Raw genomic sequence first — 54,815 nt, 5'->3', positions numbered from 1 at the left:
TCTCCGCAATAAGTTGCTCTAGAGAGCATAGGCGCGCAGCAAATAGCAAGAACAGTCCTCGCGTTCTGATATAATTTGCGAGCATCACGCGCACCTCTTGAGGAGACGACAATGACCGCACCGCACCCTTCCAAGACTCATATCGGCAACCATGCCCTGCATCCCGAAACGCAGATGCTGAACTATGGCTACGACCCGGAACTGTCGGAAGGGGCGGTGAAGCCGCCGGTGTTCCTGACATCAACATTCGTCTTCAAATCCGCCGAGGACGGTCGGGATTTCTTCGACTACGTGTCCGGCCGCAAGGAACCACCCGCCGGCAAGGGTGCGGGGCTCGTCTATTCCCGGTTCAATCATCCCAACAGCGAAATCGTCGAAGACCGGCTTGCCGTCTATGAACGTACTGAAAGCTCAGCCCTTTTCTCATCCGGCATGTCGGCAATCGCCACGACGCTGCTGGCCTTCGTGCGCCCGGGCGACGCGATCCTGCATTCCCAGCCGCTGTACGGCGGAACGGAGACGCTGCTGGCAAAGACATTCCTCAATCTCGGCGTCGCGGCTGTCGGCTTCGCCGATGGCGTCAGCGAAGCGTCGGTCCAGGCTGCCGCAGAAGAAGCCATGGCCAAGGGCCGGGTGTCGGTGATCCTTGTCGAGACGCCTGCCAATCCGACAAACAGCCTCGTCGACGTCGCGATGATCCGCCGCGTCGCCGATATGATCGGCAGGAAACAGGGACACACGCCCATTATCGCCTGCGACAACACGCTGCTCGGCCCGGTGTTTCAGCGGCCAATCGAACACGGCGCTGACATCTCGCTTTACTCGCTGACCAAATATGTGGGCGGCCATTCCGATCTGATCGCAGGCGCGGCCCTCGGCTCGAAGGCCGTCATGAAGCAGGTCAAGGCGCTGCGCGGTGCCATCGGCACGCAGCTTGACCCGCACTCCTGCTGGATGCTCGGCCGTTCGCTGGAAACGCTGCAGATCCGCATGGAGCGGGCCAACAACAACGCCCGCGTCGTCGCCGACTTCCTGCGCGAGCATCCCAAGGTCGCGGGGATTCACTACCTGCCCTATCACGACGCCAATTCGCCGGTCGGGCGCACCTTCGCGGCGCAATGCAGCGGTGCGGGATCGACCTTCTCGTTCGATATCGTCGGCGGCCAACCGGCGTCCTTCAAATTCCTGAATGCCTTGCAGATCTTCAAGCTGGCGGTCAGCCTGGGCGGCACGGAATCGCTCGCCAGCCATCCCGCAACGATGACGCACTCCGGCGTGCCGGCCGACGTCCGCCAGCGGATCGGCGTGCTGGAATCGACCATCCGCCTGTCAATCGGCATCGAGCATCCGGACGATCTCGTCGCCGATCTGCAACAGGCGCTGGACGCGGCGTGAATTTGGCGGCGGCTCAGGCGGCCGCCGTTTCCCTCACATCGTCGAGCAGGAAATGCACGACGATGTATTTCGTCGTGTAGTGGCGGCCACTCTCGGAAACATTGTCGACGCTGCCGCCGTCGGCGGGGTGCCAGCGATGGTAGTGCGGACTGGTGGTGATCAGCGTGATCGCCTTGCCCGCCATCCTGCCGTCGAGCCGGTAGCGCATTTCAGCCAGCGGCCAGATGCGCTCGTAGTCTTCCATCGGAATGCGGACCTTCAGGGCCTTGCGGCTGACCGCTTCGCTGCGCGTGCCGTCCTCATGCTCCACCGCCGGCAGTTCCAGCGTGACTTCCTCGGCTCCGTCGAGAATGGAATTGAACTCTTCCGGCCACATCCGTCTCATAAAATCGCTCCTCCCAGGCTCTTTTCGTCAGTCTGCATATGAAGTCTAGCGCGTCTTCGTTCGGACGCAACCCAGATGCGACAACTGTACGACATCAGCGGCCCGGCCGGTGGCCGCCCTGACCCTTCGAGGCTCCTGCGGAGCACCCCGGGATGAGGATGGAACGGGTGCAGCGCATGATTGGAGAATGCAGGCGCGCAATAGAGGACATCGCCAGCGACGTTAAGGACACGCCAACGACCAGCCCTCATCCTGAGGTGCCTCGAAGGATGAGGGCGGGTGATCGCAAGAATGACGGAGCGACGGCCGCGCATTGCCTTTCAGCCCGCGACCCGCATCTCACCGATACGCTTGCTCGAGCTTCGCGATATCGAGTTTCACCATCTGGAGCATGACTTCGGTGACGCGCTTGGCGCGCTCGCGGTCCGGACCGGAAATCATCTCGATCAGCGCCCGCGGAACGATCTGCCAGGAGAGGCCCCAGCGATCCTTCAGCCAGCCGCAGTGCTCTTCCACCCCGCCGTTATCGAGGAAGGCGTTCCATATCCTGTCGATCTCCGCCTGCGTTTCGCATTCGACCGAGATCGAGAAGGCGTGGTTGAAGGCATCGAATGGTCCCGCCTCCATTGCCACGAAATCCTGATCTCCGAGCTTGAAGTCGATGATCTTGACGCTGCCCGGGGGGCCACTCGGCGTTTCGGCCGGAAGGATGGTTGTGCCCCCCATGGACGAATTCGGAATCGTCGCCACGTAGAATTCGACGGCTTGCTGCACTTCCTTCTCGAACCACAGATTCGAACTGACCTTGAGCATGGGGTGTCCTCCTCGTTGCTGCTCTGACGAAATGTTCGACAGCCCCAGGACGTTCCCGATCGGCCATTCCCGACACTGCAGTCACACGATCATCATCACAAATTCGAGGACCGGCGAAATTTGACGTTTACGCAAACGTCAATATTTTGTAAGAGACTCTCAAATGCCGGTCTGGTCCGGCGTGCCGAATTGGAGGAATTCGAACGATGCCCGTCTACAAGGCCCCGGTTAACGACACGCTCTTCGTGCTGAACGACGTGCTCGGCCTGGAACGCTACAACAATCTCCCGGGGTTTGCCGACGCGACGCCTGATATGGTCGAGGCGATCCTCGGCGAGGCAGCGAAGGTTGCAGAGGAAGTGCTCTTCCCGCTGAACTACTCCGGTGACCAAGAAGGCTGCGTGCGCCACGAGGACGGCTCGGTTTCGGTTCCGAAGGGCTTCAAGGACGGCTATGACGCCTATTGCCAGGGCGGCTGGACCGGGCTTGCCGTTCCCGAAGAATTTGGCGGCCAGGGCCTTCCATATGCACTGCATGCTGCCGTCGGCGAATATACCTCTGCCGCCAACATGTCGCTGATGATGTATCCGGGGCTAACCCAGGGTGCAATCGCCGCGATCCTTGTCCATGGCTCGGAGGAGCAGAAGCAGGCCTATCTGCCGAAGATGGTTTCTGGCGAATGGTCCGGCACCATGAACCTGACCGAGCCCCATTGCGGCACCGATCTCGGCCTCTTGCGCACCAAGGCCGTGCCGCAGGCCGATGGCAGCTACAAGCTATCGGGCCAGAAAATCTTCATCTCCGCTGGCGAGCATGATATGACGGACAATATCGTGCATCTGGTGCTTGCGCGTATCGAAGGCGCGCCCGAGGGTACCAAGGGCATTTCGCTATTCATCGTGCCGAAGTTCATGGTCACCGCCGATGGCACGCCCGGCGAGCGCAATGCTGTCTCCTGCGGTGCAATCGAGCACAAGATGGGCATTCACGGCAACGCCACCTGCGTCATGAATTATGACGAGGCGACCGGCTTCCTCATTGGCGCCGAGAACAAGGGCCTTAGCGCCATGTTCGTGATGATGAACGAGGCGCGTCTCAGCGTCGGCCTGCAGGGATTGGCAATCTCTGAAATCGCCTATCAGAACGCAGTCAACTATGCCCGCGAGCGAATCCAGGGGCGCTCGCTCTCCGGCCCGAAGGCGCCGGACAAGAAAGCCGACCCGATCATCGTGCATCCCGACATTCGTCGCTCGCTGATGACGATCCGCGCCTTCAACGAGGCAGGCCGCGCCTTCCTGCTCTGGACGGCGCTGAAATCCGACATCGCCCACCGTTCGGCGGACGAGAAGGACCGCCAGACGGCCGATGACATTCTCGGCCTCGTCACCCCGATCCTAAAGGGTGTTCTGACCGACAAGGGCTTCGACCACGCCGTCATGGCCCAGCAGGTCTTCGGCGGCCACGGCTATATCGAAGAGCACGGCATGAGCCAGTATGTGCGCGATGCCCGCATCGCCATGATCTACGAAGGCGCCAATGGCATTCAGGCGCTCGATCTCGTCGGCCGCAAGCTCGGCCAGAACGGCGGTCGCGCCGTCATGGCCCTCTTCAAGGAAATCGGTGATTTCTGCGAGGAGAACCGCAACGACGAGCAGATGACCTTCTTCACCAAGAACCTGAAGAAGGGGTTGAACGACGTGCAGGCGGCGACCATGTGGTTCATGCAGCACGCCATGGCCAAGCCCGACAATGCCGGCGCCGGTTCCACCGACTACATGCACCTCTTCGGCCTCGTGGTGCTCGGCTACATGTGGGCGAAGATGGCGAAGGCCGCCGAGGATGGCCTTGCGAACGGCGACAGCCCGCGCGAAAGCTACCTTCGCAACAAGCTCGTCACAGCCCGCTTCTTCATGGAGCGTATCATGCCGGAAACGGCCCTGCGCAAGGCCCGCATCGAGACCGGCGCAGAGACGATGATGACCTTGGCCGCCGAGGCCTTTTGAGTTCAACGGCGCCCGACGCCGATAGGGAGATAGAGGAATGACCGAGGTTTTCATTTACGACCACGTACGCACCCCGCGCGGCCGTGGCAAGAAGGACGGTTCGCTGCACGAGGTACCGTCGGTGCGGCTTGCCGCCAAGACGCTCGAGGCGATCCGCGACCGCAATGGGCTCGATACGTCTGAGGTAGACGACATCATCATGGGCTGCGTCGATCCTGTCATGGAAGCCGGCGCGGTCATTTCGCGCGGCGCTGCCTTCGAGGCCGGCTATTCCACCAAGGCGCCGGGCATGCAGATCTCGCGCTTCTGCGCATCCGGCCTCGATGCTGTGAATTTCGGCGCCGCCAAGATCGCGCAAGGCGCCGACGACATCGTCATTGCCGGCGGCGTCGAAAGCATGTCGCGCGTCGGTCTCGGCATGTCGGGCGGCGCCTGGTTCATGGATCCGTCGGTGAACTTCCCGGCCTATTTCATGCCGCAGGGCGTCTCGGCCGATCTCATCGCCACCAAATACGGTTTTTCGCGCGACGACGTCGATGCCTATGCGGTCGAGAGCCAGAAGCGCGCGGCCAACGCCTGGGATAAGGGCTATTTCAAGAATTCCGTCATCCCGGTCAAGGACCAGAACGGCCTGATGATCCTTGATCATGACGAGCACATGCGCCCAGGCACGGACATGCAGGCGCTGGCAAGCCTCAACCCGTCCTTCCAGATGCCGGGCGAAATGGGCGGCTTCGAGGCTGTTGCGATCCAGGCTCATCCGGAGGTCGAGCGCCTCAACTACGTCCACCACGCCGGCAATTCTTCCGGCATCGTCGACGGCGCGGCCGCCGTGCTCCTTGGCTCGAAGGCGGGCGGCGAGAGAATGGGGGGGCTGAAGCCCCGCGGTCGAATCAAGGCCTTCGCCAATATCGGCTCCGACCCGGCGCTGATGCTGACCGGCCCTGTCGACGTCACCGAGAAGCTCCTGAAACGATCAGGCATGACACTTGCCGACATCGATCTCTTCGAACTCAATGAAGCCTTCGCTGCCGTCGTGCTGCGCTACATGCAGGCTTTCGACATCGCGCATGACAAGATCAACGTCAACGGCGGCGCTATCGCGATGGGCCATCCGCTCGGCGCCACCGGCGCGATGATCCTCGGCACGGTGCTCGACGAACTGGAGCGGCGCGACCTCAACACCGCGCTCGTCACCCTCTGCATCGGCGCCGGCATGGGCACGGCGACCATCATCGAACGCGTCTAAGGGGCTGCCGAGCGGAGAGCACCCAATGAGCCAGAACGAGACAGAACGCCACTTCGAGCTTCGAAATCTGGATAAGGACATGGAAAAAGCTTCTGCCGAGGCATCCCGTGTCAATCCGAAGGAGCACGCACGGCGACTGCGGGGCGAAAACCGCTTCCTGCTGCTGTTCCTCGTCCTGGTCCTTGGCGTGAGCTGCTATCTGCTCGGCGTCTTCTGAAAGCCTGGGAAATTTAGGGAAGAGGAAATCCCCAATGAGCACCTACACCAATTTCACCGTCGAAACCGACGCGGACGGCATCGCCCTTGTCACCTGGGACATGCCCGGCAAATCCATGAACGTCTTCACCGAGGCGGTGATGGACGAGCTTAACGCCATCGTCGACGCCGTGGTCGCCGACGGCGCCGTCAAGGGCGCGATCATCACCTCGGGCAAGTCGAGCTTCTCAGGTGGCGCGGACCTCTCGATGATCAAGTCGATGTTTTCCCTCTACCAGCAGGAGAAGGCCGCCAACCCTGATGGCGCCGCGCAAAAGCTCTTCGATCTCGTCGGCCGCATGACCGGCCTCTTCCGCAAGATCGAAACGTCGGGGAAACCGTGGGTTTCGGCGATCAACGGCACCTGCATGGGCGGCGCTTTCGAGATGTCGCTCGCCTGCCATGGCCGCGTCGCCTCCAATGCCAAGTCGGTGAAGATCGCGCTGCCCGAGGTCAAGGTCGGTATCTTCCCGGGTGCGGGCGGCACGCAGCGCGTTTCTCGACTGGCGGATGCGCAGTCGGCTCTGCAGATGATGACGACAGGCCAGTCGCTGACGGCCGCCCGCGCCAGGGCGATGAACCTCGTCCATCAAGTGGTCGAGCCGGATCAGCTGATCCCCGCCGCCAAGCAGATGATCAAGGACGGCCTGAAGCCGGTCGCACCCTGGGACGAGAAGGGCTTCAAGGCTCCGGGCGGCGGCATCTGGACGCCAGCGGCGGCCCAGCTCTGGCCCGCTGCTCCCGCCATCCTGCGCCGCGAGACATCAGGCAACTATCCCGCGGCGCTCGCCATCCTCAAATGCGTCTACGAGGGCCTGCAGGTGCCCTTCGATACGGGTCTGAAGATCGAGCAGCGCTATTTCACCGAGATATTGCAGACCAACGAAGCTTTTTCGATGATCCGCTCGCTCTTCATCTCTATGCAGGAGCTCGCCAAAGGGGCCCGCCGCCCCGCCGGTGTTGCAAAAACGGAGTTGAAGAAGGTGGGTGTCGTCGGCGCCGGTTTCATGGGAGCCTCGATCGCCTATGTGACCGCCGCCGCCGGCATCCCCGTCACCCTCATCGACCGCGACATCGAAGCGGCGACCAAGGGCAAGAGCGTCGGCGAAGGCCTCGCGAAAGACTCAATCGGTAAGGGACGTCTTACGCAAGACGAGGGTGCGGCACTCCTTTCCCGCATCACGCCCTCCGCCGACTATGCCGACCTGAAGGACGCTGATCTCGTCATCGAAGCCGTGTTCGAGGACCGCGAGGTCAAGAAGGCCGTCATCGAGGCCGTTGAAGCGGTATTGCCTGATGGCGCCATCTTCGCCTCCAACACCTCGACCCTGCCGATCACGGGCCTTGCCAAAAACTCCAAACGGCCGGCCGATTTCATCGGCGTGCATTTCTTCTCGCCGGTCGAGAAGATGATGCTGACGGAAGTCATTCTCGGCAAGGAGACCGGCGACAAGGCGCTGGCCGTCGCGCTCGACTACGTTGCCGCCATCAAGAAAACGCCTGTGGTCGTCAACGACACGCGCGGCTTCTTCGTCAACCGCTGCGTCTTCCGCTATATCCACGAAGCCTATGACATGCTGATCGAGGGCGTGCCGCCCGTCATGATCGAGAATGCCGCCAAGATGGCCGGCATGCCGGTCGGTCCGCTGTCCTTGAACGACGAGGTGGCGATCGATCTCTCGCAGAAGATCCTGAAGGCCACCGTCGCGGATCTCGGCGAAGCCGCCGTCGATGCGAAGCACATGGCGCTGATCAACAAAATGGTTGACGAGTTCGATCGCCGCGGCCGCAAGAACGGCAAGGGCTTCTACGATTATCCGGCGAAACCGGCCAAGAAGTCGCTTTGGCCGGAGCTGAAGACCTTCTACCCGCAGAGGAAGGCCGAAGAGGTCGATGTCGAGGTGCTGAAGCAGCGCTTCCTCGTCACCATCGCGCTGGAAGCTGCCCGCACCATCGAGGAAGGCATCGTCACCGATCCGCGCGAAGCCGACGTCGGTTCCATCCTCGGCTTCGGCTTCGCCCCCTACACCGGCGGGGTGCTCTCCTATATCGACGGCATGGGCGTGAAGGCCTTCGTGGCGCTGTGCGATAGGCTCGCGGCAGCCTATGGGTTGCACTTCAAGCCGACGGCACTGCTGAAGGACATGGCCGCCAAGGGCGAGACCTTCTACGGGCGCTTCGACCCTTACGCGAAGAAGAAGGAGGCGGCGTGAGCCGCCTCTGGGCATCACGCGGTTGCGTGGCGAGACGGGGTTGCGGCCTAGCGGAGGTGCTACCTATCGATGGAGGCCGCGATCGTCTCGGCCTCAATTCCGATTTCCCGGAGAAGGCCGGTCGCCACGGCAGTGAAGCCGCAAAAGTAGAGGCCGTCATTTGCCGGTTGAAGCTGCCCGCGGCCGGGACCGTCGGCGCCGCCAAATCGCTGCGCGAAATCGGGCAGAAGCGCATCAAGCCCCGGCCGGTAGCCGGTCGCCAGAATGATCACGTCGAACGTATCGGATCGGCCGTCGGAGAAATGCACCCGCTGATCCTCGGATGTCGAGATTGCGGGGAACACCCGGATATCCCCTGACCTGATCCGCTCGATCGTTCCGATATTGATCAGAGGCGTACGGCCCCTTTCGATGATGCCTGTCAGCGGGCCATTTCGCGCTCGTTCCAGCCCGAACTTCCCGAGGTCTCCGAACCGCAGGCGCAGGATCGGAGCGTTCACCGCATCGACCAGGCGATAGGGAAGGAACCGCTGGGCTATGGCGATGCTGGCGCTCGTCAGTCCGAACAGTTCGAGCGGCACGACACTGACCGGGCCGCGCACGGACATGGCGACATCAAGGCCGGCCTCAGCGCATTCGAGCGCGATCTCGCCTGCCGAATTGCCGAAGCCGACGACAAGGACGCGCTTAGCCGCAAGCGCCGCGGCATTCCTGAACTCCGAGGAGTGGAGAAGCTTGCCCGCAAACAGCTCCTGTCCTTCCCAGGTCGGCCTTATCGGCAAGTTTGCGAGGCCGGTCGCGACAATGACGTTGCTCGCCTCGAAAACCCCGTGGGAGGTCTCCACGGTCCACGTCTTGGCCTTGCGGATCGTCGTCGCGCGCACGCCAAATCTGACCTCGATGTCGTTCGAAGAGCTGTAGACTTCGAGATACTCGATAACCTCTAGCCGCGACGGATACTTCGGAAAATGCCGCGGCATCGGCTTTCCCGCCAAGGCCGAGTGCATCTTGTGGGTATGCAGCCGAAGGCGGTCGTAGTGGCAATGCCAGGAGGCGGCGAGCGTATGCCCTTTCTCAAGCACCAGGAACGAGCGTCCCCGCGCCCGCAGCGCCGCGGCGCAGGCCAATCCTGCCGGTCCCGCGCCGATGATGATCGTCTCTGCATCCGTCATGGAGGCCTCTTGCTTGCGAAGTACGATATGCAGCTGCCGTTCCGAAGGATATGGCCGCGCAAGACGAGACGTTCTAGTGCCGCGCCGCGCGTTGGAGAAGGAAGCGATGCTGCCGTTAAAACCCACTGCCACCCGCGATGACCTCGCCACGAGCTTCCGCCATACGCTCGCAACGACCCGACGACACTACGCGGCATTCTGTGGCGGAGGGAACTCCTAGTTTCCGTCGAGTATATCCGCCCGAGGCCGATACAGGCGAATAGTGTAGTTCCCGTCTTTGACGACGGGCAGGCAGTTTGCGACCTTCCCATCGCAGCCGCCGAATTGCACCTCGACGGAGCCGTCGGCAGCCTTTGCGGCGGTGATGTTGAGCCTGGACGCGTTGAGCCTGGACGCGTTGAGCTTGTTTTTCTGGAAGTAACCCTTTGCATTATAGACGCTGATGGACCAGAAGCCATCCACCGGCACCGCCTTGACGGTGAGCTTGTAGACTGTCTTGGCGTCGTTCCTTTCGGGTGTCACATTGAGATAGGTTGCATCCTTTTCAGGGTTTCCTCACCATCCCGTCGCCGTACCGATCAGATGACGCACCGGATCGACGGCTTCCTTGGTGTCTAAGCGCCTTTGAAGCCCAGAATTGTGGCGTCCAAGGTCAGAAGGGCATCGCCGGCAGCCTTCTGGCTTTTCTGATCCCATTTCGGCGTTTCGAACGTGCCGGCGCCGGAACGGAGGCCGACGACGCGGACGAGTTCGGGGATCTGGAACGACGCCTTTCGGAGGCGGCACGGCGCCGGAACCGAGGTCACGGCTCAGCGCTTTCCTGGCCGGTACGGCCTGCCGGCCGCACCGAAATGCTGATGGTGAACGAAGTCCGGGCCTGGCGAACCCGAGCGCCCCGGCAGAGACGCTCGCGGAGGCCAGCCACGGATATTCGTCGTGATGTCGTCAGCTACGCAGACCGGGGGCTTCCTGGCCGGTGCGGGCGACATATTCCGTATAGCCGCCGCCATATTGGTGGATACCGTCGGGCGTCAGTTCCAGCACGCGGTTGGACAGAGCGGCAAGGAAATGCCGGTCGTGCGAGACGAACAGCATGGTGCCCTCGTATTGCGACAGCGCCTTGATCAGCATCTCCTTGGTATCGAGATCCAGATGGTTCGTCGGCTCGTCCAGCACCAGCAGGTTCGGCGGATCGAAGAGCATCTTGGCCATCACGAGCCGGGCTTTTTCGCCGCCGGAAAGAACGCGGCATTTCTTCTCGACATCGTCACCGGAGAAACCGAAGCATCCTGCGAGCGCCCTGAGCGGCGCCTGGCCCGCCTGGGGGAAGGAGTCCTCCAGCCATTCCAGCACAGTTCGATCTCCGTCGAGCAGGTCCATGGCATGTTGGGCGAAGTAGCCCAACTTGACGCTGGCACCGAGGGCGACGCTGCCCTGATCCGGTTCGGTGGAACCCGCCACCAGTTTCAGCAGGGTCGACTTGCCGGCGCCATTGATGCCCATGATGCACCAACGCTCCTTGCGGCGGACCATGAAGTCCAGGCCTTCATAGATGGCCCGGCTGCCGTACTTCTTGTGGACGTTCTTCAGGTTGATCACGTCTTCGCCGGACCGTGGTGCCGGCAGGAAGTCGAAGGCGACGGTCTGGCGTCGCTTCGGCGGGTCGACCCGATCGATTTTCTCCAGCTTCTTGACGCGGCTTTGCACCTGCGAAGCGTGCGAGGCCCGTGCCTTGAAGCGCTCGATAAACTTGATTTCCTTGGCAAGCATTGCCTGCTGGCGCTCGAACTGCGCCTGCTGCTGCTTCTCGTTCTGCGCCCGCTGCTGCTCATAGAAACCGTAATCGCCGGAATAGCTGTTCAGGGAGCCGCCGTCGATCTCGATGATCTTGCTGACGATGCGGTTCATGAACTCGCGGTCGTGCGAGGTCATCAGCAGCGCGCCATCGTAGGTCTTTAGGAATTCTTCCAGCCAGATGAGGCTCTCGAGGTCCAGGTGGTTGCTCGGTTCGTCGAGCAGCATGACGTCCGGGCGCATCAGCAGGATGCGGGCAAGCGCCACGCGCATTTTCCACCCGCCCGAAAGCGCTCCGACGTCGCCGTCCATCATCTCCTGGGTGAAGCTGAGACCGGCCAGCACTTCGCGCGCACGGCCCTCGAGGGCGTAGCCGTCCAATTCCTCGTAGCGCGCCTGGACTTCGCCGTAGCGCTCGATGATCCGGTCCATCTCGTCGAGCTTGTCGGGATCGATCATCTGCGCTTCGAGCTCGCGCAGCTCGGCCGCGACGACGCTGACGGGGCCGGCGCCTTCCATGACCTCGGCCACCGCGCTGCGGCCCTCCATCTCGCCGACGTCCTGATTGAAGTAGCCGATGGTCACGCCCTTCTCGGCGGAGACCTGGCCTTCGTCGGCCTGCTCCTGCCCGGTGATCATGCGGAAGAGCGTCGTCTTGCCTGCGCCGTTCGGGCCGACAAGGCCAATCTTCTCGCCTCTGTTGAGCGCGGCGGAAGCCTCGATGAAGAGGATCCGGTGGCTGTTCTGCTTGCTGATATTCTCGATACGAATCATGTTTGCGTGGAGCCCGAAAGAGTTGCAGCGCCCCTCCGTCATGCGTACCGGGGCCTTTTGCGGCCCTCGCTAGCATGTTCAGAACGTCATGGCCAATCCCGTGCCATGCAAAGAATTCGATGCATCCGGAAAGCGCCCCGACAACGGTGCATGAAGCGTACTCGATCGACGAGGCGGAACATCAACGGGCTCGAGAACTTTTCCACAATGTCCTTCAGCCACTTGATAAGCAGTTCAGCGATCATTTATGCGTTAGCAGCGCGCCGGCAGGCGTTTCGTATATGTCAGGGATTGTCACATCATGGAAATTTTCACTTCTGCCGGCTTGCTGGCGCTTCTGCAGGTCATCCTCATCGACCTCGTGCTTGCTGGCGACAACGCCGTGGTCATCGGCCTTGCCGCGGCGGGGCTGCCGACCGAGCAACGCAAGAAGGCGATCCTCGTCGGCATTCTTGCCGCTACCGTACTGCGGATCGCGCTTGCCAGCGTTACCGTCCAGCTTCTCGAGATCATCGGCCTGCTGCTGGCCGGCGGCATCCTCCTGCTCTGGGTCTGCTGGAAGATGTGGCGCGACCTGCGCAACGGCAGCGGCAATGAAGCCGAAGGAGCCGAAGGCGACGCGACGCCAAGGAAGACCTTCTACCAGGCGGCTAGCCAGATCGTGATCGCCGACGTGTCGATGTCGCTCGACAACGTGCTTGCCGTTGCCGGCGCCGCCCGTGAGCATCCGACGATCCTCGTCATCGGCCTGATCCTGTCGATCGCGATGATGGGTATCGCGGCGAACTTCATCGCGCGCCTGCTCAACCGCTACCACTGGATCGCTTACCTCGGTCTAGCCATCATCATCTACGTGGCGCTGAGCATGATCTATCGCGGGGCGCTCGAGGTCTGGCCGCACCTGGCCCCGGTCGCCGCCGCCGCTTTGGGCTGATCCGGCATGCGTTCGAACGGTCCTCAAGGGCCGTTCACGAGCTGCAGGATGAGGCGGCGGATATTGCCGCCCTCGCTCATCTCGGCCTTGTCGAAATCACGGCCGCGCTGTCGCTGCCGCGCGGAGAGTTCGCCGAGCCGCTTCGTCAGCTCGATCCGGATCTTCCTGCAGTCGGGATCATCGTCGGCAGACAGCCCGACGCTCGTCGCCTCGATATCCCTGACCATTTCCTTGATGTAGTCGCCATGCACCCGCTCATGCGTTTCGATGCCGGCAATGAAGGTGGCCCAGCTTGCCCGAGTGACCGCGGAAAGCTCTACCGCAGGCTTCGGCAGCGTATAGGTGATGATCAGCTTTGGCCGCGCCACAGCCAGGACGCAGGCGTTTCCTCGGCGCTCGTATTTTCTGGTCCAGGTCAGCTTGAACGTCGTATGCGCCACCGCGCGACTGCTGCCAAGCGCGGGACCTTTCTCGCCGATTGAATCGTAGAGTGCTGCGCCCGAACTGCCGGTCACCGCATAGGTCCGCACCTGTTCAACCGGCTGCCATTCCGCCTTTGCGGCAATCGGCTGCAAGACCCAAGCAACCAATAACCAACGAACCAATCCTGCCTTCACGCGAATCCCCCATCATGCAGTGTCGAGACTAGTCGGCAGGTGCATCGCGTTCAACCGCGACGGATCGAGAACAACGATGGATCCTGCGGGGCTCGCCCTCTAAAGGTCTGTCATAAAACCCAAAAAAAGCCTGATTATTCGAGAGTGATCACGCTATCGAGCGGATCGCATGTCGCTTATCGAAATCCTCTGGCAACGATTTCACCGTATGATGCGCCATTCGAACAGGATGTAAGAACGCCTGCCTTTGGGGGCAGTTCATAGATCGGGGTCTGCTGTGACAATCTATCTGCCTATCGCAGAATTGTCGGTGAACATCTTCATCATTCTCGGCATGGGGGCGGCCGTCGGCTTTCTCTCCGGAATGTTCGGTGTCGGCGGCGGCTTCCTGATCACACCGCTCCTGATCTTCTACAACATCCCGCCGGTCGTGGCCGTCGCCACCGGCGCCAACCAGGTTGTTGCCTCCTCTATCTCTGGGGCCATCACTCACTTCCGGCGTGGAACGCTCGATGTGAAGCTCGGATCCGTGCTGCTCGTCGGCGGCCTTTCCGGCGCGACCGTCGGTATTTGGATCTTCTCGCTGCTGAGGCAGATCGGCCAGCTCGATCTCATCATCTCGCTGCTCTACGTCGTCTTCCTCGGCACGGTCGGCGGGCTGATGCTGCTCGAAAGCGTCAATGCCATGCGCCGCGCGGCAAAGAACGTGCCGCCAACGCCCCGTCGACCCGGCCATCACCATTGGGTGCACAAGCTGCCGCTGAAGATGCGTTTCAAGAAATCGAAGATCTTTCTGAGCGTCATCCCGGTCATCACGCTCGGCTTCGGCATCGGCATCCTGACGTCGGTCATGGGCGTCGGCGGCGGCTTCATCATGGTGCCGGCGATGATCTATCTCCTGCGCATCCCGACCAACGTGGTTGTCGGTACGTCTCTGTTCCAGATCATTTTCGTGACCGCCTACACGACTGTCGTGCAGGCTGCGACCAACTTCTCGGTCGATATCGTGCTCGCCTTTATCCTGATGATCGCCGGTGTGATCGGCGCACAGTATGGCGTGCGCGTCGGACAAAAACTGCGCGGCGAGCAGCTGCGTGCGCTGCTCGGGCTTCTGGTGCTGGCCGTCGGCCTTCGCCTTGCCGTTGCGCTGGTCGTAACGCCAGCGGATGTCTACTCCGTGGTCATGGGGGCGAATTGATGCGCCGCTTCCTCGCTGCTCTGCTATTTTGCGCGATGATGCTGCCTGGTGTCGCGACCGCGCAAATGCTGCTCCCGGGCCAGGCGAGCCAAACGACGGCCGAAGGACTTGAGATCGGCACGTCCACCAGCGAAATCGCCATCACCTCGGATTTTCGCGGCGCAGACCTGACGATTTTCGGGGCCGTGACCAACACCGACAGCTTGCTGCTGGCGATTGGCCAGTATGATGTGGTGGTCGTTCTTGAGGGGCCGCGCGAAGACGCAACCGTGCGCCGGAAGGAGCGCGTGTTCGGCATCTGGATCAATACGCGCTCGATGACCTTCGAGGCGGTGCCGCACTCCTATTCCATGTCGAGTTCGCGCATGCTGGATGACATCACCACGCCGCTCGACCTTACGGACAGGGGAATCGGGATCGATCACATTCCGCTGACGCCGGTCGGCTTCGTCGGCGATGCCAGCAATCTCGGCGAGTTCCGGCAGGCCTTTCGCCGGCTGCAGGAGAACGGCGGCCTCTATGATCGCGACCCGAGCGGCGTGCGTTTCGTAAGCTCCAGCCTGTTCAAGGCAAGCCTGCGGTTGCCGGCAAACATTCCGAACGGCGTGCACACCGTGCGCGCCTATCTCTTCAAGAGCGGCAGCTTCGTCACCGAGAAGTCCGTTCCGCTGCGTGTCATCAAGACAGGGATCGAGCAGATGATTACCGACGCGGCGCACGCCCAGCCGATCGCCTATGGCTTGCTCTCCGTCTTCCTCGCGCTCGTCACGGGCTGGGGCGCCAGCGTGGTGTTCCGCAAGGATTGATCATGCCGATTTCGGGCGACGACATCGAAATAGGCTTCGGTCAGGCGTGCGAGCACCGACGTCGTTCCAGCAGGCAGCTTCTTGCCGCAATGCGTGGCGCGCAACTCGTCCATGAATTCCTCCCAGAGTTCCGCACCTCCGGTCTCCAGAAGCTCGGCCCGAATGGAGAGCTCCTCGGAAACCGGAAGATGCCTGCGGCCCCAGGCACCCATATGCGCGAAGATCGGCACCAGCTGGATCGCCATTTCCGTCAGACTGTAGATTGCCTTCTGCTTGTGCGTCGGATCGACCTCACGCGTCAGCAAGCCTCTGTCAACCAGGCGACGTAGGCGGTCGGCCAGGATATTCGACGCAATCCGCTCTTCGGAATGCTGCAGCAATTCGCGGAAGTGGCGCCGATTGCCGAACATGATGTCGCGAATGACGAGCAGGCTCCAGCGATCGCCGAGCACTTCCAGCGTCAGATTGATCGGGCAGCCGGAGCGGTAAGCATCGTCCATTAGTTCCTCCAAATAAACTGCTTGCATTTTGCCACCAGTCAATCTAGCTTTCAACCAATTGCTAATTGCAATCAGTTTCGAGGAGGACGAATCCATGAGGAAGCTTGTTGTTTGGAATCTGATGACGCTTGACGGTTATTTCGAAGGCACGAAACCGTGGGATATCGAATTTCACAATCTTGCCTGGGGTCCCGAGCTGGAGCGCTACGCCGAGCAGTTTGGCGAGGAAGGCGACCTGCTCGTCTTCGGCCGCAAGACATATGAGGGTATGGCCGCCTACTGGCCGACAGCCGAGAGCGAAGAGACGATCAAGGCATACATGAACGACATTGCTAAGATTGCGGTATCAAAGACGATGACGGCGGCGAACTGGAACAACACGCGCGTCGTCAGCGACCCTGTCGCAGAATTGAAGAAGCTGAAGGCCGAGACGGGCAAGACGATCTTCATTTTCGGCAGTGCAGAGCTCGCGGACTCGCTGCTAAAAGCGGGGCTGGTGGACGAGATCCGCATCTGCCTGGTGCCGGTTATCCTCGGCGGCGGCAATCCGCATTTCAAACCGGCCAGTCAGCAGCTTCCCCTGAAACTGCTCGACAGCACGACGACTGAGGGCGGCGCGGTGATCCTGCGATACGAACCGGTCAAGGCAGGCTGAGGACTTACCCGCCGGGTCGCCAACGAATGGAGTTTCCGCCGCGCGAAGATGGAGACGTCTTATCCGCGCTTGGTGGTCAGCCGTTTCGATGCCGTCAGGGCGCCGATCCTTGCAGTCGCCCTTTCCGACGACGAGTTGGGCACAGTGCCAGCCATTCGCCGATCGCTTGGCTATGACAGAAATGCCGTCAGGAGAGAAGTTTTGATGACGCCAGAGAGGCTTGGCTTTGAATCGGTCGGGCATTTCGGTCTGTTTCATACCCGCCATGCCGCTGGATTCTGGCTGGATACGCTTCTCTGGCACGATGGCATCAATCCCTGGCCGGAACAGGATGTACAAGTCAACGGATGAGAGGCCGCCGCAGGATCAGCTCTTTGGTATGCCTCCCCGTCGCTCGAGTGCCGTCTTGCGGATGATCTCCGCAATCTCGGGACTGCTGCTCGACAACATCTGGAAGTCAACCGCATAGAGCGACAGCAGGGAAACCTCGGTTGCTGCGCTGACGGTCGCTGAGCGCGGTTCGCCGCTGATCAGCGCCATCTCGCCAAAAAAACTTCCTGTACCAAGTTCCACCGGATGATCGGGCGTCGCTACACTGACCCTGCCTTCGACGATGAAGAACATCTGGTCGCCAACATCGCCTTTGCGGCAGATCACTGCACCGGTGGGCACGATACGCGGCCGCAGCGCCCGCACGATCTCGATCAGTGCCGCGGATCCAAGCTTCTGGAACAGGGGCACGGCGGCGACCAGCTGCCAGTTGCGAACGAAGTCCCGGCGACGGACCTCTTCGTAGAAGCCGGTGGCGAGGATACCGGCCCAAAGCGCAAAAATGCCGATGCCGCTCATCATCACCAATCCGGCCAGAACCCGGCCTGCCAGGCTTTGCGGGATCTCGTCGCCGTAGCCGGTCGTCGACAGCGTCACAACCGCCCACCACATCGCCTGCGGAATGCTGCCGAACTTATCCGGCTGGACGTCACGCTCGATGACATAACCAGCCAACGCAGCGCCAAAAAGAACGATGCCGAAGACAGATGTCACGCCAAGCAGATTGCGCGCCTCATTCGCAACCACCTTTGCCATCAGCCTGAAAAACGTCGAATCCCGCAGCGGCTTGAGGAGCCAGATGGCGCAATACAGACTCCGATCGCGCGAGGCGATCAACAGGAAGGCCGCCATGGGGACGAAAACAGCCAGCAGGTCGATCAGGAGGGCGGCGTTCCCACCCGATACGCGACTGCGACGCCGCACAAGAAGCGTGCCACTCAGCTGCAGCACATAGACGACCCAGATTGCTGCAAGCACTGCTTCCACGACGAGCCTCGTCTCTCCGGCGAGATCGGGGGTCGTAAGCGTTGCCACCGCCAAAAGACCAATCGCGGTCAGCAGCGCATTGAGTGGCGAAGAGATCTTCGAGAAAGGCACTGCCGACATTCAATACTCCACGAACTGCCCAGGCATTTTCTCAGAATAAATGCCCTGAGGCCAAGCGCAACCGGGGACGGTGCCGCGGAAAAGACACGACACGCGCTCCTTTAGCTCTTCCGGGCCAGGCAGTTTGGCTATCAGCCGGTGACCCGCGTTGCGGCTCGCCGCAAAGAGTATAGACCATCCAGACAGCGAAACGGATGCTTGCGACCATGGTAACTTTGCGACGCTACGCGCCGGCAGATTGCGATGCGACGGTGGAGATTTTCCTGCGGGCGATCCGCGAAGTCGCGTCCAACGACTATACACCGGCGCAGATAGAAGCCTGGGCGCAGGTGGACGACCGGCAGGCCTGGGCGGAGCGCCGGTCAAGCCGGCCGACCTGGATTGCCGAGGCAGCAGACCTGCCGATCGGCTTTGCCGATCTGGAGTCCGACGGGCATCTGGACATGATGTTCGTGCATCCCGGCCATCAAGGGATCGGGGCGGCGACTGCACTGCTGCGGACAATAGAAGCGGAAGCCCGGGCACTCGGGCTCAGCCGTATCTTTACGGAAGCAAGCCTGACGGCCAGGCCTTTCTTCCAACGGCGAGGTTTCGTCGTCCTGACGTGCCAAAGCGTCGAAAAGCGGGGACAGGCGCTCGCCAATTTCCGGATGCGAAAATTGCTCCCATAGATCGGGCGAGCACCGTCGCCATTTCACCGGTGGCAACTCGCATTCGTCTAAAAACCGCTCGTTAATATTTACGAGTTAGTAATCTCTCGGTAACGAGAGGTTCCCTGTAATGCGTATCCGTGCCTTCCTCGCCCTCGTGCTTCTGGCACTTGTTGCCGGCTGCGCCACGACTCCCCGACAGACCCGAAACATCTGTGCCGTCTTCGAGCAGCGCGACGGGATGTTTACGAGCTGGCAGCGCGCGGCAGAAAAGACGGAGCGCAAATATGGGGTTCCGGTCCCGATCCTGATGGCGACGATGTATACCGAGTCCGGCTTCCAACCCTATGCGCGACCGCCGCGCACCAAGCTGTTCGGCTTCATTCCCTGGACGCGACCGTCCACCGCCTACGGCTATTCGCAAGCGCTCGACGGCACCTGGGATCACTATCAATCCGCGACCGGCAGCTGGGCCGCGCGCCGCACCAACTTCGCCGATGCCATCGACTTCATCGGCTGGTACCATTCGCAAAACAGCCAAATGACGGGCATCCCCGTGAACGATGCCTACGGTCTATACCTCGCCTACTATTCCGGCCCGAAAGGCTACATGCGCGGCGACTGGCGCTCGAACGCGCAGCTACAGAAGACGGCGCAGCGTTTTTCCAACATGGCGACGACGTATCAGCGGCAGTTGCAGGAGTGCAATTGAGTTCTTCGCAGGCACCGAAAAAACCTAGTAGAATTCATATACAACGCTGAAGAACGAAACAAATTTGGGTTGGTCGGCATGTGGCGACAGTATTGTTTGACAATACATTCGCGCCCATGGGATTCTTTCTGAAATAGAATCAGGAGAATAGATGGCAGAGCGCTACTTATACGATTACAGCTCGCACCGGGCGGTCATGTATGGGGTTGGCGACCATCTCTATCCGCTCTCCGGCAGCAAGGCAGAGCACTGGATTTCCGGCGACTATATTTTCTGCATGAAGACCCAGGCGATTTCGTTCTGGATTCTGGGAAAGGACGTCTACGGTCACCTCGGCCGCGGCGAGCTGACACGCCAGCCTCTCTACTATTTCGGCGACTAAGGCGAAAGACGGCTGGATAGCTCCCCGCCTGCCGCATAGCGGCGCTCACCCCACGAGGTTGCCAAACCTGACGGAGTAGATCCGGTCACGCCCAAGAAGGTGGGCAATCAACGAGGCCTGATCGAACAGCCCCTTCATCGCCTTGTGGCGAAGATCAAGGCCGCCGGTCATCACGCCGAAAGCCGGCATCAGCAAGCGGGCGCCGTCAGTGGCGAAACACGGACGGCGGACCGACTTTTCGCGGCGGCGCACCGTCGCGGCGGGATGCAGGTGTCCGGCGATCTCGCCCTTTTGCAGGCCGCCCTTCGGCTCGTGGCGAAAGGTCAGGCCGCCGTAATGCATTTCATCGACGGAAGCGCCAGGCAGATCGACGGTCCCGTCGGGATCGTGGTTGCCGTTGATCCAAATCCATTCGCGGCCACGGGCCATTTCCGATATCAGGCTGCGGAACGCCTCGGGCAGATGCGCCGAGCCGACGCGGTCGTGGAAATTGTCGCCGAGCGACACAACCAGTTTCGGATCGTAGCGGCTGATGACGGCCGAAAGCACTGTCAGCGTCGCCAGCGTGTCGTAGGGCGGCAGCAACATGCCGCGACGGGCAAAAGCCGCGCCCTTCTCGAGGTGCAGGTCGGAAACGACGAGGATACCGGCATCGGGCACGTAGAGCGCGCCGAGCGGATCGCAAACGGCAGCAACGCCATGCACAGACGTCTCGACGCCTGGCAGCGCGGCCAGTCCGTTGAGTTCACGCGCGAGCGCCAGGCGGTTCATCAATCCTGTCAGTCCTTGGTCATGGAAGCGCTACCTTCAGGCAGACGCTCATCTCTTCGTCTCATTCATTCCGGATGGTAAGCCGGCGCGAACCTTTCCGGGACTTTCTCTAGGCCAGCGCCTCGGCAATCAGGTCGTCGGCGGCTTCGGCCAGCACCGCGTCGTGAGCCTCGCCATGCACCGGCTCCTTGCCGATCTCCAGCATGACTGGCACCGCTAGCGGCGAGATATGGTCCAACGCGCGATGCGTGATGTGACCCTTGATTCGCCTCAGCATATCGCCAAGCCGGGAAATATCCAAAAGCCCGCTTGCGGCATCCTGCCGCGTCGCCCGCAGCAGGATATGATCCGGTTCGTGTGTCCGCAGCACGTCGTAAATCAAATCGGCCGAGACCGTGACCTGCCGCCCGGTCTTTTCCTTGCCCGGGTGACGGCGCTCGATCAAGCCTGCAATCACGGCGCAATTGCGGAAGGTACGCTTCAAAAGGAAAGAACCGTCGAGCCAGCTTTCGAGATCATCGCCCAGCATGTCTTCGTCGAAGAGATCAGCGAGGCTGAGCCTTCCGTTGCGGATCATCAGCCCCATGTCCTCGAAGCCCCAGATGCCGAGCGAATAGTCCGTTGCGACGAAGCCGAGCGGTTTGGCGCCGGCGCGCTCCAATCGCCGGGTCAGCAGCATGCCGAGCGTCTGGTGTGCCAGTCGCCCCTCGAAGGGATAGATGACCATGTAGCAGCGGCTGCCGCGCGGGAAGGTTTCGATCAGTAGCTCGTCGCGCTTCGGCAGAATCGACTTTTCCTGCTGGATCGCCAGCCAGTCCCGCACCTGATCCGGCAGGTGATTCCAGCGCTCCGGATCCGCGATCATCGAGCGCACCTGATCGGCCAGATAGGTGGAAAGCGGAAACTTGCCGCCGGCATAGGACGGGATCTTCGGATCCATTGAGAAGGCCTGCGAGGCGAGCGCCTCATTCTCGCGGATGCCCTCGAAGCGCAGCACCTTGCCGGCGAAGATGAAGGTATCGCCGGGCGACAGCTGTTCGAGGAAGTATTCCTCGACCTTTCCGAGCGTCGCGCCGCCGCGGCCGAGCCGGCCGCCTTCGCCGCGCTTGACCATGCGCAGATTGAGCATCGGGCTTTCGACAATGGTGCCGAGGTTCAGCCGGTATTGCTGGGCGACCTGTGGATTGGAGACCCGCCAGCGGCCTTCCTTGGTCTTGCGGATACGGGCATAGCGCTCATAGGTGCGCAACGCATAGCCGCCCGTCGCGACAAAATCGACGACGCGCTCGAAGGTCTCCCAGGAGAGATCGGCGTAAGGTGAGGCGCTCCTGATCTCGTCGTAAAGTTCCAGCATGTCGAAGGGCTCGGCGCAGGCCATACCAAGCACATGCTGTGCGAGCGCATCAAGCGCGCCTCTGCCGACCGGCGGGGTGTCCTGCGCGCCGATATAGTTCGCGTCGAGTGCGGCCTGGCATTCCATCACCTCGAAGCGATTGGCGGGCACAAGGATCGCCTTCGAGGGCTCGTCCATGCGGTGGTTAGCACGACCGATGCGCTGGGCAAGACGCGAGGCACCCTTCGGCGCGCCGACATGCACGACGAGGTCGACATCGCCCCAGTCGATGCCGAGGTCGAGCGTGGAAGTGGCGACGACGGCGCGCAGCCGGTTGGCCGCCATCGCAGCTTCCACCTTTCGCCGCTGTGCGACATCGAGGGAGCCGTGATGCAGCGCGATCGGCAGGTTTTCCTCGTTCACCGTCCAGAGTTCCTGAAACAGCGTTTCGGCCTGCGAGCGGGTATTGACGAAGAGCAGCGTCGTGCGGTGTTCGAGAAGTTGCCGGTAGACATCGGGGATCGCGTATTTCGCCGAATGACCCGACCAGGGGATATGTTCCTCGGTGGAGAGGATCGATATATCAGGTTTGGCGCCGCCCTCGACGATCACCAGCCCGGCGCGCCGCTCCTCGCCCCGTTCTTGTTGCGCGACCAGCCATTTCTGCAGGTCCAGCGGCTCGGCGACGGTGGCGGAAAGGCCGATCGTCTGGAGAGACGGGGCGAGCCGGCGCAGGCGGGCAAGGCCGAGCGAGAGCATGTGGCCGCGCTTGGAGGTGACGAGCGAGTGCAGCTCGTCGAAGATGACGTATTTCAGGTCTTTGAAGAAGCGCTCCGCCTCGCGATCGGCAAGCAGCAAGGCCACCTGCTCGGGCGTCGTCAGCAGAATATCGGGCGGGCTCAGCTTCTGGCGCTGGCGCTTGGCGTTCGGTGTGTCGCCGGTGCGGTTCTCGACCGTCACCGGCAGCCGCATCTCCTCTACCGGCTTCATCAGATTCCGCTCGATGTCGACGGCGAGCGCCTTGAGCGGCGAGATGTAGAGCGTGTGGATGCCGGTGAAGGGAAAGCCCGGCGGGATCCTGCCGCGGCGGGTCAGGTCCGTCAGCGAGGGCAGGAAGCCAGCGAGCGTCTTGCCGGCGCCGGTCGGCGCAATCAACAGCGTGCTTTCGCCGGCCTCGGCGCGGGCCAGCAATTCCAGCTGATGGGCACGTGGACGCCACCCTTTCTCCGCGAACCAGCGGGTGAAAGGCGCAGGCAGGACAACGCGGGCTTCGGAATCGATCTGGTCCACGGCGCTAAAGGTAGTGCACCGACCGTCGAAATAGAATGGCGGATCTAGAGCGGGATGCCGTGTAACCGGTTTTCGGCCTAAATCCCGCGCTATCAGGATTCAGATCTTAGGCCCGATCGGCCTAAATCATCCTGATCTAGAGGAAGCGATGCGGATGGAACGGCTTGGGATCGGCGAAGGTCTCGTTGCCGGAAATCTGCTCTGCCAGCAGCCGGCCGCTGGCGGGGCCGAGCGTCAAGCCGTGATGGGCGTGGCCGAAATTAAACCAGAGGCCGCGATGGCGTGGCGCTGGACCGATCACCGGCCGCATGTCGGGCAAGCATGGCCGCAGACCGAGCCAGGGCGTCGCCTCCACCGGCTCGCCGAGCGCGAACAGCGCGCGGGCATGAGCCTCGTCGCGGCGTAGCTGGATGGTATTCGGCGGCGCATCGGGCGCAGCGAATTCGATGCCCGTCGTCAGCCGGATGCCGCGCGCCATCGGCGCCAGCACGTAGCCCGCCTCCTCGTCGACGAGCGAATGGCTAAGTGGCTGACCTTCGCGCTGCGCATAGTGGCGGTGATAACCGCGCTTGATCGCCAGCGGTAAGGGGTAGCCGAGCTTGCGGAAGATCAGGCCCGATTGCGGGCCGAGGGCGACGACAATCTCGCCGGCTTCGATGATCTCGCCCTCGGCCGTGGTGATCGACCAGCCGTTCTTCTCCTCGCGCAATGTGGAGGCATCGGCGCGCACGATCTGGCCGCCCCCCGTCGCAAAAAGCTTCGCATAGGCAGCCGTCAGCGCCTGCGGGTCGGTCACGGTCTTGGGGTCAAGCCAGTGCACGCCGCCCGAGATGCGGCTGCCGGCTGCGGCAAAGGCGGGCTCCAGCGCCAGAAACTCGCTTCCATCAAGAATGCGGATCGCCAGACCATGGGCAGACAGACTTTCGGCCTCCGCACGAGCGGCCTCGAAACGGCGCGGATTCTTGTAGAACGACACCCAGCCTCGGTCGCGGATGAGCTCGGAGGCACCGGCGCGGGCAATCAGCTTGTCATGCTCGGAGACACTGGCCTCGATCAAGGGCAGCAACGCCCGCGTCGCCTTCTCCAGATTGGTCGGCGAGGAATGCCACCAGTAGCGCGCCAGCCATGCGGCGATGCGCGGCAGATAGGCCGGATCGTAACGCACGTCCGATGAACCGTTCAGCGCATATTTGGCAATGGCGCCGAGCTGCCGCGGGAAGGCGTAGGGAATAACGGAGGAGCGCTCGATCAGCCCGGCATTGCCGTAACTGGTGCCGCCGCCCGGCTCGCCGCGATCGGCAAGCATGACGGACCGGCCGCTATCCTGCAAATGAATGGCCGCACTGACGCCGACAATGCCGGCACCGAGAACGAGGATATCTGTCTTCATCGGATGGACTTGGTCAAAGGGCGCGGAGGCTGTGGGCCTCCGCGCGATTGGATCGGCAAGCGATCAGTAGATGTCGAAGGGGAAGTATTTCTTGGTGATTTCCTGATACTTCCCGTTGGCGACAAGCGCGTCGATCGCCTTGTTGAAGCGCTCCTTCAGCTCGGTCTCGCCCTGACGGATACCGATGCCGGCCTGCGTTTCGGTCCCGGGCACGTCGCCGAGCAGCTTGCAGCAATCCTTGCCGGCCTTGTTCAGCCAATCGACCACCACAAACTTGTCGGAGATCAGCGCGTCCATACGGCCGTTCTGGAGGTCGGCGACGGCCTCGTCCTGCGTCGGATACATCTTCGCCTCGGCGCCGCCCTTCGCGTAGACGTCGTTGGCGTAGTCGGCCTGCGTGGTCGAAGCCTGCGCGCCGACGACCTTGCCCTTCATGTCCTCGACGCTGACGCCCTTCAGCGCGCTATCCTTCGGCACGGCGACCGCGAGCGGCGTCGTGTAGTACTTGTTCGTGAAGTCGATCTGCTTCTTGCGCTCCTCGGTGATGCTCATCGACGCGATGATGGCATCATACTTCTTGGCCAGAAGCCCCGGAATGATGCCGTCCCAGTCCTGTGCGACGATCGTGCATTTGGCCTTCATCTCCTCGCAGAGCGCATTGGCCATGTCGACGTCGAGACCCTTGAGGCTGCCGTCGGATTCGACGTAATTGAAGGGAGGATAGGCGCCCTCCGTTGCGATGCGGATTGTGTCCTCGGCGGAGGCGAGATGCGTCGCCGCAAACAAGGCAGCGGCCGCCAGGAAGATGGTCTTTCTCATTGCTGTTCCCTTATTGGAATTGTTTTTGCCCAACAGAGCCGACTTTAGCGGTTCCTTGCCGCTTCACAACCCCGCACCAGCACCGCACCCCGTGTATTTTATTTCGCTCATATATCTTGACTTGACGCATCGCCTAATCATAGATATATTTTATCCACGAATCGAGGAGGCATTCCGATGAAATTGGGCGATGGCGTCGAGCAGGCCATACACAGCGTTGCTATGCTGGCCGGCCTTTCCGAAGGGGGAGTGCTTTCGGCCGCCGCGCTTGCGGTGTTTCACGGCGTCTCGACAAGCTATCTTCTGAAGCACCTGCAGGCGCTCTCCGGTGCCGGCATCCTAAATACGATTCCGGGCCCGAAGGGCGGGTATCGGCTGGCGAAACAGACCGATGACATCAGCCTCCTCGATATCGTCCTTGCGGTCGAAGGGCCGGAGCCGGCCTTCCGTTGCAGCGAGATCCGCCAGCGTGGACCGAACCAACTACCGCAACGCTATTTCGCCAAGCCATGCCAGATCAGCGCGGCGATGCTACGGGCCGAGCGCGCCTACCGCGCCGAGCTCGCCAAGACCAGCATCGCCGACATCCTTGCGCAGCTGACTGCTGACGATGACGGCGGGATCGCCGCCCGCGGCTGCGCCTTCCTTGAAATGAATGAACGAAGAGCGGCTCGCTGAGCCGGAAAACCCAAAGGAGAATGAACCATGCAAGCACGTTTCAACTTCGCCAAGGCATCGCCGGAAGCTTACAAGGCTGTTGCCGCACTGGAGCAATATGTTCAGGGATCGGGGCTCGAGCGCCGCTTCATCCATCTGATCAAGCTTCGCGCCTCGCAGATCAACGGCTGCGCCTATTGCGTCGACATGCACGTCAAGGAAGCCCGCCATGACGGCCTGAGCGAGCAGTGGATCAACCTGATGTGCGTCTGGCGCGAATCGCCGGTCTATGACGCCAAGGAGCGCGCCCTGCTCGGCTGGGTCGATGCAGTCACCCGCATCGCCGAAACCGGCGCACCGGACGCCGATTTCGAAGCCCTGAAGGCGCAGTTTACGGAAGAAGCCATCACCAAGATCACGGTGGCGATCGGCGCGATCAACGTCTGGAACCGGCTCGCTGTCGGCTTCCGGTCACAGCACCCGATCGACAAGCCGGCACAGGCCGCCTAAAGCGCGATATAACGATCGGCGCGGTGGTTGATGGCCACGAAGAGGTTCAACACCACCGCGCCGAGAACCGAATAAAACACCACCGGCGGCGTGGTGACGAAGAAGGCGGAGGCCAGCACGCAGAGGTCGATCGCCATCTGCACAAGGCCCGCGCGGATGCCGAAACGCTCTTGCATGTAGATGCCGAGAATGCCGACACCGCCGAGGCTGGCGCGGTGGCGGTAGAGGGCCAGAAGGCCGAACCCCAGCAAAAGACCGCCGAGCAGGGCCGCCCAAGCAGGATGAATGGCCGAAATGTCCATCACCTTCGGCTGCAGGCTGGTCATGACGGACGTCAGGCCGATGGCGATGAAGGTTTTTACCGTGAAGGCCATGCCGAGCCGCGTCCACGACAGATAGAAGAACGGCAGGTTGAGCAGGAAGAAGGCGAGACCAAAGCTTACGCCGAAGGCATAGTGGAGCAGGAACGCGATGCCGGCGGTGCTGCCGGTCAGCAGACCGGCGCTGGCCAGCATGAAGAGTCCTAATGCCGCAATGAGGCTGCCCGAAAAAATGCCCTGAACGTCCTCGATCGGGGTATGGCGGGTGGCACTGGTGTTCCAGAAGCCGAGGGCATTGAAGAGCTGTGCCATGTCGTTGATCCCCAAACGGCAGACGAGTCCAAGCGCACCCGGGGAAAGGCCCGAGCGGGACAAAACGTGGATGATGAATGATGCCGAGCGTTTTCGGGCTCTTGCGAGCGCCCCCGTGCTGCGGCGAATGATGTAGGGTTATCAGGCGATTTTGCACCGCAATCAAGCGAAATAAGTAAGCAATACTGACCTATTATCACTTCGCAAGAATCGTTCCGCTATACCGCCTTATGCGTAAGGAACAGAATGCCTGAAATAATGTTTGCGCCATCTTTGCGAATGGCCGTCTTGCTGACGGCGCTGACATCAAGGCCATAGCGGGCGCAGAGCGCGCGGACGTAAGCTTCGGAATGGGAGTAGCGCAACGACGGCGCGAGATGGAACCCATAGTCTCCGCCGGCATCCTCGACCGAAAATGCAAAATCGGCACCCGGCACGACAAGCGCTGAAACGGCCTCGAACACGCTCTCGAGATTACCGAGATACATCAGGACGTCAGCCGCCGTGACGAGGTCGGCACGGTGCCTCGCACACTCCGCAAAGAGGCCCGTGGCCTCCGGAGCCAACGACAGATCGGCCTGTTGCAGGTGATCGTAGACATGCTTTTCGGCCGCCTTGGCAAGCATGTTCTGCGACAGATCGAAGCCCTCGAGGCGCGCAACGCGATCGCGGATCTCCGGCCCCAGCAGGCCGGTGCCGCAGCCAAGATCCACGGCCAGCAAATAGTGCCTGCCAGTCGTGGCAACGAGTGCGGCAAGCTTGCCCGGAACGCTGTAGTCCAATTTCTCCACCAGCGACGTCTCGAAGCGATCCGCATAGTCGTCGAACAGGCGTTCGACATAGCTGCTCGGTGGCTGGTCGGGTGTCGTGACGTCGCCGAGCAGAGCAAGCTTGAGCTCCGCACCGAAAATATCGTCCGGGCTCGCATCCAAGGTCTGCCTGTAGGCCTCGATCGCGCCGGCCGTGTTGCCTGATTTCTCGCGGTAGCCGGCAAGGCGATACCAGCCGGCGGCCCAGTGCGGTACCAGCTCCAGCGCCTGCTCCATCAGTTCGGCGGCGGCATGCGGCTCGCCGCTTTCGTCGAGCATCTTGGCGTAATCGGCACGGCGGTCGGCGATGACGTCGCCTGAAGTGAGCTGGTTGGACTGCATGGTGAAGACCTGTTGGCATCGGCCCGCATTTGGCTGCGGCCACAAAAAAACTCAAGTCCTATTTCAGAGGCGAGGATGCCAGACCTGAAAAAGGCTTGCGAGCAGCGATTCGCGCCCGTATTTCAGGGATAAACAGGAGATGGCGCATGTCCGATCAGGTGAACAAGTTTCTCGGCGATTCCGTCGGCCGCACATTGGTCAAGCTTTTGGTCGTATCGTTGATCGTCGGCTTCATCATGGCCGTGTTCGGGTGGGCGCCGCTCGATTTCATCTACGGCTTCCGCAATTTCGTTCTGGAGGTCTGGCATCGCGGCTTTTCCGCTCTCGGACGCGTCGGCGACTATCTGCTGCTTGGCGCGACCATTGTCATTCCCGTCTTCCTTCTCATCCGTCTCTTCAGCTATCGGCGCTAATATGACTTCTCTCATCCTTTCGCGGCGCGGCCTGCTGCACATGTCTGGGCTTGTACTGATCGCTGGCGTTGCCAGCTGCACCACGGCACCCGCGCTATCCTCCATTCCTTCGAACGGCGACGACGAGACGGCGGACGCATTGCCGCTTGTCAACCAGTTGCGCAGCAAGAACGGGCTGCCGCCGCTCTCGGCTGATCCAGCGGCAAAGGCTGCGGCGATGTTTCAGGCAAAGCGCATGGCATCTGCCGGCAAGATGAAGCACGTCATGGGCATCGGGGACGGCTTTGCCCCGCGCGTCAAGGCAAGCGGCGTGCAGATGCCGGCCGCTGAAAACATCGCGGCCGGTCAGCAGTCGGTTCCCTCGGTTGTGACCGCCTGGATCAACTCGCCGCACCATCTGGAGAACATGCTCGGCCGCTATAATGGTTTGGGCGTTGCGGTCGCCCACAATTCCGCTTCCAGAAACGTGCCCTACTGGGCAATGGTGCTTTCCGGCTGAGGCGATTCTGCCTCAGCTTTCAGAGGCAGGCATGGATACTCACGGTCACGAAAACAGGCTGGCATTCGACGTCACGCACCGGCTGGTGCTCTCGATCGCGATTCCGATGACGCTCGGCTTCATCACCACGCCGCTGCTCGGTCTCGTCGGCACCGGCGTCGTCGGGCATACGGGCCAGCCGGACGCGCTCGCGGGGCTTGCGATCGGGGCGATGCTGTTCGACCTGATCCTCGGCAGCTTCAACTTCCTGCGCGCCTCCACCACCGGGCTGACCGCCCAGGCCTTCGGGCGGCACGACCGGCATGCTGAGCAGGGCGTTTTCTGGCGGGCGCTGATCTCGGCGCTCGGCTGCGGCGTGGCGCTTCTCTGTCTATCGCCGCTGCTTCTCGCAGCGGGGCTGAAGCTGATGGGACCGGAGAACGCCGTTGCGGCCGCGACCAGCACCTATTTCTCCATCCGCATTCTCGCCGCACCGGCAGCGCTCGCCAACTACGCGATCCTCGGCTTCGTGCTCGGCCGGGGCCAGGGCGGTGTCGGGCTCCTGCTGCAGACGATCATCAACGGCACCAACATCGTGCTCGCCATTTACCTGAGCCTTTGGCTCGACTGGGGTGTCGCCGGTGTTGCCTGGGGCACGATGGTCGGCGAGACGGCTGGTGCAGTCGTCGGCCTGCTGATCGTCCTCCGCAGCTTCGACCGCGCCGACCGACCGACACGTGCGGAGACCTTCTCGCGGCATCAGTTGGCCGAACTCTTCGCATTGAACCGCGACATCCTGATCCGCACCTTCGTGCTGCTTGCCGCCTTCACGCTGATGACGCGGATCGGCACCAGCTTCGGGGCGGTGACGCTTGCTGCCAACGCCGTGCTGATGAATTTCTTCCTGCTCTCGGGATATTATCTCGACGGACTTGCCAACGCGGCCGAACAGATCACCGGACGTGCCATCGGTGCACGCTACCGGCCGGCCTTCGACCGCGGACTGAAGCTGTCGGCGCTCTGGTCTTTCGGACTTGCCGGCATCATCTCGGTGTTCTTCCTGCTGGCCGGTCCCTGGCTGATTTCGGTGCTGACCACATCGCCGGAAGTCCAGCAGGCGGCCGAGACCTACCTGCCCTGGGCCGCCGTCACCGGCCTCACCGGCGCCCTCGCCTTCCTGATGGACGGGGTGTTCATCGGCGCCACGTGGTCGACGGACATGCGCAACCGCATGCTGATGTCGTTTGCCGGCTACCTCGTCGCGCTCGCCGTTTTCGTGCCGCTCTTTGCCAACCACGGCCTGTGGTTGGCGATGAACGGCTTCCTGCTGGTTCGCGGGGTATTCCTGGCGATGCTCGTCCGGCGGCGGGCGGATCAGACGTTCCGCGTTGCCCAGTAATCCGTCCTGCTGTCCCTGAGATCGCGGATCGATTTCACCTGCTCGCGATCCAGCAGCTTCGACAGGCCGCGGACGATCGTGCCCGGCAGTCCCGGCCCTTCATAGACCATGCAGGAATAGAGCTGTACGAGGTCGGCGCCGGCCTTGATCTTCTCCAGCGCCGTTTCCGCCGACGACACGCCGCCGACGCCGATGATCGGCATCGCCCCGCCGACACGCCTGCGGACCTTTGCCAGAACGACGGTCGATCTGTCGAACAGCGGCTTGCCGGAGAGCCCGCCCGCTTCCTTCGCCTGGCGCTGATCCCTAAGGCCATTGCGGGAAAGCGTGGTGTTCGAGACGATCAGGCCATCCAGTGCGTGCGACAATGCTTCGGCAGCGATATCATCCAGCCCCTCATCCGTCAGATCGGGCGCGATCTTCAGAAAGACCGGGATCTTCCTGCCAGACTTAGCGGCTTCGTTATCGCGGGCGGAAAGCACCGCCGACAAGAGCGCAGCGAGGCTTTCGCGTGCCTGCAGATCGCGCAGGCCCGGCGTGTTCGGCGAGGAGATGTTGGCGGTGAAATAGCGCGCGACGGAATAGAAACGGCGGATTCCGAGAACATAGTCGCCGATACGGTCTTCGCTGTCCTTGTTGGCGCCGATGTTGACGCCGATGATGCCGTTGCCGCGCACGGCCGACAGCCGCGCGAAGGCGGCGTCGTGTCCCTCGTTGTTGAAGCCGAGGCGGTTGATGACGCCTTCATCCTCGACCAGCCGGAAGATGCGCGGACGCGGGTTTCCGGATTGCGGCTTCGGCGTCACGGTGCCGATCTCGGTAAAGCCGAAGCCGATCTTCAGCAGCGCTTCCGGCACTTCGGCATTCTTGTCATAGCCGGCGGCCATACCGATCGGATTGACGAAATCGAGGCCGGCAACACTCTGCCTCAAGCGCGGATCGGGCGCGATCCGGCAGGCTGGAACGGCACCTGCCTTCAGCGCGGCGATCGACATGCCGTGCGCAGTCTCTGGGTCGAAGAGGAAGAGCCCCTTGCGGGCGGCGTGCTTGAACAGATCGATCATGGCTGAAGGTCCGGAAAGATATGCTGGCCGGCGGCATCGAGCGGCAGCGGCTTTTCCCACAATACGGCCGAGGACGGCAGATCTGCATAGAGATGCGGGAAGAGATCGCCGCCGCGTGACGGTTCGAAAACGAGCTCCTCGCCGAATTTGCTGCCATCGACGGCAACGAGCAGAAGCCCCGTCTGACCCGCGAAATAAAGTGCCGCCGTCTGCTTGACCTGGGCGGCTGTCGAGAAGTGGATATAGCCGTCCTGGAGGTCGATCGCGGCACCCCGGAAAATGCCGGCCGCCTTGGTCTCCTGCCAGAGCGTTTCCGTCACGATCTTGTAAAGCGTGGGTGTCAGGGTCATGATGGCCTCGGAATGACTGGTCTTTCCCGGGCTTTGCCGCAAAGCGAAGGCGATGTCCACGCCTCGCTGCGAAAAATGCGGCGGCCACCGAGATTTCCGGAGGAAATCATGAGACATATCGCAATCGGCTTTTTCGCGCTTCTTTTGCCGCTCGGTGGCTACGCGGCAGAAATAGACACGTCCCGCTTCCAGCTGGAGCGAAGCGGCGACCACTTCGTGCGCCTCGACCGGAAGACTGGCGCCATGTCGCTCTGCGAGGAGAAGGACGGTACTCTCGCCTGCCGAATGGCCGCCGACGAGCGCGCCGCCTACGAGCAGGAACTCGACCGACTTTCGGCCCGCGTCACGGCGCTGGAGAACAAGAGCATCGTCAACAAGGCCCTGCCCTCAGACGCGGAAATCGACCGCTCGATCGGCATCATGGAGCGCTGGATGCGCAGCTTCATGGGGATAGTCAAGGAATTCCAGGACGAGGAGGAGCGCAATACCCTTCCGCAAAAGACATGATTTGGTATAGTCATATCAGAATGGAGGCATGTATCGTGTGGGGAGCACGGGCCATGACCAGGCAATCGGGCTCTTGGGAGGGAGCGATCGATGCAGGAACAGACAATCATCATTGCCGACGACCATCCGCTTTTCCGGGATGCGCTTCGTCAGGCGGTGATCGGCATGGAAGGTCATCCTGAGATCGTCGAGGCCGGCGATTTCGCCGCAGCGCGGATGGCCGCCGGGGAGCACCCGGAAGCAGACCTGATGCTGCTCGATCTTTCGATGCCTGGCGTCAGCGGCTTCTCCGGCCTGATGGCGCTGCGCTCCGAATTCGCCGGGCTGCCGATCGTCATCATCTCCGCGACCGATGATGCGACCACGATCCGCCGCGCGCTGGAACTCGGCGCATCCGGCTTCATCTCCAAATCCTCAGGGATCGACGACATCCGCCGCGGCATCCAGACGGTTCTGGCCGGCGATATCGCCACGCCAGAGAGTTACCGGGACGGACAGGAACAGGACCCTGACGTCGCCGACTTGATCCACCGTCTGCATACGCTGACACCACAGCAGAGCCGTGTCCTGACGATGCTGGCAGAAGGCCTTCTCAACAAACAGATCGCCTACGAGCTCGGCGTTTCCGAGGCGACGATCAAGGCGCATGTCTCGGCCATCCTGCTCAAGCTCAATGTCGACAGCCGCACGCAAGCGGTGATCCAGCTCGGCAAGATCAACATGGCAATGGTGGCCTGAGGGCCCGGGACAGGATTTTATTCCTTTCATCTCTTTACTCCCGCTGGGCTTGCGGTTAATATTTCGCCGTTGAAGGATCGCGCACGCGCGCAGAAATCAGGCGACATGCTGTCACACGAGCAAATCTGGGGAGCGATCGACAGGCTTGCCGAACGCCATGACCTGACGCCGTCCGGTCTTGCCCGACGCGCGGGGCTCGATCCGACCTCCTTCAACAAGTCCAAGCGACTGTCTGCCGATGGACGGCTGCGCTGGCCCTCGACAGAATCGATCGCCAAGGTGCTGGATGCAACCGGCGCCAGCATGGAGCAATTCCTGACCTTTATGCGCCCGGCAGGCAGCTTTTCCAGCCTTGCTGAGGGGGCCTTCCCGCCGCAGGGCAGCTCGATCCCACTTCTCGGCTTTGCGCAGGCCGGCGCTGGCGGTTTCTTCGATGATGGCGGCTTTCCGGCCGGACAAGGCTGGGACGTCGTGGAATTCCCGACGGCGCCCTCGCAGAAAGCGGGCGTCTATGCGCTCGAGGTTCAGGGCGAGAGCATGATGCCGCTCTACCGCGATGGCGACGTTCTGATCGTCGAGCCCGGCGCGCAAGTTCGCCGCAACGATCGCGTCGTCGTCAAGACGCGCGAGGGCGAGGTTATGGCCAAGGTACTGTTGCGCCAGAGCCCGCGGTCGATCGAATTGATGTCGCTCAACCCCGAGCATCCGAACCGGACGATCGAGCTTTCCGACGTGGATTGGATCGCCCGCATCATCTGGGCCAGCCAGTAGGAAGATATTCCATGCGTCCCGCGGCAATTCTGACGGCTATTGCAGGGATCGGAACTGTTGCCGGCCTCATAGCGGCGGGCGGAGAGCGGCTTGGCTCGGCCATTGATCCGGAGGAGACTGCAGCTCCGACGGATTTGCATGTGCCGCCTCCCGCCGCCGCAGCGCGACCAACGACAAATCCCGAAGCCAGCATGAATGCGCGGCACGTCGACGACGTCAGCCAGTTTTACCCAGCCGTCGTCGACGGCAAGCCACTGGAGCGCATTGCGGCAGCAGAGCCGGAGCAACCGGCAAGAATTGCCGAAGACAAGGACGTGAACCTCGTTCGCCCCGTCGCCGAAAGTGCGGGCGTGTTGGCGTTTGGCGAACGCCGCCTGCAGCTTGCCGGCATCAATCCTACGCCAGCAGACAAGATATGCACCGACAGCAAAGGCCGGGAATGGCCATGCGGAATGCTGGCGAAGACCAATGTGCGGCTGTTTCTGCGCCTCAGAACCGTCCGCTGCGATCTCGACAGCAGTGAGTGGACCGGCACGGTTACCGCCGCCTGCAGGATCGGCACGCAGGACATTTCGCAGTGGCTCGTCGAAAACGGCTGGGCCGAGGCTGAAAAGGGATCTGCGCTTGCCGAAGTCGGCGAGAAGGCAAGGCAGACAGGCAAAGGCCTTTATGGTGACGACCCTCGCAGCGCCACAGAAACCAGCATCCCCGAGAATCTGCCTTCCGATCTACCGCTTGACGGCTTGTAATGTCGCTGGCCAGTTCCTAGACTCTGAGCTCGTTTAAGAGGGATCATCGAGATATGAACAAGCCGCTTTCCGCCCACGACGCATTGATCTACGTGATGGTGATGGCATCCGCCGTCGACAGCACGATGAACGATCGCGAGATGGAGCGCATCGGCCAACTGATCGGCTTCCTGCCGGTCTTCCATGATTTCGACGACGAGAAGCTGATTTCTGTTGCGCGTGACTGCGCAGCATTGCTGGCCGGTCCCGAGGGTCTCGACATCGTGCTTGAAACCGTCAAGGACACGCTGCCTTCGCGCCTCTACGACACAGCCTACGCCCTAGCTGTCGAAGTTGCCTCGGCCGATCTCTCGGTCAAGGCGGAAGAGTTGCGCCTGCTCAGCCTGCTGCGCGACCGCCTCGGCCTCGACAAGCTGACCTGCGCCGCCATCGAGCGCAGCGCGATCGCCCGCTTTCGCAAGGGCTAACGCATGTCTCCCGAAAGTGGGAACCGGTTTCGAGATAAAGAACTGCACAAAAACAAAACTAAGCGCGGCGAATCTGAAAGATCGCGGCGCGCTTTAGTACAAGCCGTAAGGGAAATAGCGCAGGTAGATTTCCTGCAGGCGGCCACTGCGCGACAGCGCTGCCAGCGCATGGTCGAGCGCTGCCGTCAGAACATCGTCCTTCTGACGCAGCATAATCGTCATGCCTTCGCCCAGAAACTGCTCGGAGAGATAGGGCCCGTCGAATAGCGCGCAGCATTTCGCCGAAGCCTGTGACGAAACCCAGAACGAAAGCTGGAGGGAATCCGCGAAGGCAGCCTCCACCTTGCCCTCTCTCAATGCCACCAAAAGGGCATCCTTGCTGTCGAAGGGTACGAGCTTCACCGTCGGGAAATAGGCGGACAGCATGGCCTCGTGCGCCGTCTTGTTGACGACGCCCACCGAATGGTCGGCCAGAACACTGGCATCTTCACCCTTGATGGGAGCCTTCAAGTTTCGAACAAAGCGGGCGGGCAGCATCAGATACGGGCGAGAAAAGGCGAATTGCCGCCGTAACTCCTCGCTGACGGCAATGCCGGCGATGACGGCATCGCCTTGCGATGCTGCCAACGCAGCATTCAGGTCAACGAATGGCAGTGCCTGGATCTGGCATTTGCTAGCAATCTCTAGTTCATTGCAGATCTCGCGGGCGAGATCGATGTTGAAGCCGGCAAGCTTGCCGTTCTGATCCGTAAAGTTGAACGGCGGAAAATCGATCGTCGTCAGGAACCGCAGGCGCACGAGCGACGAAAGGTCCGGCTTTGCAAGGCGCTCCCTGGAATCGAAAAGCAGCGGCAAGCTCGGCGCCGCCTGCTGGGCGAACAGCGAGAGCGGGCAAAAACATACAACCAGACATAGCCAAAAGCTGCATAGCCCCTTAAGATTCAGGGATGCTAGTTTAAATTGCACCATTGTGATCCGCCTCGGGGAAGCATGCACTGCCATTCTGGAAACGGTGTATCAGAATCATGCGTCTCGGGGAATATGCGCCGGGCGGGATCGACGACCGCGCGCTCTTTGGATGATCGTACAATTCGCCATGACGCGCCGACGCCACCGGCGCGCGTGGCGACCGATTCTTACCAGCAGGAAGCAGAGGTTCTGCTGCAACTCGGGATCGGCAAGCCGACAATCGCCCGGCGGCTCAGCTCGTCAAGGCGCTTGGTCGGCCGAACTGGCAAGCTTCGAGGCTCGATATCAAGCTGGTGTGCGAGGCGGACGATCATGCGACGATCGCGGCTGAGGTCTAAGCGCTTGGCCGCAATTCGAGATCGTCGAGGTGCCGCCTGCCCATCCGCGTACGAAACCCAAAGCGTTGAACTATGCGCTGGCCGGCGCCGGCAGCCTCCTGATGCTCCAGCCTACTCGCTGACCCATCCTTGGCTGATCATGCTTCTGGTCACCATCGCCGGCTACCTGGCGCTCGGCTTCCAACCGCCGACAACAGCGAGGCGCGCTCGTCCTGCTTGATCTTACCAACATGGGGGCAGGCTACGGGCTCTTTCTGCTGCTCGGCAGGGTGGTGATGCTGCGAGACGAAAGGCGCAGCGTCGGCTAGCGATGGATCTATGTCCCGCTCTATTGGCTGATGATTTCGGTCGCGGTATGGCGCGCGCTTTTCGAGCTGCCGAGAAGACCCTTCTTCTGGGACAGGACGCCTCATGCGCCCGTCACCACGCCTGAGAGGTTGCGTCGCACTTAGCGCCGCTCAGCACTAGGCGGCACCGTCCAAATTTTTCCTGGGACAGGCAGTAAGCGTTAGGGGCGCATTAAACAATGTCCCATTCTATTCGCCGGGACGACGCCGGCTCGCGGGCCGAACGCATGATGCGCATGTCGAGCCTTCAAGGCATCCCACCATGCCGTATCATGCGTCATGCCCTGCCTCTTAAAATGCTTTTATCGCCGGCCCGCCATTGGCCGGATGAAGCGACTGGATATATCCATGCTGAAGAATTTCAAAATCCCAACGAAGATCATATCTGTCGTCGCGCTTCTCGGAGCGATCGCCCTCGGCGGCCTCGTTTATGTCATCAAGGAATTTCGCGGTGCCGACGCCGCCTACAGTGCCTTTATCGACGACGAGGCGATGGCTGCCATGCAAGCATCGCGCGCCAGCGCTTCGGCAATCGCCGCCGTGCTTCAGGTGACGCTGATCGCCGGCCTCAAGCCGGACACGCCCGCTTTCAATACGGCGCTCGCAACGCCAAGCAAGATGCCTCAGGCGCGCGAACGTCTCGAACAGGCCGCCGCCCTTGTTCCAAGCCGCAAGCAGGCAATCGACGACATTCTTGTCGGCATTGGCGAGATGGAAGCGCTTTCCAGCAAGGTCGTCGACCTCGCCAAGGCAAAGGACAGCGCTGGCGCGCAGCTTGCGGCCAGCATGCTGAACGCCAAGCTTAACGCGGTCACGCCGAAAATGATCGCCAACAACGACGCGCTGATGGCGTTGCTGAACGACGGCGGCGATGCGCTTTCCTCCACGGTCAACCAGCGCATAACCTTCTGTTTCGCGCTGATCGGCCTTGCTGTGTTGGGCGCGCTCGGCCTTAGCGTATGGGTCGCTCAAGCGGGGATCACTGCCCCCATGGCCCGTCTGCGTGATCGGATGACACAGCTCGCGCGGGGCGATACGCAGAGCGCCATCGACGGCCTTGATCGTCGCGACGAAATCGGCCAAATGGCCGGCGCCGTTGCCGTCTTCCGCGACAACGCCGTCGAGCGCCTCCGGCTCGAGAGCGAGGCCGAGAGGAACCGCAATCTCAGTGACAGCGAACGCCGCGAGCGCGAGGCGCAGCGCGCGACCGACGCCGCAGACCTCTCACGCGCGGTTGGCGCGCTTGGCGACGGCTTGCGCCGACTGGCCGACGGGGACCTCGCATCACGGATCGACACAGCTTTTGTTGGCGATCTTGACACGCTGCGGCAAGATTTCAACAACTCGGTCCTGCGGCTGAACGACACCATGCAGACGGTCGGCGCCAACGCCCGCTCCATCACTGCAGGCGCAAGCGAGATCCGCGCCGCCGCAGACGAGCTTTCAAAGCGCACGGAGCAGCAGGCAGCCTCCGTCGAGGAGACGGCAGCCGCACTTGAGGAGATCACCACCACGGTGAAGGATGCTGCCAGACGCGCCGATGAAGCACGCGGCCTCGTTGCCCGCATGCGGGCGGGTGCCGAAAAGTCCGGCCAGGTCGTGCGCAAGGCAGTCAACGCCATGCAGCAGATCGAGCAGTCCTCGACGGAGATCGGCAACATCATCGGCGTCATCGACGACATCGCCTTCCAGACGAACCTTCTCGCACTCAACGCAGGCGTCGAGGCCGCCCGCGCCGGTGAGGCCGGCAAGGGCTTTGCCGTCGTTGCCCAGGAAGTGCGCGAACTCGCGCAGCGCTCGGCCAACGCCGCCAGGGAGATCAAGTCGCTGATCACCGCGTCAGGCGGCCATGTGCAGACGGGCGTGTCGCTTGTCGGCGAAACCGGCAAGGCGCTAGATGCCATCGTTCATGAAGTCCAGGAGATCAACCAGCACGTCGACGCGATCGCGGAAGCCGCCCGCGAGCAATCGACCGGCTTGCACGAGATCAACACGGCCGTGAACACGCTGGACCAGGGAACACAGAAGAATGCGGCTATGGTGGAAGAAAGCACCGCCGCGAGCCACAAACTCGCGACGGAAGCGGCGGCACTGAACAATCTGCTCGACCAGTTCAAGCTCACCGGCACCGGCGGGTTCAGCGCGACCGTCGCCGGCGTTCCACTCCAGAGCACTCCGATCCATTCCGCCCCACGCCCGGTCGTGCCGCCGATCGCAGCCAGAAAGGCGCCCGTCCGCATCGCCACGTCAGGCATCACACGCCCCTCCAACTCGCCGGCTCGGGCGCTCGGGCAGAAGCTTGCAAGCGCCTTCAGTGCTGGTAGCGCTCCTTCCAGCACGCGCGACGACGCCGACTGGACGGAATTCTGATCCAACCAAACGACACAAAAGACGAAGGGCGGCTCATTGCCGCCCTTTTTCAATTATCGTCTTCTGACTTCAGCCAGCAAGCCATGGCTCCGCTGCTACGCGCAAGCTCGCGCCGGGAGGCGACACAAAAAGAGAACTCAGGCAAACCCGAGCGGAATCTGTTCTACCTTGCGACCGCGACCATAATCGCGCTCATAGGAAGTACGATCGTCATCGCGCGCCGACGCAAGAGGCACTTCCGGCGTATGGTAGCCATCCGCATAGGTGCCGGTATCGCCATTGTCCCGGATTTCGCGCTTTGCCGTGAAAATCTTCAAAAGCATGCTGCCACTCCTCCTGATCATGCCGACAACGACCAAGGGGTCGTCTGCGTTCCCGTGATATCGGAGAATAGTTAAAAATTAACTATGTTTATTAGAGGATTGTCAACTATCGAAATTTTCTGCGAGCCGACCTCTTAAGGGCATCCTTTCGCGGTGTTGCAAGGCGATCAAAGTAGGCTGGCTACGTGGTCGTTGCATTTCCCTGGCAAGGGGATAAATCAGCGGGAACCCAAAGCTGGGAAGCCGGTGCCGCGCGTGGAATCGGCAACTTTTTTTCGATTAATGGTTCTATCGTGGTGTCTTGCCGATGAATGCCAGAGTTGTGGTGATGTTTCCGGTCTACAACGGCGCAATGACCCTGCGAGAGAGCTTGCAGTCAATCGCGGGTCAGGACTTCGGCGATTTCCAGGCCATTATCCTCAATAACTGCTCAACAGATGAGACATTGCAGGTGGCGCAGCGCTTCTGCGAGGAAGATGCCCGCTTTTCCGTCATATCAAACGAAACCCATCTGAGTGCCGAGGCGAACTTCGCCAAGGCCGTGAAGCTCGGCGCTGAGGCGGCAAACTATTTTTGCCTTCGGGCAGCCGACGATCTTTCATCTCGAGATTTCTTGGGAAAGCTGGTCGAGGCGCTCGATGCCGACGACGCAAAGTTGCTTGCCGCCTGCTCGACAAAGAGCTTCAATGCCCAAGGCTTCAAGCTCAAGAAACCGGCAGCCAACATATTCAACTTTCAGGAGTCGTATGCAAAAGGTCGCGTACCACGCAACCTGACATTTCCGTCCGAGTGGATCTACGGCATGTTCAGATCGCGGTCGGTCGATATATTGATGGCGCGCTGGTACGAACTGGGCAATCCTTGGGGCTTCGCCTCTTATGTCCTCTCGGAATTTGTCGTTCGCGATCTGGTCGCCTATGTTCCCGGCCCCACCTTGGACTTCAGGGAAGGATCGGGTTCCGAGCAAAGGTATGGGGCGAAGGGGTTTCGTGATAAGCTCTCCCAACGACTGACATACACCCTTGGCTGCTACCGCCTGGTCGACAAACTGCCACCGACGGGTCTTTTGACGAAAGCGAAGTTTTTCAGGATGTGTTGGAACGATGCACGCCGGAAAACGCGCTATAAGCTGCTTTGGATATTCTAGGAGTCCTGTGTCCCGCTCATGAACTACCCATTTCCCTCCGGCGCGCCCGATCTTGCGCGCTCTTTCCTCGATCGCCTCCAGACGGGCTATGACACATTTCGGGTAACACGCCGCGAGAGGCGCAGTCGAGTTGATGTAACCATCCAGCCAGTTCGCGAGATCAGGCCCCTCACGTCAGCAGATGTGCCCCTTGTCTTTGTCACCCATAACGACGCTGTTCTTTTAAACGCATTCATTCAGCACTATCGCCAGCTGGGCGTGACGCGGTTCATCTGCGTTGACGACGTTTCGACTGACGGTACAAGGGAGGCTCTCCTAAATGAGCCGGACGTTGACGCTTGGACCTCGCCCGTGAGATTTGGCGAAGCACGGCGGGGCCGAAATTGGAGGGAAAACCTGTTCTCCAGGTATGGTCTCGATCGATGGTATCTGAATGTCGATTCCGATGAATTCCTTGTCTACGATGATTGCTTCAGCCAACCGTTGCCATCACTTATCCGCACGCTTGAAGCTCAAAACCTCAAGCGAATGGCGGCGCCTATGCTGGATATGTATCCCAAGCTGAGCGAAGTCGGCGCGCGCCCATTTTCTGTCGACAAGCCGTGGCAGTTCTCGCGTTATTTTGATGGTGACAGTTATGTGTCAACGATCAAGAAGCGAGGCGTCAGTGTCAGGGGCGGGCCGCGGGGCAGAAAATTCGGAGAGGGCAACGAGCTTATCAAGTACCCGTTGATCTACTGGGACAGAACATGCCTTTTCGGAAGCAGCCTCCACCAGCCGTTGCCCTATAGCCGCAATTTCCCGTCTGTCTGGGGCGCCATCCTGCACTTCAAATTCTTTGCCAATTACAAGGCCAAGATAACCGAAGCAGCTGAGGGCAAGCAGCACTATAATTCTTCCGAGCACTACCAGAAGATGATGGATGTGCTTCATCGCGAAGGGGAAATCGACTTCAGCTACGGTCAGTCGATTCGCTATGACGGGCCGCAGCAACTGATCGATCGCGGCTTCATGACCAAGATCAACTTCCTATCGTGAAGCTGGCATGACGCGGAAAGCCCGGAGGGTTGGCTCCGGGCTCGTCGTGGTCAATGCCAAGTCTGATTGCCGTACCAATCGTCGATGTCTTGCCGCGCGCGATCGCGGGCGATACCGTAGCGTTCCTGGATTTTGCCTTCCAACTGGTCGCGCCTGCCGGCAATCTGATCAAGGTCGTCATCAGTGAGTTTGCCCCACTGCTCCTTGATCTTGCCCTTCATCTGCTTCCAGTTTCCTTCGACGCGGTTCCAATCCATAGCGCTTTCTCCTTGCTTGTTGGACTGAAGATTAAACGGCCGCGGCATAAGAGTGTTCCGCCGCTTCGCTCCGTCAGGTAGCGATCAGGATCTTTTTGCTTTCTGCGTTGTCGGCGATGCGCCCTGTGGCATTCGTGGAGCGGGAAGCGAACGCTCGTATTCAGCTTGGGAAGCTCGACCTGTTCCCGTCATTTCAAAGGCTTAACTGTAAAACAGGGCTATTTCTGTCGGAGATTGTCGAATAATATCAGTGGGGGTGTAAAACGAGGGGGTTGCAGAAGCCAAGAACGCCGGTCCGAAAGAAACGCTGGGTGGTCTATGCGAAGGCGCCGTTCGCGGGTCCTGAGGCCGTTCTTGCCTATCTGTCGCGCTATACCCACCGGGTCGCAATCTCGAACCGCCGCCTGATCACCTTCGACGAAACTGGCGTCACCTTCCGCTATAAGGACTTCCGCCGCGACGGCTGCGACCGGCAGCAGATCATGACGCTCGCGGTCGATGAGTTCATCCGCCGCTTCCTGCTCCATGTCTTGCCGCGCGGCTTCCACCGCATCCGGCATTACGGCCTGCTCGCCGGCTCAGCCCGCAAGACCAGCCTCGCGCTCGCGCGCGAACTCCTGCACGTCGCCGCACCGGTCGATGACGGCACACCAGGCGAACAGGATGACTTCCGCCCGCCATGCCCCTGCTGCGGCGGACGAATGATCGTCATCGAGGTGTTTGAACGCTGGAGGCAGCCGCGCGGGCCGCCGGATGCGCCGGCGACGAACCGGGAGACGGCTTCATGACCCGGCATGGCATGGTCAAGACTTCAGCCGCAGGCATCACGCCTCCGGCAACCGACCCACATGCGTCCGTGGTGATCATCGCCGCCGACAGGGTCGTGACGAAAGTAGTGACAGGCCAGAAGAACCACGCATACGTACAACGAAGCGGCCTGTCAGTGTCCATAATCCCGCTCACTGGCTGCCATCGTGCGATCGCGAATATGAGCCGCAGATTGAAATCTCCATAGCCTTCAACTGTGGCCCGCGGGTTCCTTCCTCGGGGACTTTCGTACGCCTGCCGACGCCCGAAACTCTTCACGACAGCTGTCCTTCAGCGTTTTCGCTTCCTTATTCGACAACTTCATCAGCTCGCTCGATCATGGCTTTTGGAACGACGAGTCCTAGTGCAGTCGCAGCCCCCTTATTGATCGCCAGGGCGTACTGTGCCGCGTACTGAACGGGCAGATCGCCGGGCCTTGCTCCCCGCACGATTTTGTCGATGTACACGGCGGACATGCGCCATTGGGTGCCGAGATCCTGCCCGTAGCTGACCAGCCCGCCGCTCCTGACCATTTCGGCGATGCCGTATATGGCTGGCACCCGGTGCTTCGCCATCGCTTCCACCACCGCTTTGCGGTTCGCAAAGGGAAACGTGTGGGGCACCACAATCATGCCGGCGCGGGTATCTCCTGCAACGTCGGCAGCGGCACGTTCGATATCGTTCACGGTATCGACGTGGACCTCGCCGATTTCCGCGCTCTGAGACGCGACGGCCTTCCACCCGGCGAGCGCGGCAGGCGAGACCGAGGCCGGATTGGAGAAGATTGCCAGACGAGTGACGCCTGGGGCGATCTCCTTGAGGTGGGACACCCATTTGGCCGCGATATCTGCCTGAAATCCAGCAATTCCTGTCAGATTCCGGCCTGGGTGATCCAAGCTGGCGACGAGGCCCGCCGCGACCGGATCGAAGGTGCCGACAAAGACGATCGGTGTGGTCGTCATCACCTGCGCAAGGGCGGTCGCCGCGGCCGTCGAAGCGGTGACCACCACATCGATCGGAAGCGCGGCTAGCTCGCTGCCGAGACGCCGGAACGCCGCGACCGTCCCATCTGCCTGACGGACTTCGAGGGAAAAGGCACCCTTGTCGAACCAGCCAACGTCCCGCAGACCATCCCGCAACGATGCCAGGAATTGATCATTGCCGGGCACAGGTAGAAGCACTCCAATCCGTGCAGGGAGGTGAGGCTGCATTGTGTCCTCCGTGATGCGACGCCTGTGGGCAACAATCTTCCGAGTTCAGGGTCTGCATTGCAAGCAGCCGACGGAGCGGTCTGATCCCGCCGACAGCAGCTTTCGGCCTTTTTCGTTGTTAATGTGCGACTTGGGAAGCTACGGACATCAATTCCGCGGAATTCGGTGCCTTGAATGTTTGGAGCCCAGCCTCCAGAACTTCAGTGAAGCTCCAGCGTACGATGCCCTCCCGATCGATTAGGAACTGACCGACAAGCTGCCCCTGGTCGGCAGTCATCATCTGCTGATCGGCTTCCGTAATCTGATATCCTTCCTTCTTGTTGAGAAATTCGTCCATTGCCATCACGCCCATAGGCTCGGGCAACTCGCCGGGAAGATCGATCCGTATCGCCATGACCGTGTCGATCCCGACCTCGCGTAAGCCGAAGGCTTGGTGCGAAGCCCGTACCGGGTCGGAAGCAGCAAGAAGATCGGGTATCGGATGGTAACGGAAATAGAGCCGCGCGCGTTCGACCGGTGTGTTTACCACCGCCAGGGATTGGACGCCTTTCTCACGCAGCATCGGGTTGAGATGTGCCATGGCCGCGACATGGCGCCGGCAGAACGGACAATGTAGGCCTCGAAACAAACCGATCAACAATGGGCTGCGGCCACGAAAATCATCAAGTGCGATCTTCCCCTCGCGCGAGATCGCATCAAACACAACGTTCGGGGCCCGGTCGCCCGGTTGTAGCGGATGGTCGACATAGCGCGTGGACATGGACAACCTCCTCGCTCAGGGATCAGTCGAGAAAAGGCGCCACGGCATGTGCTTCGAGGTCGAGATTGAGCGTTGCAAGGCCTGACCTCTCGTCTTACCGCACCGCCAGGATCCGATCTGAGAATGGCCTCAAATTGGCCCGCGGACAAGCGGTAAACAGCGAATCGTGATCCATGCCATGGGAAGACACGGCGGCGAGGCCGAATGGACTTCCAGACACGCGTCATTCCCCTGTTTAGCGTCTGAAACTTGTGCGACCCGCTTCTTCATGACTTTCCTTTCGTGATCTGATGAAAGGAGGCTAGACCATGGGCACTTCGTTGCTTAGCTGCTATTGGACAGCGCAACCCACACTACTCTCGGGTTCCAGGCTCCCCACGGTAGGCCGGCCCGTGTGACTCTTTGAACGCATTTCATCCAGAGCCGAGGCCCCGAAACCAAACAAAACAATACGGTTAGCGCGCGGCTGGACACTTGATCTTGCCACGTAATCATTATGTTTTTTGAAAAAGCGTCCAGTCCATCTTGCCCCCTTGCAAGCCTCCTAAGCCGCTTTCGATTTCCGCGTCATGCCAACACCCCAAATGAAGTTTACGGTTTAGCAACGCGATCAGATGCAAGGCCCGTGACGCATCGGCAGCATCGATATTCGCTCGCCGAACGAGTTCACCAGCAATCTTTTCCGCTTCGAAGATTGTGACAGCGAGCAAGCTACCCGGCTTGATCATAAATTCGGACTTGCCGATTTGCGCGTCAACGTTTTCGACTTCCTGCATCTCGGTGATGCCTATGGCAAGCCCTAGAACCGATATGCGGAGAAATTCCGAACGGTTCGTGACGCCGCCGGCGTTCCCAAGAATGTCTGGTCAACGGATATCCGCGCAGGCGCTGTATCCGAGACCGTCGAGGCGACCGGATCGCTCGAAATGGCGAGTAATCTTACCCCCATTCGACGGTCAAGATGACGAAGAAGTATAGCCGAGGCGAAGCGAGCCGCAAGATTGCTGAGGCCCGCGCCGAATCTCGCAAGTGAAACGGCAGTCAAACGAGTGTAACGCCGCGATACTTAAGTTATTGGAGTTGCTGGAGCGGGTGAAGGGAATCGAACCCTCGTATTCAGCTTGGGAAGCTCGATCTTTTACTGGAATTGCAATAACTTATCTGTAAAACAGCGGTTTTTCTGTGGGAAATTGTCGAATAAGATCAATGGGGGTGTAAAACACTGGACGTTTCAACGCACTCCCAAGCTCCTGTTGAATCGCACCAAATCGTGCTGTCCGCAGGCGGGCAGTTCCAAGCATCATTAGACCGCTTTGCCAATACCGGACCTGGGCTCGCCTGCGATGGATGACCGAATTGGGGCACGTTAGGCAACCGGCAGGTTTCACGTGGCGAGCAGCAAATAGCTGCCCTTCGTTGATGTGAACCGGCCGGACCTTCCGCGCCAGATGACCAAATGCGGCTCGTCAGCTTTCCGCTGGAACGACTGGTGAGGGGATGTCAGTTCGACTAGTGGAAGCACGCTGCTGGTTTAAGCGAAACAGGCGAGCCAGGATCTCTTCATCGGTCAGCCCCGCGCGCCAGTCGTCACCCCAACCATAGGCATCGGCCACCGCGGCATCGAGCGCCGCATGGGCATTGGCCAGCCATCGCGGCCGGACATTGTAGAGATTGGTGAGCGTGCGCTTCCTGAGCTCCTTCGCTGCATCCTCGTCCTTCGACAGGATGCGGTCGGGATAGCCGGGCACGACTTCGGGCTCGCGCACCACCAAATCGGCGGGATTGAGCCAATTCTCGCGCAGTTCGTTGAGCCTCGCCGCCGCAGCGGCGATCGCCTGCGCGCGTGGATCCGCGGCATAATCGGAAGCGGGGATGGCGGGCGTCAGGCCTTCGGGGAAAGGGAAGGTCTCGAAAGTGGTCGAGGGCGTATAGCGCGGATCGTTGCCCACTCCGAGGAACGTGCCCATGCGCAGCGACCACAGTTCGTGGAAGCGCGAGTGGAGGATCCCGAAGCTGGTATCGTCGTCGCGGGCTACGATGACCACGGCGGAATCGGGAACAACCGTGGGCCCAGCCCAAACAAAAAGTCGGTGCTTAGCCACCCTTGGGGTAAAGATTGCCCGACTTCGGCCTGCTATCGTTCGCTTGATGCCGGGTACCGTTTCGCCGTGCTGCCACCAGAGCAACCGCCGCCTATCTCTACGGTTTTCATCTCTTAACGGCTTTACCGTTGCAAGAATGTGCTCGAACGGCGCCTCATACATGGCCGACTCAGCCTCAGTTGCCGAACCAAAATCAACGATCCATCGGTCGGACGTACGCCGAGTAATGTCCATGCCGTTCAATAACGGTCGAACTACGTCGCCGTTAGATCGTCCATTCGGGTTCACTGGCATCTGCAGCCACCTTCGAGCGAGATCACCTTCAACGTCAAATGGTCCAACTTTCACCGGACCTTGGAACGCGACGTTGCGATTTTGCGGAAGGCGGTCAGCTGACGTGAGATCGGTTCCGCCACTCTGTCCCGTCAGGTCGGCATGAACCTTATTGACCTGCTTCCCGTTGAGCGCAGCTGTTCCTTCACCTTGCTGGGTGAAGCATACGAGCGACACGCGCACCGACGCACCGTCGACGGTCCACTCTTCGTCGCTCCATGCGTCGAAGATGCGGCCATGCTCGACGACCGGCTTGAGCACTTCTCGATTTGCACCGCCTCTAATGCTGTTGGTAGTGACTAGCCCCGCGCGTTGTAGCCGCCCGCTACCCATCATAGCCCAAGCCTTAGCGAACCAGTAGCAGACGAGATCAACCCCGCCGGACACCTCCGGCCACGCCTTTCGCAGCGCGCGGGTATAGTCCTCGCCCAGCTCGGCGATCATCTTCTTATTGCCCAGGAAGGGTGGATTGCCGATCACCACGTCCGCTTCGGGCCATTCCGTCTTTGCGCCATCGTCGCTCAGCACCGCGTCTCGGCACTCGATCGTGTCCAACGGCCGCAGGATCGGGTTCTTTGCCGCATCGAAGCCGTTTCGGCGCATCCACTGGATTTCACCGATCCATACCGAGACCCGTGCCAGCTCGGCGGCATAGGGATTTAGCTCGATCCCTAGGACGCATTCGGGGCCAACCCGCGGGAAGCCGCGCGGCAGTCCGAGCGCCTCGGCGTCGAGGTTTGCGCGATGCTCGATGTCCTTGAGCGCACGCAGCGCAACATAAAGAAAGTTGCCCGATCCGCAGGCGGGATCGAGCACGCGGAAGTTCGCCAGCCGCTCTACGAAGGTCTCGTGGATCGCGGTCGCCTCGGCAAGCGCGCGCGTGCGTTTGCCGAGCTCGGCACCGCGCAGCAGCTTCTCCTTTGTCTGCCGTGGCGCGTTGTCCACCAGCGCGGCCATGCGCGCCAGCGCTTCGGCCCATTCAGCTTCCAGCTGTTCGATGATCACCGGCCGCACGATCATCATGATCTTGTCGCGATCGGTGTAGTGCGCGCCCAACTGACTGCGCTTGGCGGGATCAAGCCCGCGCTCGAACAGCGTGCCGAGGATCGACGGGTCGATCTGCGACCAGTCGCGCCGGGCCGCACGCAGCAGCTGGTCGATGTCGTCCGCGTCCATCGGCAGCACGGCATCGTCCTCGAACAGGCCGCCGTTGAACCATTCGATCGCAGTGAAGCCCACTTTGCCACCCGGGCGCGCCATCGCGCCGAACAGCGTCGCGGCGTTTTGCGAGAACTCGGCCGGATTTCGCCGGCTCACCTCCAGCATCTTCGTGAATAGATTGTCGGGCAACAGCCCAACATCCTCGGCAAACATACAGAACACCAGCCGGTTGACGAAATGCGCCACTTGGTGCGCCTCGTGGCCGCGCTCGCGCAGCCGCTGCGCCAACCCGGCGAACTCCGCGGCGGTCTCCTCGGTCAGCTCCTGCCGCGACTTCTTGGGCCGGAACGCTTCGGGATCGACGAAGGCTGCCTTGATCCGGTCGCGCACCGCGCCGTCAACGAGATCCTCAAGCGCGAACTCGTGTTTTTCCTGAACGCTGTTGGTCCAATTGGTCCGGATGACGATCCGGGCCATGTCGGACACGATCAGCAGCGGCGGGTTCTCCAGCGCCACGGCATATTGCAGCAGCTGGGCATTGGCCTTGTCGAGGTTGGCGTGGCGCCCCTTATATTCCCAGGCGAAACATCCCTTGCGCCAGACATCGGCCCAGCCCTCGCCGCCGCTTGTTTTGGTCGCCCCCTTCTCGAAGGTAAACCATTCCCCGGTTGGGTCGGTTGTGACAGGGTCGAGGATGCCGAGCAACTTGCACAGATCGTTGAAGTGACTCTGCGAGGCTGAGCGTTCCTTCAGTTCGTTGGCGCGCCATTTTGTCAGAAATTCGTGAGGCGTCATGTTATCCAGAGCAAAGTATGGGGCGTGTGATCCCCCGATGATATTCGACATCTTAGTAGCAGATCGGGGGCACGCAGCAATCATCTCGCATGGCATCTATTCTTTCCAGAGAGGCCCGTGAGCGACCGACATGTTTTTGGAAAAGGGCCCAGCCGCTTTAGCCGCTAGAAACTGCGCCCGAGCGTGGCCTTAGCAAGATCCACCCAAGTTATGAAATCTCGACCAGGACCCGTAATAGCGATATTGGATCCTGCCTCCTCGATCAATGCTTGGTTGAAAAGAAACTTTGCCCACTTATCGAAGTCCCACTCAGCCAACTCCGTAAACTTGCTTCGGGCGTTTTCCTCATAAAATGCCATTGCTTCCGAACGCACCATCGGCACGACACTTAGCCTGCGTAGGAAGGTGATCTGCGACTGGAATATAAGGCCCCAAATGAACTCAAATTGTGAGATCACACGTGCTTCAGCTAACCGGCTGACAAGTACAGTCACCCGCTGTTCAAGCGGCAACCCTTCGACCTGCTGCAAAAGCTGATTTCCGACGGTGGTTATAGTCGAAAAGCTATGGACAATCGTCTCTCCGCCTCCAGTGGGCGTCACCGTAGTGGGCGAGATTGTCGTAATCTCAGTGCTAGGCTCTGTTGCCGGCGCATGCGACTGCGCAGGATCAAATTCCGCGCCTGTAGGGCCGGCTTTGCGCAAATCGCGGATCTTCTCACGGATTTGATCTCTGAAAAGAAGCGCAGCCGCCAGAAGCGTCGCTGGCCACGCGACGCCTTTCACAAGGTCGAAAATCGCACGCGCCCACTCCAGCCACGGCGTCTCCTTTAAGAGACGCGCGATTTCCACCACAGTACTACAGTCTTGATACATCGCTGCCCCCCCGAAGCGTACTGGGCGCCACCGTATTTGACCGCATCAAAGATACAAGTGGGACGAGCAAGAAGACTTTGTGCTATCCCAATTCTGAGATGAGTGCCCCACGTCCCGAACGGCGATGTCTTCCAAAAAACCCAACAATGCCGGCACAGGGCAGGACGTTTGTTCGCGCCTGTTCCACTTCTGTCCACCTAAACGGTCCGCCAGAGCAAACAAGGCCACGACAGGCCATCCTTTGAAACAGCCTCTGAGGCTTTCCGGCGGCAAGGGTCTTGCGCAACTTGCATTAGAATCTGAAGTATTGACTATTTTCCGTTTGTAAGGAGAGTGCAGGCGATCAAAGTCCAGCTAAGTCCGTTCATCCAAATGCCATTGATAAGACCGCGCCTTACCGATCACTATGGAATTCTGAGTTCTCAAGCGGAACTTGATTTTGCTATTCCGTTCCTAGACGAGGACGTTCCCTTATATCTTGATCCGTTCCTTTTGTGGCGCTCACCTTCTCATCAAGACAACGCACTTCACACGAGCTTGGTGAATGCTTTCAATCACTTGGGTCATCTCGCCCAGAAGGGAAAGGAGCATGAGGCTATGGCGGCCCTCATCGCCGCCTCAGAATGCGATGAAGTCGGGCTTGGCACATCGGCAACTCGTACCGGCAAGCGTATCGGGCCCGCAAAAGCGAAAGAAATCCTTTCTCTGTTTGAGCAAGTGCCCCGCTACAGTCAGGCAGGCTTTAGACACTTCGAGGAGATCCAGCTTTTTGTTGACGGCATCTCTAAAGACAGAATCAGCGACATCAGCTGCAACTTTTTGAAATCGTTCCTGATCGATTTTACCATCCAACAGTGCCAAAAACTTGGACTTCAGCGCCAATTGGTCGACGTGAAAAACGTCTACAACTACAGAAAGAACCAATTCGAGGTCCAAAAGGTTGAACTGCCGTTAAATCCCATCGATGGTAGCCCCTTAATATTTGTACCGAAGCGTTGGCTACGCTTTGTACCGTGGCTTAACTACGACGACTATTTCCAGAGCTACTGCCCACAAGACAACATAGCTCACAAGGGCGAAGAGCTGACCCGGGTCGAAGTCTTGGAATACAACCGCGACAATTATGGCGCGGTTGACACCTACATTTCCGCAAAAGAACTATCGTTTGAGGACTGCAAAAATGATCCACTTTTTTCACAGATCCCGGTGACCTCCGCCAAGAAGAAGTTCTCAGCAATCCAGAAGCTGCCTACCGGAAAAGATGAAAACGCTGACAGGAAGTACGAGGCACTTGTAGGCCAACTGTTGCCGTCACTGTTCTACCCAAAGCTAGATTTTGCGCAGGAACAAGCACGAACCGACAGCGGCGTCAGTATCCGCGATCTGATCTTCTACAACACTGCCTCGACACCATTTCTTCAGGATATGTTCGCGACGTACGGGTCTCGTCAGATAACGATGGAGCTAAAAAACGTTGCAGCAGTTGAGCGGATTCATGTCGACCAGCTCAACCGATACTTAGCTGAAGAATTGGGCCGGTTTGGTCTCTTCATAACTAGAAATCCACTTAAGAAGGCTGAGATGTCGCGGACGATTGACCTTTGGTCAGGCCAGCGCAAAGCCATTGTAACTATCACTGACGCAGACCTTGCTCAGATGGTGGAACTCTTTGAGAGCAAACAGCGCGATCCGCTAGACGTGATCGTGAAAAAATATAGTGAATTCAGATCGAAGTGCCCGTGAGGAACTATGAAAACGAGAGAAGAAGTAGAACGCCTTGAAAAGCTTATAGTCCAGCTTGAGGGGATGCATAGCGAAATCACCCAGCTCGCAAAGAAATCGCCGAACGATGGGCTGAACTTATTCAAACTTAAGCTGGTGAATAAGGTAATTGCCACAGGAAACGACATCTTGCAGGGGCGCTACAGACCGTTCGATCATTTCGAGCAGTTTGAGGAAGAGGCTTTGCCGAGCAATAGCGACGTCACTATGATTCTCGCGCAATATATGGAGCAGGCAGAACGGTTTAGGTCGGACAACGTGGCCATCCACGCGCATTCTTGGCGTTATCTGGTGGACGGCAAGCCAACCGACATTGATGCGAAGCCACCTACAAAGGTTGGAGGAGTAAAGAAGTGACCGACTTCGACTACGTCACATCCGATGAGGCCGTGGATATCTACGGGTCGACAAGCCAGATATTTGAGGGTGTTCTCAAAGAAGTTCGAGAGCTCTGCCGAAAAAAGCCAGAGGCGACAATGAGCGCCGGCAAGGTCAAGATCGTTAACCGCGTTTTGACGGACATGCTCGGGATTCTCAAAGACGAGCCAACAGGAAAATACCTCGAGCTGCTAGATGATGAGGCGCTACCTCAGCTGAGCGACGCTGTTTTGACGATGGTCCAATTCGAGACCTCGATGGCTGCCTTCCGGCAAAGATATTTTAGGTATCTTCACGGAAAGAATTACTGGATCACCGACGTCTTCGTCGAGGAATGGAACAAGCTAGAAGCCGAAGATGAAAACGAGGAATGACGATGGCGCCCCATGCCGGAGTACGGCAAGCGAACAAAATCATAGTCTTGCGAAATTGTGAGGCACAGCGACAGTTCGCCTGATCATTATGCTTTTCGCGCGCGATGTCTCACGGACCTGGCACGATTTCATAAACACCAGCGTTATCCTGTACCTCTCGAAGGCCTTTATATGAGGCATGCCGTAACTTTCCGTCATGCGTCCAGGCGCGATATTCGATCTCAGCAATAAGCGTTGGCTGAACCCACACGAGGTTTTTGCGCCGACCCCCATACTCGACGGGTGGCGTCTTGCGCTTGATCCTATCGAGCGTCTTCCGGAGATATTCTGCATTGCGCTCGTTGAAGCCAGTCCCGACGGAGCCGACATAGATCCAGTCGTTCCCCTTGCGGGCCGCTAGCAACAGGCTACCGATCCCCGCCCTCGCCGAAAGCGAATGCTCGTAGCCGACGATCATGAAGCTGTCGCTCTGGACGCATTTGACCTTCACCCACTCGCCCAACCTGCCCGATCGATAAGGGCTATCCTTGTATTTCGCGATGACGCCTTCCAACCCGTGCGCGCAGGCGGCGGCGAAGATCTCGCGACCGTCTCCTTCGATATCTTCGGAGAGGCGGATAGAACCCTGCGCATCCTTCAGGAGCGATCGGAGGAAGTATCGACGGGCAGTGAGTTCGAGGCTCCGAATATCGTGACCGTCGAAATACAGAAGATCGAACGCGAACATGATGGAAGCACCGGAGTTGAGCTTTCCGCCGCGACCTCCGAGCGATTGCTGAAGCTGGCCGAAGTTCGGACGGCCCTGCTCGTCAAGCACGACGGCTTCCCCATCAAGGATGGCCGAACCCACTCCGAGGCGTTTGGCGTCAGCCTCGATCGCGGGGAAACGATGCGTCCAATCGTGACCGCCGCGCGTGAGAATGCGGACGTTGCCATTGTTGAGATGGACGGCGATGCGATAGCCGTCCCATTTGATCTCGTAAATCCAATCAGGGCCGATCGGCGGCCTCGGCTTTAAAAGTGCCAAGCAGGGCTCGATGCGGGCGGGCATCGGATCTAGGGGCAGGCGCGGCTGCGACGGATCGCGCGGCTTTCGCGGTCGCGTGCGAAGCGGCCTGTCGTCTGCAACAAGGGGCTTGGAAGGCGGAGACTTTGCCATCAGATAATTACAGCAGGCGAAGCTTAAAAAAGATAATCAATTTGACATGACCGCCACCGAATACCGACCGAAATACAAATGGCGCGAGACCTGGCCGGGGGAAGGTCACCAGGACTTTGCCGCGTGGGATGAGGATTTGCAGTTCGGCCGGATCTTGGAGGATCGTACCAGCCCGAAAAGAGGGCAGTGGATCTGGGCCATCAACCACATACCCTGGCAGCGACTAACCATCTTGCCCCACCACGGATGGGCACCGACGGCACGCGAGGCGTCTCGGATGGTGGAAGGGACCTACGAAAAGGTGAAGCAATTGCACTGCCGGTAGGGGCTTTGCCACCTGCGCGAGCGGGAACGAATAGCAGTTTCGAGCGTTGAGAAATGGCCTTGAGAATTGAAACCCTTCAAGGTCAACTCTCGACTCGGCCCTCGCAACCGCGACAGCGGGGGCTCCTTTTTTGCTGCGGTATGATTGAACTCAACCGTTCGAAGAATCGGGGTCGTAATGAAGAGATACCGGGAAACTCGAACGTGAGCGCGACGAACAGCCCACCGCTTTCGGCGTTGACGGTTTCGCAATAGCACCCTTTGTCAGAACTTCTGCTTTGCCCGCTTCGGCATGAAGTAGGTTCGGATATTGACAAGTGCTTCAGCGACGTCAGCAGCATCCTGGCGGGTTGCTTTGTGTTTTGCGTCGCCGAGCTTGCGGATGGGCGCGATGATATCCCCAGTGACGGCATGACCTTGAAGGACGGGCTGCCAAAGCCTCGGCGCGTAGTGTGTTCCCAGCAGAAAGCAGAGGTCCCAATCGAATGGATCAAAGGCCTGGTCATCGATCCTGGTGAACCTTGGCCGGTGG

General features: G+C 60.4%; 55 protein-coding genes and 4 pseudogenes. 32 read left to right on the top strand and 27 right to left on the bottom strand.

Going from position 1 to position 54,815, the window contains the following annotated elements:
- Positions 1 to 111 precede the first annotated feature (111 nt).
- Positions 112 to 1,395 (top strand): cystathionine gamma-synthase family protein, encoded by a 1,284-nt coding sequence (locus BSG20_RS24520; RefSeq protein WP_024313098.1) that lies wholly within the window; start codon positions 112 to 114, stop codon positions 1,393 to 1,395.
- A 13-nt stretch (positions 1,396 to 1,408) separates the two neighbouring features.
- Here the strand turns inward: BSG20_RS24520 and BSG20_RS24515 are convergent, their stop codons facing one another.
- On the bottom strand, positions 1,409 to 1,780 hold the full coding sequence (locus tag BSG20_RS24515) for a hypothetical protein (RefSeq protein WP_037114472.1): 372 nt from the start codon (positions 1,778 to 1,780) through the stop codon (positions 1,409 to 1,411).
- 339 nt (positions 1,781 to 2,119) lie between these two features.
- A complete protein-coding gene (locus BSG20_RS24510; protein WP_072379431.1) occupies positions 2,120 to 2,593 on the bottom strand; it encodes a VOC family protein in 474 nt (157 codons plus the stop codon).
- A 206-nt stretch (positions 2,594 to 2,799) separates the two neighbouring features.
- On the opposite strand from BSG20_RS24510, the gene BSG20_RS24505 reads away from it, so the two are divergent.
- The 4 genes from BSG20_RS24505 to BSG20_RS24490 are packed head-to-tail and all read left to right on the top strand — an operon-like array spanning position 2,800 to position 8,313.
- On the top strand, positions 2,800 to 4,596 hold the full coding sequence (locus BSG20_RS24505) for an acyl-CoA dehydrogenase C-terminal domain-containing protein (protein ID WP_072379433.1): 1,797 nt from the start codon (positions 2,800 to 2,802) through the stop codon (positions 4,594 to 4,596).
- A 37-nt stretch (positions 4,597 to 4,633) separates the two neighbouring features.
- Positions 4,634 to 5,845 (top strand): acetyl-CoA C-acetyltransferase, encoded by a 1,212-nt coding sequence (locus BSG20_RS24500; RefSeq protein WP_072379435.1) that lies wholly within the window; start codon positions 4,634 to 4,636, stop codon positions 5,843 to 5,845.
- A 25-nt stretch (positions 5,846 to 5,870) separates the two neighbouring features.
- Positions 5,871 to 6,062, top strand: a complete 192-nt coding sequence (locus BSG20_RS24495) for a hypothetical protein (RefSeq protein WP_072379436.1) — start codon at positions 5,871 to 5,873, stop codon at positions 6,060 to 6,062.
- 34 nt (positions 6,063 to 6,096) lie between these two features.
- Positions 6,097 to 8,313, top strand: coding sequence for a 3-hydroxyacyl-CoA dehydrogenase NAD-binding domain-containing protein (locus BSG20_RS24490; RefSeq protein ID WP_072379438.1), 2,217 nt, complete (start codon positions 6,097 to 6,099; stop codon positions 8,311 to 8,313).
- Positions 8,314 to 8,372: 59 nt separating this feature from the next.
- Here BSG20_RS24490 and BSG20_RS24485 read toward each other — a convergent pair whose 3' ends face one another.
- The 4 genes from BSG20_RS24485 to BSG20_RS24475 all read right to left on the bottom strand — a co-directional run bounded on the left by BSG20_RS24485 (position 8,373) and on the right by BSG20_RS24475 (position 12,053).
- Complete coding sequence (locus BSG20_RS24485) at positions 8,373 to 9,485, bottom strand: flavin-containing monooxygenase (RefSeq protein ID WP_072379440.1); 1,113 nt, start codon at positions 9,483 to 9,485, stop codon at positions 8,373 to 8,375.
- A gap of 216 nt (positions 9,486 to 9,701) precedes the next feature.
- Complete coding sequence (locus BSG20_RS38655; RefSeq protein WP_072379442.1) at positions 9,702 to 10,007, bottom strand: DUF1214 domain-containing protein; 306 nt, start codon at positions 10,005 to 10,007, stop codon at positions 9,702 to 9,704.
- Positions 10,008 to 10,099: 92 nt separating this feature from the next.
- A complete protein-coding gene (locus tag BSG20_RS38650; protein ID WP_072379444.1) occupies positions 10,100 to 10,291 on the bottom strand; it encodes a hypothetical protein in 192 nt (63 codons plus the stop codon).
- A gap of 139 nt (positions 10,292 to 10,430) precedes the next feature.
- Positions 10,431 to 12,053, bottom strand: a complete 1,623-nt coding sequence (locus tag BSG20_RS24475; protein WP_072379446.1) for an ABC-F family ATP-binding cassette domain-containing protein — start codon at positions 12,051 to 12,053, stop codon at positions 10,431 to 10,433.
- A 301-nt stretch (positions 12,054 to 12,354) separates the two neighbouring features.
- Between BSG20_RS24475 and BSG20_RS24470 the strand changes: the two genes are divergently transcribed.
- A complete protein-coding gene (locus BSG20_RS24470) occupies positions 12,355 to 12,987 on the top strand; it encodes a TerC family protein (protein WP_072379448.1) in 633 nt (210 codons plus the stop codon).
- 23 nt (positions 12,988 to 13,010) lie between these two features.
- Here BSG20_RS24470 and BSG20_RS24465 read toward each other — a convergent pair whose 3' ends face one another.
- A complete protein-coding gene (locus BSG20_RS24465; protein WP_072379450.1) occupies positions 13,011 to 13,604 on the bottom strand; it encodes a DUF922 domain-containing Zn-dependent protease in 594 nt (197 codons plus the stop codon).
- Positions 13,605 to 13,881: 277 nt separating this feature from the next.
- Between BSG20_RS24465 and BSG20_RS24460 the strand changes: the two genes are divergently transcribed.
- Both BSG20_RS24460 and BSG20_RS24455 read left to right on the top strand, forming a co-directional pair.
- Positions 13,882 to 14,802 (top strand): sulfite exporter TauE/SafE family protein, encoded by a 921-nt coding sequence (locus BSG20_RS24460; protein WP_072379452.1) that lies wholly within the window; start codon positions 13,882 to 13,884, stop codon positions 14,800 to 14,802.
- A complete protein-coding gene (locus BSG20_RS24455) occupies positions 14,802 to 15,608 on the top strand; it encodes a TIGR02186 family protein (protein WP_072379454.1) in 807 nt (268 codons plus the stop codon). Before BSG20_RS24460 ends, BSG20_RS24455 begins: the two co-directional genes overlap by 1 nt.
- Here the strand turns inward: BSG20_RS24455 and BSG20_RS24450 are convergent.
- Positions 15,536 to 16,108, bottom strand: coding sequence for a winged helix-turn-helix transcriptional regulator (locus BSG20_RS24450; RefSeq protein ID WP_244541406.1), 573 nt, complete (start codon positions 16,106 to 16,108; stop codon positions 15,536 to 15,538). The two genes, BSG20_RS24455 and BSG20_RS24450, sit on opposite strands and share 73 nt — an antisense overlap.
- Before the next feature lie 94 nt (positions 16,109 to 16,202).
- Here BSG20_RS24450 and BSG20_RS24445 point away from each other — a divergent pair, with 94 nt between their 5' ends.
- Both BSG20_RS24445 and BSG20_RS37035 read left to right on the top strand, forming a co-directional pair.
- Entirely contained in the window at positions 16,203 to 16,763 is a 561-nt protein-coding gene (locus BSG20_RS24445) for a dihydrofolate reductase family protein (protein WP_072379456.1), read from the top strand.
- A pseudogene (locus BSG20_RS37035) lies at positions 16,762 to 17,114 on the top strand (alpha/beta hydrolase family protein); the annotation flags it as partial. The gene BSG20_RS24445 and the pseudogene BSG20_RS37035, both read left to right, overlap by 2 nt.
- Before the next feature lie 15 nt (positions 17,115 to 17,129).
- Here the strand turns inward: BSG20_RS37035 and BSG20_RS24435 are convergent.
- The gene (locus tag BSG20_RS24435) at positions 17,130 to 18,200 is read right to left on the bottom strand and encodes a cyclic nucleotide-gated ion channel (protein WP_072379460.1); all 1,071 of its coding nucleotides are present in this window, start codon (positions 18,198 to 18,200) and stop codon (positions 17,130 to 17,132) included.
- A gap of 206 nt (positions 18,201 to 18,406) precedes the next feature.
- Here BSG20_RS24435 and BSG20_RS24430 point away from each other — a divergent pair, with 206 nt between their 5' ends.
- The 3 genes from BSG20_RS24430 (at position 18,407) to BSG20_RS24420 (ending at position 19,944) form a co-directional block, all read left to right on the top strand.
- Positions 18,407 to 18,871 (top strand): GNAT family N-acetyltransferase, encoded by a 465-nt coding sequence (locus tag BSG20_RS24430; protein WP_072379523.1) that lies wholly within the window; start codon positions 18,407 to 18,409, stop codon positions 18,869 to 18,871.
- 109 nt (positions 18,872 to 18,980) lie between these two features.
- Positions 18,981 to 19,562, top strand: coding sequence for a transglycosylase SLT domain-containing protein (locus tag BSG20_RS24425; protein WP_024313117.1), 582 nt, complete (start codon positions 18,981 to 18,983; stop codon positions 19,560 to 19,562).
- Between the two features lie 151 nt (positions 19,563 to 19,713).
- The gene (locus tag BSG20_RS24420) at positions 19,714 to 19,944 is read left to right on the top strand and encodes a hypothetical protein (protein ID WP_024313118.1); all 231 of its coding nucleotides are present in this window, start codon (positions 19,714 to 19,716) and stop codon (positions 19,942 to 19,944) included.
- Positions 19,945 to 19,989: 45 nt separating this feature from the next.
- Here the strand turns inward: BSG20_RS24420 and pdeM are convergent, their stop codons facing one another.
- From pdeM to BSG20_RS24400, 4 genes are all read right to left on the bottom strand, one after another.
- Positions 19,990 to 20,718 (bottom strand): ligase-associated DNA damage response endonuclease PdeM, encoded by a 729-nt coding sequence (pdeM, locus tag BSG20_RS24415; RefSeq protein WP_177309879.1) that lies wholly within the window; start codon positions 20,716 to 20,718, stop codon positions 19,990 to 19,992.
- Between the two features lie 106 nt (positions 20,719 to 20,824).
- On the bottom strand, positions 20,825 to 23,338 hold the full coding sequence (locus BSG20_RS24410) for a ligase-associated DNA damage response DEXH box helicase (protein WP_072379464.1): 2,514 nt from the start codon (positions 23,336 to 23,338) through the stop codon (positions 20,825 to 20,827).
- A 136-nt stretch (positions 23,339 to 23,474) separates the two neighbouring features.
- Positions 23,475 to 24,728, bottom strand: coding sequence for an NAD(P)/FAD-dependent oxidoreductase (locus BSG20_RS24405; protein ID WP_072379465.1), 1,254 nt, complete (start codon positions 24,726 to 24,728; stop codon positions 23,475 to 23,477).
- 63 nt (positions 24,729 to 24,791) lie between these two features.
- Positions 24,792 to 25,547: an ABC transporter substrate-binding protein gene (locus tag BSG20_RS24400; RefSeq protein ID WP_072379467.1), complete on the bottom strand. Its 756-nt coding sequence runs from the start codon at positions 25,545 to 25,547 to the stop codon at positions 24,792 to 24,794.
- Between the two features lie 177 nt (positions 25,548 to 25,724).
- On the opposite strand from BSG20_RS24400, the gene BSG20_RS24395 reads away from it, so the two are divergent.
- Together BSG20_RS24395 and BSG20_RS24390 are read left to right on the top strand one after the other, a co-directional pair.
- Positions 25,725 to 26,225, top strand: a complete 501-nt coding sequence (locus tag BSG20_RS24395) for an RrF2 family transcriptional regulator (RefSeq protein WP_072379469.1) — start codon at positions 25,725 to 25,727, stop codon at positions 26,223 to 26,225.
- A gap of 27 nt (positions 26,226 to 26,252) precedes the next feature.
- Positions 26,253 to 26,714, top strand: coding sequence for a carboxymuconolactone decarboxylase family protein (locus BSG20_RS24390; protein ID WP_024313124.1), 462 nt, complete (start codon positions 26,253 to 26,255; stop codon positions 26,712 to 26,714).
- On the opposite strand, the gene BSG20_RS24385 is transcribed toward BSG20_RS24390, so the two are convergent.
- On the bottom strand, positions 26,711 to 27,346 hold the full coding sequence (locus BSG20_RS24385; RefSeq protein ID WP_072379471.1) for a YitT family protein: 636 nt from the start codon (positions 27,344 to 27,346) through the stop codon (positions 26,711 to 26,713). The genes BSG20_RS24390 and BSG20_RS24385 overlap by 4 nt on opposite strands.
- Positions 27,347 to 27,564: 218 nt before the next feature.
- Positions 27,565 to 28,497, bottom strand: coding sequence for a class I SAM-dependent methyltransferase (locus BSG20_RS24380; RefSeq protein ID WP_072379473.1), 933 nt, complete (start codon positions 28,495 to 28,497; stop codon positions 27,565 to 27,567).
- 146 nt (positions 28,498 to 28,643) lie between these two features.
- On the opposite strand from BSG20_RS24380, the gene BSG20_RS24375 reads away from it, so the two are divergent.
- The 3 genes from BSG20_RS24375 to BSG20_RS24365 are packed head-to-tail and all read left to right on the top strand — an operon-like array spanning position 28,644 to position 30,787.
- Positions 28,644 to 28,910: a DUF6460 domain-containing protein gene (locus tag BSG20_RS24375; protein ID WP_024313127.1), complete on the top strand. Its 267-nt coding sequence runs from the start codon at positions 28,644 to 28,646 to the stop codon at positions 28,908 to 28,910.
- A gap of 1 nt (position 28,911) precedes the next feature.
- A complete protein-coding gene (locus BSG20_RS24370) occupies positions 28,912 to 29,409 on the top strand; it encodes a CAP domain-containing protein (RefSeq protein ID WP_072379475.1) in 498 nt (165 codons plus the stop codon).
- Between the two features lie 31 nt (positions 29,410 to 29,440).
- Positions 29,441 to 30,787: an MATE family efflux transporter gene (locus BSG20_RS24365; RefSeq protein WP_072379477.1), complete on the top strand. Its 1,347-nt coding sequence runs from the start codon at positions 29,441 to 29,443 to the stop codon at positions 30,785 to 30,787.
- Here BSG20_RS24365 and BSG20_RS24360 read toward each other — a convergent pair.
- A complete protein-coding gene (locus BSG20_RS24360; RefSeq protein ID WP_072379479.1) occupies positions 30,763 to 31,851 on the bottom strand; it encodes a quinone-dependent dihydroorotate dehydrogenase in 1,089 nt (362 codons plus the stop codon). The genes BSG20_RS24365 and BSG20_RS24360 overlap by 25 nt on opposite strands.
- Positions 31,848 to 32,201, bottom strand: a complete 354-nt coding sequence (locus BSG20_RS24355) for a DUF952 domain-containing protein (protein ID WP_177309878.1) — start codon at positions 32,199 to 32,201, stop codon at positions 31,848 to 31,850. The genes BSG20_RS24360 and BSG20_RS24355 overlap by 4 nt, the downstream gene beginning before the upstream one ends.
- A 108-nt stretch (positions 32,202 to 32,309) precedes the next feature.
- Here BSG20_RS24355 and BSG20_RS24350 point away from each other — a divergent pair, with 108 nt between their 5' ends.
- The 5 genes from BSG20_RS24350 to BSG20_RS24330 all read left to right on the top strand — a co-directional run bounded on the left by BSG20_RS24350 (position 32,310) and on the right by BSG20_RS24330 (position 35,433).
- Positions 32,310 to 32,708 (top strand): hypothetical protein, encoded by a 399-nt coding sequence (locus BSG20_RS24350; protein WP_072379482.1) that lies wholly within the window; start codon positions 32,310 to 32,312, stop codon positions 32,706 to 32,708.
- Positions 32,709 to 32,798: 90 nt separating this feature from the next.
- Complete coding sequence (locus BSG20_RS24345; RefSeq protein WP_072379484.1) at positions 32,799 to 33,446, top strand: response regulator; 648 nt, start codon at positions 32,799 to 32,801, stop codon at positions 33,444 to 33,446.
- A gap of 105 nt (positions 33,447 to 33,551) precedes the next feature.
- The gene (locus BSG20_RS24340) at positions 33,552 to 34,217 is read left to right on the top strand and encodes a S24 family peptidase (protein WP_072379485.1); all 666 of its coding nucleotides are present in this window, start codon (positions 33,552 to 33,554) and stop codon (positions 34,215 to 34,217) included.
- Between the two features lie 11 nt (positions 34,218 to 34,228).
- On the top strand, positions 34,229 to 34,966 hold the full coding sequence (locus BSG20_RS24335; protein WP_072379487.1) for a thermonuclease family protein: 738 nt from the start codon (positions 34,229 to 34,231) through the stop codon (positions 34,964 to 34,966).
- Positions 34,967 to 35,019: 53 nt separating this feature from the next.
- Positions 35,020 to 35,433, top strand: coding sequence for a tellurite resistance TerB family protein (locus tag BSG20_RS24330; RefSeq protein WP_024313135.1), 414 nt, complete (start codon positions 35,020 to 35,022; stop codon positions 35,431 to 35,433).
- A 93-nt stretch (positions 35,434 to 35,526) separates the two neighbouring features.
- On the opposite strand, the gene BSG20_RS24325 is transcribed toward BSG20_RS24330, so the two are convergent.
- A complete protein-coding gene (locus BSG20_RS24325; protein WP_072379489.1) occupies positions 35,527 to 36,402 on the bottom strand; it encodes a transporter substrate-binding domain-containing protein in 876 nt (291 codons plus the stop codon).
- A gap of 230 nt (positions 36,403 to 36,632) precedes the next feature.
- Here BSG20_RS24325 and BSG20_RS37710 point away from each other — a divergent pair.
- Both BSG20_RS37710 and BSG20_RS24315 read left to right on the top strand, forming a co-directional pair.
- Positions 36,633 to 36,820, top strand: a pseudogene (locus tag BSG20_RS37710) (glycosyl transferase); the annotation flags it as partial.
- Between the two features lie 615 nt (positions 36,821 to 37,435).
- Positions 37,436 to 39,457 (top strand): methyl-accepting chemotaxis protein, encoded by a 2,022-nt coding sequence (locus BSG20_RS24315; protein WP_072379493.1) that lies wholly within the window; start codon positions 37,436 to 37,438, stop codon positions 39,455 to 39,457.
- Positions 39,458 to 39,594: 137 nt separating this feature from the next.
- Here the strand turns inward: BSG20_RS24315 and BSG20_RS24310 are convergent, their stop codons facing one another.
- Entirely contained in the window at positions 39,595 to 39,780 is a 186-nt protein-coding gene (locus tag BSG20_RS24310) for a hypothetical protein (RefSeq protein WP_072379495.1), read from the bottom strand.
- Positions 39,781 to 40,087: 307 nt separating this feature from the next.
- On the opposite strand from BSG20_RS24310, the gene BSG20_RS24305 reads away from it, so the two are divergent.
- Together BSG20_RS24305 and BSG20_RS24300 are read left to right on the top strand one after the other, a co-directional pair.
- Positions 40,088 to 40,927, top strand: a complete 840-nt coding sequence (locus BSG20_RS24305; RefSeq protein ID WP_244541407.1) for a glycosyltransferase family 2 protein — start codon at positions 40,088 to 40,090, stop codon at positions 40,925 to 40,927.
- Positions 40,928 to 40,945: 18 nt separating this feature from the next.
- Entirely contained in the window at positions 40,946 to 41,965 is a 1,020-nt protein-coding gene (locus BSG20_RS24300; RefSeq protein ID WP_072379499.1) for a glycosyltransferase family 2 protein, read from the top strand.
- 50 nt (positions 41,966 to 42,015) lie between these two features.
- On the opposite strand, the gene BSG20_RS24295 is transcribed toward BSG20_RS24300, so the two are convergent.
- Positions 42,016 to 42,222: a CsbD family protein gene (locus BSG20_RS24295; protein WP_072379501.1), complete on the bottom strand. Its 207-nt coding sequence runs from the start codon at positions 42,220 to 42,222 to the stop codon at positions 42,016 to 42,018.
- A 290-nt stretch (positions 42,223 to 42,512) separates the two neighbouring features.
- On the opposite strand from BSG20_RS24295, the pseudogene BSG20_RS24290 reads away from it, so the two are divergent.
- A pseudogene (locus tag BSG20_RS24290) lies at positions 42,513 to 43,010 on the top strand (IS91 family transposase); the annotation flags it as partial.
- A gap of 327 nt (positions 43,011 to 43,337) precedes the next feature.
- On the opposite strand, the gene BSG20_RS24280 reads toward BSG20_RS24290, so the two are convergent.
- The 5 genes from BSG20_RS24280 to BSG20_RS24260 all read right to left on the bottom strand — a co-directional run bounded on the left by BSG20_RS24280 (position 43,338) and on the right by BSG20_RS24260 (position 50,266).
- A complete protein-coding gene (locus tag BSG20_RS24280) occupies positions 43,338 to 44,198 on the bottom strand; it encodes an ABC transporter substrate-binding protein (protein WP_167371598.1) in 861 nt (286 codons plus the stop codon).
- Positions 44,199 to 44,358: 160 nt separating this feature from the next.
- The gene (locus BSG20_RS24275) at positions 44,359 to 45,000 is read right to left on the bottom strand and encodes a peroxiredoxin-like family protein (protein WP_072379507.1); all 642 of its coding nucleotides are present in this window, start codon (positions 44,998 to 45,000) and stop codon (positions 44,359 to 44,361) included.
- A 494-nt stretch (positions 45,001 to 45,494) separates the two neighbouring features.
- Complete coding sequence (locus BSG20_RS24270; RefSeq protein WP_072379509.1) at positions 45,495 to 45,776, bottom strand: hypothetical protein; 282 nt, start codon at positions 45,774 to 45,776, stop codon at positions 45,495 to 45,497.
- Positions 45,777 to 46,466: 690 nt separating this feature from the next.
- Positions 46,467 to 49,391: a class I SAM-dependent DNA methyltransferase gene (locus BSG20_RS24265; protein ID WP_072379511.1), complete on the bottom strand. Its 2,925-nt coding sequence runs from the start codon at positions 49,389 to 49,391 to the stop codon at positions 46,467 to 46,469.
- A 164-nt stretch (positions 49,392 to 49,555) separates the two neighbouring features.
- Positions 49,556 to 50,266, bottom strand: coding sequence for a hypothetical protein (locus tag BSG20_RS24260; RefSeq protein ID WP_072379513.1), 711 nt, complete (start codon positions 50,264 to 50,266; stop codon positions 49,556 to 49,558).
- Positions 50,267 to 50,599: 333 nt separating this feature from the next.
- Here BSG20_RS24260 and BSG20_RS37705 point away from each other — a divergent pair, with 333 nt between their 5' ends.
- From BSG20_RS37705 to BSG20_RS24245, 3 genes are read left to right on the top strand one after another with little or no spacing between them, the layout of a single operon-like run.
- The gene (locus BSG20_RS37705; RefSeq protein WP_244541408.1) at positions 50,600 to 52,009 is read left to right on the top strand and encodes a hypothetical protein; all 1,410 of its coding nucleotides are present in this window, start codon (positions 50,600 to 50,602) and stop codon (positions 52,007 to 52,009) included.
- 6 nt (positions 52,010 to 52,015) lie between these two features.
- Positions 52,016 to 52,405, top strand: coding sequence for a hypothetical protein (locus tag BSG20_RS24250; protein ID WP_072379515.1), 390 nt, complete (start codon positions 52,016 to 52,018; stop codon positions 52,403 to 52,405).
- Entirely contained in the window at positions 52,402 to 52,800 is a 399-nt protein-coding gene (locus BSG20_RS24245) for a hypothetical protein (RefSeq protein ID WP_093041421.1), read from the top strand. The genes BSG20_RS24250 and BSG20_RS24245 overlap by 4 nt, the downstream gene beginning before the upstream one ends.
- Positions 52,801 to 52,909: 109 nt before the next feature.
- Here BSG20_RS24245 and ligD read toward each other — a convergent pair whose 3' ends face one another.
- Complete coding sequence (ligD, locus tag BSG20_RS24240; RefSeq protein ID WP_072379517.1) at positions 52,910 to 53,959, bottom strand: non-homologous end-joining DNA ligase; 1,050 nt, start codon at positions 53,957 to 53,959, stop codon at positions 52,910 to 52,912.
- Between the two features lie 46 nt (positions 53,960 to 54,005).
- Here ligD and BSG20_RS24235 point away from each other — a divergent pair, with 46 nt between their 5' ends.
- A complete protein-coding gene (locus tag BSG20_RS24235; RefSeq protein ID WP_072379519.1) occupies positions 54,006 to 54,284 on the top strand; it encodes a hypothetical protein in 279 nt (92 codons plus the stop codon).
- A gap of 263 nt (positions 54,285 to 54,547) precedes the next feature.
- On the opposite strand, the pseudogene BSG20_RS24230 reads toward BSG20_RS24235, so the two are convergent.
- Positions 54,548 to 54,815, bottom strand: a pseudogene (locus tag BSG20_RS24230) (UPF0149 family protein); the annotation flags it as partial.

Source organism: Rhizobium tibeticum, from assembly GCF_900110205.1.
GTDB classification, from domain to species: domain Bacteria; phylum Pseudomonadota; class Alphaproteobacteria; order Rhizobiales; family Rhizobiaceae; genus Rhizobium; species Rhizobium tibeticum.
Note: the sequence above shows the minus strand (reverse complement) of the source record. Positions and strands in the feature narration are given on the sequence as shown.

What these genes read in the sequence shown, in the direction of transcription:
- BSG20_RS24520 (WP_024313098.1), top strand. Translation starts at nt 112, where the DNA reads ATGACCGCACCGCACCCTTCCAAGACTCATATCGGCAACCATGCCCTG.
- BSG20_RS24515 (WP_037114472.1), bottom strand. Translation starts at nt 1,780, where the DNA reads ATGAGACGGATGTGGCCGGAAGAGTTCAATTCCATTCTCGACGGAGCC.
- BSG20_RS24510 (WP_072379431.1), bottom strand. Translation starts at nt 2,593, where the DNA reads ATGCTCAAGGTCAGTTCGAATCTGTGGTTCGAGAAGGAAGTGCAGCAA.
- BSG20_RS24505 (WP_072379433.1), top strand. Translation starts at nt 2,800, where the DNA reads ATGCCCGTCTACAAGGCCCCGGTTAACGACACGCTCTTCGTGCTGAAC.
- BSG20_RS24500 (WP_072379435.1), top strand. Translation starts at nt 4,634, where the DNA reads ATGACCGAGGTTTTCATTTACGACCACGTACGCACCCCGCGCGGCCGT.
- BSG20_RS24495 (WP_072379436.1), top strand. Translation starts at nt 5,871, where the DNA reads ATGAGCCAGAACGAGACAGAACGCCACTTCGAGCTTCGAAATCTGGAT.
- BSG20_RS24490 (WP_072379438.1), top strand. Translation starts at nt 6,097, where the DNA reads ATGAGCACCTACACCAATTTCACCGTCGAAACCGACGCGGACGGCATC.
- BSG20_RS24485 (WP_072379440.1), bottom strand. Translation starts at nt 9,485, where the DNA reads ATGACGGATGCAGAGACGATCATCATCGGCGCGGGACCGGCAGGATTG.
- BSG20_RS24475 (WP_072379446.1), bottom strand. Translation starts at nt 12,053, where the DNA reads ATGATTCGTATCGAGAATATCAGCAAGCAGAACAGCCACCGGATCCTC.
- BSG20_RS24470 (WP_072379448.1), top strand. Translation starts at nt 12,355, where the DNA reads ATGGAAATTTTCACTTCTGCCGGCTTGCTGGCGCTTCTGCAGGTCATC.
- BSG20_RS24455 (WP_072379454.1), top strand. Translation starts at nt 14,802, where the DNA reads ATGCGCCGCTTCCTCGCTGCTCTGCTATTTTGCGCGATGATGCTGCCT.
- BSG20_RS24450 (WP_244541406.1), bottom strand. Translation starts at nt 16,108, where the DNA reads ATGGACGATGCTTACCGCTCCGGCTGCCCGATCAATCTGACGCTGGAA.
- BSG20_RS24445 (WP_072379456.1), top strand. Translation starts at nt 16,203, where the DNA reads ATGAGGAAGCTTGTTGTTTGGAATCTGATGACGCTTGACGGTTATTTC.
- BSG20_RS24435 (WP_072379460.1), bottom strand. Translation starts at nt 18,200, where the DNA reads ATGTCGGCAGTGCCTTTCTCGAAGATCTCTTCGCCACTCAATGCGCTG.
- BSG20_RS24430 (WP_072379523.1), top strand. Translation starts at nt 18,407, where the DNA reads ATGGTAACTTTGCGACGCTACGCGCCGGCAGATTGCGATGCGACGGTG.
- BSG20_RS24425 (WP_024313117.1), top strand. Translation starts at nt 18,981, where the DNA reads ATGCGTATCCGTGCCTTCCTCGCCCTCGTGCTTCTGGCACTTGTTGCC.
- BSG20_RS24420 (WP_024313118.1), top strand. Translation starts at nt 19,714, where the DNA reads ATGGCAGAGCGCTACTTATACGATTACAGCTCGCACCGGGCGGTCATG.
- BSG20_RS24405 (WP_072379465.1), bottom strand. Translation starts at nt 24,728, where the DNA reads ATGAAGACAGATATCCTCGTTCTCGGTGCCGGCATTGTCGGCGTCAGT.
- BSG20_RS24400 (WP_072379467.1), bottom strand. Translation starts at nt 25,547, where the DNA reads ATGAGAAAGACCATCTTCCTGGCGGCCGCTGCCTTGTTTGCGGCGACG.
- BSG20_RS24395 (WP_072379469.1), top strand. Translation starts at nt 25,725, where the DNA reads ATGAAATTGGGCGATGGCGTCGAGCAGGCCATACACAGCGTTGCTATG.
- BSG20_RS24390 (WP_024313124.1), top strand. Translation starts at nt 26,253, where the DNA reads ATGCAAGCACGTTTCAACTTCGCCAAGGCATCGCCGGAAGCTTACAAG.
- BSG20_RS24385 (WP_072379471.1), bottom strand. Translation starts at nt 27,346, where the DNA reads ATGGCACAGCTCTTCAATGCCCTCGGCTTCTGGAACACCAGTGCCACC.
- BSG20_RS24380 (WP_072379473.1), bottom strand. Translation starts at nt 28,497, where the DNA reads ATGCAGTCCAACCAGCTCACTTCAGGCGACGTCATCGCCGACCGCCGT.
- BSG20_RS24375 (WP_024313127.1), top strand. Translation starts at nt 28,644, where the DNA reads ATGTCCGATCAGGTGAACAAGTTTCTCGGCGATTCCGTCGGCCGCACA.
- BSG20_RS24370 (WP_072379475.1), top strand. Translation starts at nt 28,912, where the DNA reads ATGACTTCTCTCATCCTTTCGCGGCGCGGCCTGCTGCACATGTCTGGG.
- BSG20_RS24365 (WP_072379477.1), top strand. Translation starts at nt 29,441, where the DNA reads ATGGATACTCACGGTCACGAAAACAGGCTGGCATTCGACGTCACGCAC.
- BSG20_RS24360 (WP_072379479.1), bottom strand. Translation starts at nt 31,851, where the DNA reads ATGATCGATCTGTTCAAGCACGCCGCCCGCAAGGGGCTCTTCCTCTTC.
- BSG20_RS24355 (WP_177309878.1), bottom strand. Translation starts at nt 32,201, where the DNA reads ATGACCCTGACACCCACGCTTTACAAGATCGTGACGGAAACGCTCTGG.
- BSG20_RS24350 (WP_072379482.1), top strand. Translation starts at nt 32,310, where the DNA reads ATGAGACATATCGCAATCGGCTTTTTCGCGCTTCTTTTGCCGCTCGGT.
- BSG20_RS24345 (WP_072379484.1), top strand. Translation starts at nt 32,799, where the DNA reads ATGCAGGAACAGACAATCATCATTGCCGACGACCATCCGCTTTTCCGG.
- BSG20_RS24340 (WP_072379485.1), top strand. Translation starts at nt 33,552, where the DNA reads ATGCTGTCACACGAGCAAATCTGGGGAGCGATCGACAGGCTTGCCGAA.
- BSG20_RS24335 (WP_072379487.1), top strand. Translation starts at nt 34,229, where the DNA reads ATGCGTCCCGCGGCAATTCTGACGGCTATTGCAGGGATCGGAACTGTT.
- BSG20_RS24330 (WP_024313135.1), top strand. Translation starts at nt 35,020, where the DNA reads ATGAACAAGCCGCTTTCCGCCCACGACGCATTGATCTACGTGATGGTG.
- BSG20_RS24325 (WP_072379489.1), bottom strand. Translation starts at nt 36,402, where the DNA reads ATGGTGCAATTTAAACTAGCATCCCTGAATCTTAAGGGGCTATGCAGC.
- BSG20_RS24315 (WP_072379493.1), top strand. Translation starts at nt 37,436, where the DNA reads ATGCTGAAGAATTTCAAAATCCCAACGAAGATCATATCTGTCGTCGCG.
- BSG20_RS24310 (WP_072379495.1), bottom strand. Translation starts at nt 39,780, where the DNA reads ATGCTTTTGAAGATTTTCACGGCAAAGCGCGAAATCCGGGACAATGGC.
- BSG20_RS24305 (WP_244541407.1), top strand. Translation starts at nt 40,088, where the DNA reads ATGAATGCCAGAGTTGTGGTGATGTTTCCGGTCTACAACGGCGCAATG.
- BSG20_RS24300 (WP_072379499.1), top strand. Translation starts at nt 40,946, where the DNA reads ATGAACTACCCATTTCCCTCCGGCGCGCCCGATCTTGCGCGCTCTTTC.
- BSG20_RS24295 (WP_072379501.1), bottom strand. Translation starts at nt 42,222, where the DNA reads ATGGATTGGAACCGCGTCGAAGGAAACTGGAAGCAGATGAAGGGCAAG.
- BSG20_RS24275 (WP_072379507.1), bottom strand. Translation starts at nt 45,000, where the DNA reads ATGTCCACGCGCTATGTCGACCATCCGCTACAACCGGGCGACCGGGCC.
- BSG20_RS24270 (WP_072379509.1), bottom strand. Translation starts at nt 45,776, where the DNA reads ATGCAGGAAGTCGAAAACGTTGACGCGCAAATCGGCAAGTCCGAATTT.
- BSG20_RS24265 (WP_072379511.1), bottom strand. Translation starts at nt 49,391, where the DNA reads ATGACGCCTCACGAATTTCTGACAAAATGGCGCGCCAACGAACTGAAG.
- BSG20_RS24260 (WP_072379513.1), bottom strand. Translation starts at nt 50,266, where the DNA reads ATGTATCAAGACTGTAGTACTGTGGTGGAAATCGCGCGTCTCTTAAAG.
- BSG20_RS24250 (WP_072379515.1), top strand. Translation starts at nt 52,016, where the DNA reads ATGAAAACGAGAGAAGAAGTAGAACGCCTTGAAAAGCTTATAGTCCAG.
- ligD (WP_072379517.1), bottom strand. Translation starts at nt 53,959, where the DNA reads ATGGCAAAGTCTCCGCCTTCCAAGCCCCTTGTTGCAGACGACAGGCCG.
- BSG20_RS24235 (WP_072379519.1), top strand. Translation starts at nt 54,006, where the DNA reads ATGACCGCCACCGAATACCGACCGAAATACAAATGGCGCGAGACCTGG.